The organism is Microbacterium pullorum (assembly GCF_014836535.1).
In the GTDB taxonomy this organism is placed as follows: Bacteria; Actinomycetota; Actinomycetes; order Actinomycetales; family Microbacteriaceae; genus Microbacterium; species Microbacterium pullorum.
In genome coordinates this window covers 392,930-450,600 of sequence record NZ_JACSQP010000002.1, presented here as the reverse complement: position 1 = coordinate 450,600, position 57,671 = coordinate 392,930, and the positions used below count along the sequence as shown (strand labels likewise).

Annotated in this window: 45 protein-coding genes and 1 tRNA gene (2 of these 46 running past the window's edge); 26 read left to right on the top strand and 20 right to left on the bottom strand. The window is 71.3% G+C overall.

Annotation, left to right across the window (positions count from 1 at the left end; all coding sequences use genetic code 11):
- The 4 genes from H9651_RS04770 to H9651_RS04755 all read right to left on the bottom strand — a co-directional run.
- A protein-coding gene (locus H9651_RS04770) for an Ig-like domain-containing protein (RefSeq protein WP_191717935.1) crosses the window boundary here: on the bottom strand, positions 1–5,398 show its 5' portion. 554 nt of this gene lie to the left of the window's left edge; 5,398 of the gene's 5,952 nt are visible here — the first part of the coding sequence; the start codon lies at positions 5,396–5,398; its stop codon lies beyond the left edge, outside the window.
- A gap of 1 nt (position 5,399) precedes the next feature.
- Positions 5,400–6,539, bottom strand: coding sequence for a serine/threonine-protein kinase (locus tag H9651_RS04765; RefSeq protein WP_191717934.1), 1,140 nt, complete (start codon positions 6,537–6,539; stop codon positions 5,400–5,402).
- Positions 6,540–6,658: 119 nt separating this feature from the next.
- On the bottom strand, positions 6,659–7,633 hold the full coding sequence (locus tag H9651_RS14985) for an FHA domain-containing protein (RefSeq protein WP_191717933.1): 975 nt from the start codon (positions 7,631–7,633) through the stop codon (positions 6,659–6,661).
- 33 nt (positions 7,634–7,666) lie between these two features.
- Entirely contained in the window at positions 7,667–9,244 is a 1,578-nt protein-coding gene (locus tag H9651_RS04755; RefSeq protein ID WP_318244759.1) for a dolichyl-phosphate-mannose--protein mannosyltransferase, read from the bottom strand.
- Positions 9,245–9,267: 23 nt separating this feature from the next.
- Between H9651_RS04755 and rsmI the strand changes: the two genes are divergently transcribed.
- Complete coding sequence (gene rsmI / locus H9651_RS04750; protein ID WP_191717931.1) at positions 9,268–10,104, top strand: 16S rRNA (cytidine(1402)-2'-O)-methyltransferase; 837 nt, start codon at positions 9,268–9,270, stop codon at positions 10,102–10,104.
- On the opposite strand, the gene H9651_RS04745 is transcribed toward rsmI, so the two are convergent.
- From H9651_RS04745 to H9651_RS04730, 4 genes are all read right to left on the bottom strand, one after another.
- The gene (locus H9651_RS04745; protein ID WP_191717930.1) at positions 10,094–11,008 is read right to left on the bottom strand and encodes a sugar ABC transporter permease; all 915 of its coding nucleotides are present in this window, start codon (positions 11,006–11,008) and stop codon (positions 10,094–10,096) included. The genes rsmI and H9651_RS04745 overlap by 11 nt on opposite strands.
- On the bottom strand, positions 11,008–12,630 hold the full coding sequence (locus H9651_RS04740) for an ABC transporter permease subunit (protein ID WP_191717929.1): 1,623 nt from the start codon (positions 12,628–12,630) through the stop codon (positions 11,008–11,010). The genes H9651_RS04745 and H9651_RS04740 overlap by 1 nt, the downstream gene beginning before the upstream one ends.
- An 80-nt stretch (positions 12,631–12,710) precedes the next feature.
- Positions 12,711–13,937, bottom strand: a complete 1,227-nt coding sequence (locus H9651_RS04735) for a sugar ABC transporter substrate-binding protein (protein WP_191717928.1) — start codon at positions 13,935–13,937, stop codon at positions 12,711–12,713.
- A gap of 105 nt (positions 13,938–14,042) precedes the next feature.
- Complete coding sequence (locus H9651_RS04730; RefSeq protein WP_191717927.1) at positions 14,043–16,070, bottom strand: beta-galactosidase; 2,028 nt, start codon at positions 16,068–16,070, stop codon at positions 14,043–14,045.
- A gap of 154 nt (positions 16,071–16,224) precedes the next feature.
- Here H9651_RS04730 and H9651_RS04725 point away from each other — a divergent pair, with 154 nt between their 5' ends.
- The 4 genes from H9651_RS04725 to H9651_RS04710 all read left to right on the top strand — a co-directional run bounded on the left by H9651_RS04725 (position 16,225) and on the right by H9651_RS04710 (position 20,599).
- Positions 16,225–17,241 carry a LacI family DNA-binding transcriptional regulator gene (locus H9651_RS04725; RefSeq protein ID WP_191717926.1) on the top strand — a complete coding sequence of 339 codons (1,017 nt, stop codon included), beginning with the start codon at positions 16,225–16,227 and terminating at the stop codon, positions 17,239–17,241.
- Positions 17,242–17,601: 360 nt separating this feature from the next.
- Positions 17,602–18,102 (top strand): ArsR/SmtB family transcription factor, encoded by a 501-nt coding sequence (locus tag H9651_RS04720; RefSeq protein ID WP_191717925.1) that lies wholly within the window; start codon positions 17,602–17,604, stop codon positions 18,100–18,102.
- Positions 18,103–18,143: 41 nt separating this feature from the next.
- Positions 18,144–19,721 (top strand): methionine--tRNA ligase, encoded by a 1,578-nt coding sequence (gene metG / locus H9651_RS04715; protein ID WP_191717924.1) that lies wholly within the window; start codon positions 18,144–18,146, stop codon positions 19,719–19,721.
- Positions 19,718–20,599 carry a TatD family hydrolase gene (locus tag H9651_RS04710; protein WP_191717923.1) on the top strand — a complete coding sequence of 294 codons (882 nt, stop codon included), beginning with the start codon at positions 19,718–19,720 and terminating at the stop codon, positions 20,597–20,599. Before metG ends, H9651_RS04710 begins: the two co-directional genes overlap by 4 nt.
- Here the strand turns inward: H9651_RS04710 and H9651_RS04705 are convergent.
- From H9651_RS04705 to H9651_RS04695, 3 genes are read right to left on the bottom strand one after another with little or no spacing between them, the layout of a single operon-like run.
- The gene (locus H9651_RS04705; RefSeq protein WP_191717922.1) at positions 20,578–22,581 is read right to left on the bottom strand and encodes a glycosyl hydrolase; all 2,004 of its coding nucleotides are present in this window, start codon (positions 22,579–22,581) and stop codon (positions 20,578–20,580) included. The genes H9651_RS04710 and H9651_RS04705 overlap by 22 nt on opposite strands.
- Positions 22,578–23,309 (bottom strand): HlyD family efflux transporter periplasmic adaptor subunit, encoded by a 732-nt coding sequence (locus H9651_RS04700; RefSeq protein ID WP_191717921.1) that lies wholly within the window; start codon positions 23,307–23,309, stop codon positions 22,578–22,580. Before H9651_RS04700 ends, H9651_RS04705 begins: the two co-directional genes overlap by 4 nt.
- Complete coding sequence (locus H9651_RS04695; protein WP_191717920.1) at positions 23,306–25,036, bottom strand: glycosyltransferase family 2 protein; 1,731 nt, start codon at positions 25,034–25,036, stop codon at positions 23,306–23,308. Before H9651_RS04695 ends, H9651_RS04700 begins: the two co-directional genes overlap by 4 nt.
- Before the next feature lie 196 nt (positions 25,037–25,232).
- Between H9651_RS04695 and rsmA the strand changes: the two genes are divergently transcribed.
- The 9 genes from rsmA (at position 25,233) to H9651_RS04650 (ending at position 32,929) form a co-directional block, all read left to right on the top strand.
- Positions 25,233–26,087 carry a 16S rRNA (adenine(1518)-N(6)/adenine(1519)-N(6))-dimethyltransferase RsmA gene (gene rsmA, locus H9651_RS04690; RefSeq protein WP_191717919.1) on the top strand — a complete coding sequence of 285 codons (855 nt, stop codon included), beginning with the start codon at positions 25,233–25,235 and terminating at the stop codon, positions 26,085–26,087.
- Between the two features lie 9 nt (positions 26,088–26,096).
- On the top strand, positions 26,097–27,161 hold the full coding sequence (locus tag H9651_RS04685; protein WP_191717918.1) for an aldo/keto reductase: 1,065 nt from the start codon (positions 26,097–26,099) through the stop codon (positions 27,159–27,161).
- A complete protein-coding gene (locus tag H9651_RS04680) occupies positions 27,158–28,090 on the top strand; it encodes a 4-(cytidine 5'-diphospho)-2-C-methyl-D-erythritol kinase (protein ID WP_191717917.1) in 933 nt (310 codons plus the stop codon). Before H9651_RS04685 ends, H9651_RS04680 begins: the two co-directional genes overlap by 4 nt.
- Before the next feature lie 15 nt (positions 28,091–28,105).
- On the top strand, positions 28,106–29,434 hold the full coding sequence (locus H9651_RS04675; RefSeq protein ID WP_191717916.1) for a GNAT family N-acetyltransferase: 1,329 nt from the start codon (positions 28,106–28,108) through the stop codon (positions 29,432–29,434).
- Positions 29,435–29,527: 93 nt separating this feature from the next.
- Positions 29,528–29,818 (top strand): DUF427 domain-containing protein, encoded by a 291-nt coding sequence (locus tag H9651_RS04670; protein WP_191717915.1) that lies wholly within the window; start codon positions 29,528–29,530, stop codon positions 29,816–29,818.
- 2 nt (positions 29,819–29,820) lie between these two features.
- Entirely contained in the window at positions 29,821–30,558 is a 738-nt protein-coding gene (locus H9651_RS04665; protein ID WP_191717914.1) for an ABC transporter ATP-binding protein, read from the top strand.
- Positions 30,555–31,244, top strand: a complete 690-nt coding sequence (locus H9651_RS04660) for an ABC transporter permease (RefSeq protein ID WP_191717913.1) — start codon at positions 30,555–30,557, stop codon at positions 31,242–31,244. The genes H9651_RS04665 and H9651_RS04660 overlap by 4 nt, the downstream gene beginning before the upstream one ends.
- Positions 31,241–31,990: an ABC transporter permease gene (locus H9651_RS04655; RefSeq protein WP_191717912.1), complete on the top strand. Its 750-nt coding sequence runs from the start codon at positions 31,241–31,243 to the stop codon at positions 31,988–31,990. Before H9651_RS04660 ends, H9651_RS04655 begins: the two co-directional genes overlap by 4 nt.
- A 21-nt stretch (positions 31,991–32,011) precedes the next feature.
- Complete coding sequence (locus H9651_RS04650; RefSeq protein WP_191717911.1) at positions 32,012–32,929, top strand: ABC transporter substrate-binding protein; 918 nt, start codon at positions 32,012–32,014, stop codon at positions 32,927–32,929.
- Between the two features lie 80 nt (positions 32,930–33,009).
- On the opposite strand, the gene H9651_RS04645 is transcribed toward H9651_RS04650, so the two are convergent.
- The 3 genes from H9651_RS04645 to H9651_RS04635 all read right to left on the bottom strand — a co-directional run bounded on the left by H9651_RS04645 (position 33,010) and on the right by H9651_RS04635 (position 36,532).
- A complete protein-coding gene (locus tag H9651_RS04645; RefSeq protein WP_191717910.1) occupies positions 33,010–34,830 on the bottom strand; it encodes an ABC-F family ATP-binding cassette domain-containing protein in 1,821 nt (606 codons plus the stop codon).
- Between the two features lie 60 nt (positions 34,831–34,890).
- A complete protein-coding gene (locus H9651_RS04640) occupies positions 34,891–35,841 on the bottom strand; it encodes a pseudouridine synthase (RefSeq protein WP_191717909.1) in 951 nt (316 codons plus the stop codon).
- A gap of 193 nt (positions 35,842–36,034) precedes the next feature.
- Positions 36,035–36,532 (bottom strand): MarR family winged helix-turn-helix transcriptional regulator, encoded by a 498-nt coding sequence (locus tag H9651_RS04635; protein WP_191717908.1) that lies wholly within the window; start codon positions 36,530–36,532, stop codon positions 36,035–36,037.
- Positions 36,533–36,663: 131 nt separating this feature from the next.
- Between H9651_RS04635 and H9651_RS14980 the strand changes: the two genes are divergently transcribed.
- From H9651_RS14980 to H9651_RS04595, 8 genes are all read left to right on the top strand, one after another.
- Positions 36,664–40,263: a glycosyl hydrolase 53 family protein gene (locus tag H9651_RS14980; protein WP_318244758.1), complete on the top strand. Its 3,600-nt coding sequence runs from the start codon at positions 36,664–36,666 to the stop codon at positions 40,261–40,263.
- 48 nt (positions 40,264–40,311) lie between these two features.
- Positions 40,312–40,383: transfer RNA gene (locus H9651_RS04625), tRNA-Gln, on the top strand.
- Position 40,384: 1 nt separating this feature from the next.
- Positions 40,385–41,830 (top strand): bifunctional UDP-N-acetylglucosamine diphosphorylase/glucosamine-1-phosphate N-acetyltransferase GlmU, encoded by a 1,446-nt coding sequence (glmU, locus tag H9651_RS04620; protein WP_191717907.1) that lies wholly within the window; start codon positions 40,385–40,387, stop codon positions 41,828–41,830.
- Positions 41,820–42,854, top strand: coding sequence for a ribose-phosphate diphosphokinase (locus H9651_RS04615; RefSeq protein ID WP_191717906.1), 1,035 nt, complete (start codon positions 41,820–41,822; stop codon positions 42,852–42,854). Before glmU ends, H9651_RS04615 begins: the two co-directional genes overlap by 11 nt.
- A gap of 7 nt (positions 42,855–42,861) precedes the next feature.
- A complete protein-coding gene (locus tag H9651_RS04610) occupies positions 42,862–45,600 on the top strand; it encodes an HAD-IC family P-type ATPase (protein ID WP_191717905.1) in 2,739 nt (912 codons plus the stop codon).
- A 71-nt stretch (positions 45,601–45,671) separates the two neighbouring features.
- The gene (locus H9651_RS04605; RefSeq protein WP_191717904.1) at positions 45,672–46,124 is read left to right on the top strand and encodes an FMN-binding protein; all 453 of its coding nucleotides are present in this window, start codon (positions 45,672–45,674) and stop codon (positions 46,122–46,124) included.
- The gene (locus H9651_RS04600; protein WP_191717903.1) at positions 46,121–46,999 is read left to right on the top strand and encodes an FAD:protein FMN transferase; all 879 of its coding nucleotides are present in this window, start codon (positions 46,121–46,123) and stop codon (positions 46,997–46,999) included. The genes H9651_RS04605 and H9651_RS04600 overlap by 4 nt, the downstream gene beginning before the upstream one ends.
- 93 nt (positions 47,000–47,092) lie before the next feature.
- Complete coding sequence (locus H9651_RS04595; protein WP_191717902.1) at positions 47,093–48,634, top strand: FAD-dependent oxidoreductase; 1,542 nt, start codon at positions 47,093–47,095, stop codon at positions 48,632–48,634.
- A 10-nt stretch (positions 48,635–48,644) separates the two neighbouring features.
- Here H9651_RS04595 and H9651_RS04590 read toward each other — a convergent pair whose 3' ends face one another.
- The 4 genes from H9651_RS04590 to gndA all read right to left on the bottom strand — a co-directional run bounded on the left by H9651_RS04590 (position 48,645) and on the right by gndA (position 52,896).
- The gene (locus H9651_RS04590) at positions 48,645–50,090 is read right to left on the bottom strand and encodes a sensor histidine kinase (RefSeq protein ID WP_191717993.1); all 1,446 of its coding nucleotides are present in this window, start codon (positions 50,088–50,090) and stop codon (positions 48,645–48,647) included.
- A gap of 83 nt (positions 50,091–50,173) precedes the next feature.
- Positions 50,174–50,908, bottom strand: a complete 735-nt coding sequence (locus H9651_RS04585; RefSeq protein ID WP_225216328.1) for a response regulator transcription factor — start codon at positions 50,906–50,908, stop codon at positions 50,174–50,176.
- Positions 50,909–50,953: 45 nt separating this feature from the next.
- Complete coding sequence (locus tag H9651_RS04580) at positions 50,954–51,337, bottom strand: VanZ family protein (protein ID WP_191717900.1); 384 nt, start codon at positions 51,335–51,337, stop codon at positions 50,954–50,956.
- A 71-nt stretch (positions 51,338–51,408) separates the two neighbouring features.
- Positions 51,409–52,896: an NADP-dependent phosphogluconate dehydrogenase gene (gene gndA / locus H9651_RS04575; RefSeq protein ID WP_404802992.1), complete on the bottom strand. Its 1,488-nt coding sequence runs from the start codon at positions 52,894–52,896 to the stop codon at positions 51,409–51,411.
- Between the two features lie 327 nt (positions 52,897–53,223).
- Here gndA and H9651_RS04570 point away from each other — a divergent pair, with 327 nt between their 5' ends.
- The gene (locus H9651_RS04570; protein ID WP_191717898.1) at positions 53,224–53,733 is read left to right on the top strand and encodes a gluconokinase; all 510 of its coding nucleotides are present in this window, start codon (positions 53,224–53,226) and stop codon (positions 53,731–53,733) included.
- On the opposite strand, the gene H9651_RS14885 is transcribed toward H9651_RS04570, so the two are convergent.
- Positions 53,718–53,840, bottom strand: coding sequence for a hypothetical protein (locus H9651_RS14885; RefSeq protein WP_263598634.1), 123 nt, complete (start codon positions 53,838–53,840; stop codon positions 53,718–53,720). The two genes, H9651_RS04570 and H9651_RS14885, sit on opposite strands and share 16 nt — an antisense overlap.
- Before the next feature lie 213 nt (positions 53,841–54,053).
- Between H9651_RS14885 and H9651_RS04565 the strand changes: the two genes are divergently transcribed.
- Entirely contained in the window at positions 54,054–54,677 is a 624-nt protein-coding gene (locus H9651_RS04565) for a 50S ribosomal protein L25/general stress protein Ctc (RefSeq protein WP_191717897.1), read from the top strand.
- 78 nt (positions 54,678–54,755) lie between these two features.
- Positions 54,756–55,340: an aminoacyl-tRNA hydrolase gene (pth, locus tag H9651_RS04560; protein WP_191717896.1), complete on the top strand. Its 585-nt coding sequence runs from the start codon at positions 54,756–54,758 to the stop codon at positions 55,338–55,340.
- Between the two features lie 52 nt (positions 55,341–55,392).
- Here the strand turns inward: pth and H9651_RS04555 are convergent, their stop codons facing one another.
- The gene (locus H9651_RS04555; RefSeq protein ID WP_191717895.1) at positions 55,393–55,914 is read right to left on the bottom strand and encodes a hypothetical protein; all 522 of its coding nucleotides are present in this window, start codon (positions 55,912–55,914) and stop codon (positions 55,393–55,395) included.
- Positions 55,915–55,964: 50 nt separating this feature from the next.
- Here H9651_RS04555 and mfd point away from each other — a divergent pair, with 50 nt between their 5' ends.
- Positions 55,965–57,671 carry the start of a transcription-repair coupling factor gene (mfd, locus tag H9651_RS04550; protein WP_191717894.1) on the top strand. 1,908 nt of this gene lie beyond the right edge of the window, so 1,707 of the gene's 3,615 nt are visible here — the first part of the coding sequence; its start codon is at positions 55,965–55,967; its stop codon lies beyond the right edge, outside the window.

Here is a 57,671-nt window from a genome sequence, read left to right as displayed (position 1 = left end):
CGTCGATGCCGGAGGTCGGCGTGGCGGTGCCGGTCGCCTCGGTGAAACCGAACCGCACCCCGTCGCGCACGGTGACGGCGCACGCGGTGACGGTGACCTCCCGCCACAGGTCCTGCCGTTCGAACACCTGGGTGGCCGTGCCGCCGCCGGCACCCACCCCTTGCGTCGGGGTGCAGCGACCGCCCGTGGTGAACCCCACGAGGATGTCGCTGCCGACACCGTTGGCTGTGAGCCGCGCGGTGGCGGTGACGGTGCGCTCGCCACCGGTGGAGGGGGTGACCGTCAAGTCCATCCCCGGTGCGCCGATGCCGTACGCCTGGAACGAGTAGGAGCCGCCCGTCTGCGACCCCCCGGGGATCGGGGGCAGCTCGAACCGCGTGAGCGGTGTCGCAGTGAGGGTTTTGGGCTCGTTGGAGCCGATGACGTAATCGCGGAAGATCGCCGTGTCGCCGCGCACCGGAGCGGTGACTTCGCCCCCCGTGCCGCCGGTGAGGCGGACGGAGCCCGCGGAGGTGTCGATGCCGGTCACCGTGATCGTGGCGATGCCGCCGTCGTTGCCGTTGGGGGTGGGGGTGAACGTGGCGCCTGTCGGGGCGGCGGGAGAGCGGTACGCCCAGGCCGTGGTGCCCACCGCGCCGCGGGATTCGCCGACCGCGTTGAACGCCCGCGCCTCGTAGGCGATCTGCTCACCGGTGGGCGCCTCGATCGCGGGGCACTCGCCCGATGCCGAGCACGTCGCGACCACGCGGCCGCCGGTCGTGATGCGGTAGCCCTCGACGGCGGGGTAGGACGCGGCATCCGAGACCACGCGCAGGGTCACGCCGGTGGCGGTGAAGCCGGTCCAGTTCAGGCGCGAGGGGGTGGCCGGCAGGCCCTGCAGGTCGAGGATCACCTGACCGTTGCGGTCGCCGGCGGACTGACGCCCCTGTGCGTCCTGCACGACGAACGAGCCGGTGCAGTCGGCCGCGCCCGCGGCATCCGCCGCCCACGAGGCGCGCACGGCGGTGTCACCGGCGCGGGTGAAGCTCACCCCCGCACAGTTGCCGGGGCCGGTCGCCGAGACGAGCGTCAGCGGCGTCCGCGGCAGCGGGTTGACCTCACCCGCCGCCCCGATGACGGTGATCGTGCACGAGGTGGCGCCCCCGGTCTGCGAGCAGCGTTGCACGGCGCTGCCGCCCTTGGGCAGCGTGGAGGGTGCCGGTCCGACGGTGAGGATGAGGCTGGCCGCGGGCGTGTCGCGGTGGCTCGGCAGGGTCACCGCGACCGATTCCTCACGGCCGGGGCGCGCGGTGTCGTTCGCGGCGACCGTGACGCGCGAGCCGTTCTGGGTCACGACGAACTGATCGCCCCGGTAGGCGGCGGCGTACTGCACGGCATCCCAGTCCTCCTTGCCCGTCCAGCCGACCATGTCGCGCAGGTCGTACTCGACGGTGGTGCCCGGGCTCACCCCGATCGAGGCGCTGCGCAGCACCGGCTGAGGAATCTCCGCCTCCACATCGATGCGCACCGTGAGGAAGGTGTACTCGTCCTGGATCTCGAGTTTCACCGGCACGATGCAGGTGTCGGTCCAGGGTGCGCCGGTGCCGGCCGAGTAGCGCACGGTGGTGCCGGAGGTGAGTGTGCAGGATGCCTCGGCGCGGGCACCCCCGGCGCGCACGCCGCTGCCGACCACGAGCTGCTGACCTGCGGGCACGGCGACGGCCTGGGCGAGGTCGAGGTCGACATGCTCCTTCTCGCGCACGTCCAGCGACGACATCGAACTGCGCAGGCTCAGCTGCACGTCGCGGTCGCCGGGCACGCGCAGGAAGCCGTAGGAGCTCACCTCGGTGCCGTCGAACGCGGTGCCGGACACCTCGAACGGGATGAGCAGCGTCTCTTCGGGGACCGCTCCGGAAATCCGCCATCCGTCGACCTCGATGCCGGGGTGCGAGCCCCACAGCGACAGCGTCAGATCCGAGACATCCCCGGCGTTCCACGAGACCTTGCCGCTGAGCACATCGACCCCGCGCGGGAACGCCTCCCGCGACTCGATCGTGAGGGACGTGTCGCGCACGATCGGGAAGTCGGGGACGGGAGCGCGCACCACCTTCACCACGATGAGGCCCATCGCGGTGTCGCCGGCGTCGTTGCGCACCGTGTACGAGTAGGAGAACGTGCCCAGTTCGTTGCCGGCACGCAGCGTCACCTGGCCGTCGTCGATCGGCCCGAGCCGGGACTGCAGCGCGGTGAACTCGTCGGAGTCGCGCGGTGCGTTGGGCTCCACCGCCATCAGTTCCAGCTCGCCCCCGCCGGGGTCCACGTCGTTGTCGCCGGGCCGCACCACAGCCGCCGCGGTCTCACCCGCCTGGATCTGGATGTAGTCGCTGTAGGTGACCGGGCTCGGATCGGATTGCGTGTCGAGCACGCCGACGCGCACTTCGGCGGCACCGGTGGCGCCCTGCGCATCGCGCACCTGATAGCCGAAGCGCACCTGCCCGCTGAAGGCCTCGGGGCTGGTGTAGACGATCGCATCGCCCTCGGCGGCGATCGTCGCCGAGCCCTGCTCGGGTTGGGTGGTGATGCGGTCGAGCGTCACGGCGTCGCCGTCGGGATCGACCTCGAACGAGCTGAACGGGATGCGCACGGTCGCACCGCTCAGCACCCGACCCTCGAGGGTGCGCGGGACCGGCGCCTGGTTGGTGTCGTCGCCGATCACCGTGACCACGACCCGGGCGGAGTCGACGACGTCGGGGAAGCCGAGCCGGAAGACGGTGTAGCCGAGGCTGTAGACACCCGGCTCGCGGGGCGCGAGGTAGCGCAGCACCCGGCTCGAGGCGAACGCGAGCCCGGCATCGCTCTCGTTGACGACGCGGGAGGGGTCCACCGCGATGAGGGCGCCCGCGGGGGCGCTGTCGTTGGCGAGCACCGGGATGTCGATCTGCGCACCGGCACGCACCGTGACGGCGTCGTCGACGGCGATCGGCGGATCGGCGCTGGGGGAGGGGAGCAGGATGACGGTCAGCTCACCCTGGGCGGTGGTGCGGGCGGAGCCGGTGCCGTCGGAGACGGTGTAGCGCACCACCCCGAGCCGGCCCGGCTGCCCGTCGTCGGTCGTCCCGCTCACCCGCAGCATGCTCTGACCCACGAGATCGACGCTCAACGACGAGAGTGCGTCGCTCTGCGGGCGGATGTCGCTGACCAGCAGCACGAGACCTGCCGGGTTGGCGACGGCGGGGAACACATCGACGGTGGCATCTTCGTTGGGCCGCACGAACGCCGTCAGCGGCGGTGTCGAGATGGTTGCGGCGTCGGGGCCGGTCATCGTCACCCGTACGACGCCGCTCACTTCCCCGCGGTCGTCGCGCACGGTGTATTGCACGAGGTAGGACCCGGGTTCGGTCGCGCCGAACACCATGTTCAGCCCGGTCGCGTTGGCGGTCACGGTGGAGCGGGCGTCGTCGAGGGCGACGGCCTTGGTGAGGGTGAGGGTACCCGTCGATCCGCTGACGTACGGCGCGATGTCGACGGCGACCGGTTCCCCGACCACGCCGACGACGGCGAAGGACTCCGCCACGAGCTCGGGGGTGGGGGTCACCCCGATGCTCAGCGGGCGCTCGGCCGTGGCGCCTCGGGCATCGGAGACGGTGACCCCGAGCGTCACGGTGACGGCCTCGGCGGCGTTCGGATCGGGATGCTGGTAGGTCACGGTGCCGTTCGGCGCGGCCGTGACGGCGCCTCCGGTCGCCGGGTCGTTCACCGCGCCGGCGAGGTAGATCGGGTCGCCCTCCGGGTCCACCCAGCCGTCGAGCACGTCGACGCTCACGGTGCCGCCGGGCGCGACGGTGGGAGACGGCCAGGTGGCCAGGCACCCGTCGACTCCGCACCACACCGGCGCGCTGTTCTGCGTGTCGGGGACGGCGGTGACCGTGACCGTCGCGGCATCCGAGAGCAGCCCGCCCGTCGTGGTGCCGTCGGTCGCGCGGTAACGCAACGTCGCCGAACCGCTCGCGTCGTCGGCCACCTGCAGCACCAGCTGCTGCTGCGCACCCGCGAGCGACACCGTGCCGAAGGCGGGGTCGAGCCCTTCCACCGAGGCCGGGTCGATGCTCAGGACGTCTTCGTTGGGATCGTGGTCGTTCAGCAGCACGGGCAGCACCGCCACGGAGCCTGCCCTCACGCCGAACGCATCGTCGACGGCGACGGGCGGCTTCGGATCGAGCACCCGCTCGGCCTCCACGTCGTTCTGCTGCTCGACCTCGGTCGGTTCTTCGAGGTCCCACGCCTGCGACGAGGGGACGAGCTGCCCGTCGGGCACCGTCCACACCCACCCCGAGCGGCGTTCGTTGAGCGCGAGGCGCGACCCGTTTCCCACGAAGACCGGGTCGAGACCCTCGCCGATGTCGGTGCCGGCGTAGTCCAGGTCGACGGCTTCACCGGAGTCGCTGGACCACAGCGTGCCGCCCGCGTCGCCCTCGGGCAGCCAGGCGGCGAACACGGTGCCGTCGAGTGTCGCGGGTGCGACGGCGGTGCCCAGAGCGGTGTCGCTGTGCACGCGCGCGGCGGTCAGCGAGTCCAGTGACACCTGCACGAGGCCCTGCGCGTCGGCGACGTATACGCCCGTGCCGTCGGTCGAGGCTTGCTGCAGCACGGCGCCGGCGCCGGCGCCGGTGGCCACTTCCTCCGCGCGATCGCGCACCTGCAGGTCGCCGGTGGACTCGTCGAGCAGCGCCCATGCGCCGCCGACGGCGGTGAGCTGGGCGTCGGCGGGCGAGCGTGCCGTCGTATCGTCGCCGAGGATGCGTCCCGTCGCGGCGTCGGCGCGCAGCACCCGCCCTTCTTCGGCGGAGTACGCGTACAAGATGCCGTCGGCGTCGACCGCGACGGCCGTCGCGACGAAGCGGGGGCGTTCCTGCCCCTCTTCGACGCTGACCTCGGCGTACGGGTCGATGCTCGTGGTGCGGCCCGCGCTGGACAGGGTCGCGCCGTACACGGCGCCGGCTTCGGTGCGGTAGGCGAGGAAGTCGCCGGCCGCGGCCACCTCGGCGGTGCCGGGAGGGGTCGCGGCGAACGCGTCATCGTCGTCGGTGGTGAGGTCGGGCGGGGTGGCCATGTCGACGTCGGCGAACTGCGTGCCGCCGTCGCTGAAGACGAACAGCCGCCTGTCGGTCTGGGCGAGGGCGCTGCCGTTCTCGACCTGTTTGACGGTGTCCAGTTCCCCGAGTTCGAGGTTCACCCGTGCGTAGCCGTTGCCCGCGCCGTTCTGCATCGCCCACACCGTGGCATCGTCCAGCGGTGTCTGCTGGGCGTCGTATCCGGGCCACACCACGGCGAGGGTCGCCACGACAGCGACCACGGCGCTGACGGCCGCGGCGCCGATCCAGTTGCCGCGACGCGCGCGACCAGCAGCGGGGGTGGACATCTCAGCCCCCGCCGGTCAGCAGCAGGATGCCGGTCACCGCGGCTCCGGCGACGAGCACGGCGGCGGAGGCGAGCAGCACGACGCGCGCGGAGACACCGGCGCGACGTCGCGGCTGGGCGCCGGCGAGCACCGTGCCCTCGGTGCGGCTGCGGCGCTGGGGAGTGACCCGGGGTGGCCGGCGCGACACGCGCTCGACGCTCGGACGCACCGGTCCGCGGGCGAGGTCGTCCTGGAAGTCGATCGCGGTGCCCGCCATCGCCCACTCGTCCACCGCGACATCCAGCGCCGTGTGGGGCAGGCCCAGATCGTGCTGCACGAGCTGCAGCTCGTGGGCGAACTCGGCGGCCGTGACGTGCCGAGCGGCGGGGTCCTTGCTCATCGACCGGGCGAGGACCGCCTCGAGCCGGGCGGGCACGTCCGGACGGCCGATCGGGGTGTACGCGGCCTTGCGGATGCGGGCCTTCAGCTGATCCCGCGAATTCTGGCCGCTGCCGGCCCGTTCGAAGGGGCTGCGTCCCGCCAGCAGGGAGTACACCGTCGCTCCCAGCCCCCAGATCTCCGCGGGGATCGAGCCTGAGACCCGCTCGTCGACGATCTCGGGCGCGCTCCAGGGCACGCTCATCGCGAAGACCTCGTCGGCGCCGGCGCGACCGTTCACGGCTGCGGCGATGCCGAAGTCACTGAGCACGGGGGAGCCGAACGCGGTGACGAGGATGTTCGACGGCTTGATGTCGCGGTGCAGCAGGCCCGAGCGGTGCGCCGTCTCCAGCGCCGAGGCGATCTTCACCGCCACCTGCAGCACCTCTGCCACCGGCATCACCTCGCGCCGGTAGCGGTTGGTCAGCGACGTCGGGCAGTACTCCATGACGAGGTAGGGCCTACCGTCGGCCGAGATGCTCGCCTCGAAGATGGTGAGGATCGACGGATGCGAACTCAGCCGCGCCATCACGTCGGCTTCGGCGTTGAACATGCGCAGCAGGCCCTCGTCGACGATGTCCTCCAGCAGCACCTTGACCGCGACGGGGCGACGGGGCAGGTTCTGCTCGAACAGGAACACGTCGGCGAAACCGCCGGTACCGAGCGGGCGCACGTAGGTGAAACCGGCGAGCACGGGGGGTGCAGACGGGAGTCTGTTCGCCATCGCTCACCTCACCTACGCGGAAGTCGACGGGGGAGGGTGCGACGGTGCTGGACCCCCCGGAATCCAGCATTCTTAGAAGTTTCTCACACAGCGGCGGCAGCCGAAATCAGGATCCGACCTCACTGCGCCGCATGGAACCGCGCGACATTCCCGTCCCCGATGTCCAGGGTCGCTCCCTCGGTCAGGCGGGCGGTGGCGCCGCCGCGCAGCAGCATCGCCGAGCCGTCGGCGTGTCGCACCACCGTGCCGTTGGTCGAATCGAGGTCGCGCACCAGCAGTTGGTCGCCGTCGAGGCGCAGTTCCAGGTGGGTGCCCGAGACTTCGCGTCGCGGCGACGACAGCGCCGCGAGCCGAGCACCCGGGTGCGCGGCCGGCTGCGGGGCCCGTCCGAGCACGACCGGGAGGTCGAGTTCGAGCACGCGCCCGCCGGCGAGGGTGAGCACGAACCGGCGCGTCGGCTGCTGCGGACCGCGGCGTCGCACGGTGCCGAGCCGCGTGTGGTCATCGGTGATGCCGGCGACCATCTCCGCCAGTGCGTCGCGGTCCATCGCCGTCGTGGTCAGGGGGTCGTCGTCGAGGCCCGCCGCCCATGCGGGCATTTCGGCCGCCGGCGCCGCCGAGGTGCGCGGCGGTGCGGCGGCGACGGGCATGGAGCCCCACTGCAGTCGGTCGGCGCGGACGACGCCGCGGCCGAGCGGCAGCTGCGCACCTGTCGGTCCACCCGCGAGGGTCAGGGTGATGCTCGACACGTGCTGGGCCGCCCCCTCCACCCACGTGCCGACGCCGGGGCCTGCGAGGGTGCTGGTCTCGGGCCCGTGCACCTGGGCCACGGCCGTCCCCCGCACGGCGACGCTCACCGAACTCGTGCGCGCATCGACGAGTTCGACGAGCGCGAAGTCGGGCAGGTGCTCGATGCCGCGGGCGGCCAGCGCCGACAGGACGTCTTCCAGGGCGGCATCGCCCCCGGAGAGGATCTCCCACAGCTCCAGCGCGAACCGGTCACCGACCTCGGCCGCGAGCACGAGCAGAAAGCGGTCGGCGACCATCGCGAAGCCGGCCGCATCCGTCTCGGACGGCACGTTGTAGGTGAACACGGATCCACCCTACGGGGGTGCGGACCCGACCCGTCAGATCCACCCCGGCATCCAGTTGTGCAGGCGCCAGAAGTCGTACGGCACGCTCATCGCCGTGACGAGCGGGTACCAGAACGCCGAGACCAGCACGGCGACGATGAGGAACACCGCCACGACGCGGCGCCCGGCGAGGCGGCGCGTCGGATCGGCCTCCGCCGGATCCGCGAGCGCCTGCAGGGCGAGGACGAGGGCCAGCAGCACGAACGGCAGGATGACGACCGTGTAGAACTGGAAGATCGTGCGCTCGGGGTAGAACAGCCATGGCACATAGGTCGCCGCGATGCCGGTGAGCACGAACGCCGCCTGCCACGACCGGGTCATGATGAAGCGGTAGACGAGGAACAGCACGGCGGCGGTGCCCGCCCACCACACCAGCGGGTTCGGCATGCTGTAGACCACCGCCATGCAGCCGTTCGCCGCGGCGCAGCCCGCCTCGCCGTCGGCGGTGCGTTCGGCGAACATCGACGTCGGCCGCAGCAGCAGCGGCCACTGCCAGGCGGGGCTCGCGTAGCCGTGGGGCGAGGCCATGCCGGCAGCCGAGGCGTACATGCCCTCGTGGTAGTGCCACAGGTTCTGCAGCGGCAGCGGCACCCATGCCCACACGCCGGTCGCCGGCGACGCGTCGACCGTGTGGCGACCGTATCCGCCGTCGGTGACGAGCCAGCCGGTCCACGACGCGAGGTACACCGCCGCCCCGACCGGCACCAGCAGCACGAACGCCGCGGCTCCCTGGCGCACGGCATCCACCGGCCACTGCCACACGCCCAGGCGCCGCCGCGTGAGGGCATCGGTCACGACGGCGTAGATCCCGATCGCGGCGAGCACCCACGCGCCCGACCATTTCACCGCCGCCGCGGCACCGGCGGCGGTACCGGCGGCCACGAGCCACGGCCGGTTCCACAGCACCGGACCCCACGTGAGCGGACCGCCGTCACCGCGGGCGGTGACCACCGCCGCCAGACGGTCCAGGTGCCCCCGGCGGTCCAGCAGCGCGAACCAGAACGCCAGCAGCACGAAGAGCATGAGCGGCGTGTCCAGCAGCGCCACCCGGCTCATCGAGATCGCGAGACCGTCGACGGCCATGAGTCCCGAGGCGACCGCGGCGAACACGAGCGAGTCGGTGAGCGCACGGGCCACGAAGTACAGCACGAGCACGGCGGCGGTGCCCGCCAGCGCCACGCCGATGCGCCAGCCGACCGGCGAGTCAGGACCCAGCAGAGCCATCCCCGCACCGATGATCCACTTGCCCAGCGGCGGGTGGATCACATAGCTGCCCACCGAGGTGAACGTGTCGGTGTCGCCGGCGGCGAAGCCGGTATCGGCATCCTCGGGCCAGGTGGCCGGGTAGCCGAGGTTCCACTGGCTCCAGCCGTCCTTCACGTAGTACGTCTCGTCGAAGACGATCTCGTGGGGGTGGCCGAGGTTCCACAGCCGCAGGATGCCGGCGATGACGGTGATCACCAGCGGCACGATCCAGCCGAGCCGACGCCGCAGCCGGTCGTCGCCGGCGATGCGGGTCGACACCCGGTCGTACCACGTCGGCACCGTGGGAAGCAGTGGCTCGGCGGTCACGCACACCACCTTATGCTGGCTCGATGATCATCCTCGCGGCCACCCCGATCGGCAATCTGGGCGACGCCTCGCGGCGCCTGGTCGAAGCGCTCGAGACGGCGACGGTGATCGCCGCGGAGGACACCCGCACCACGCAGCGCCTGCTCGCCGCGCTCGGCGTCGCCAACCGGCCACGCCTCATCGCGCTGCACGACCACAACGAGAAGGCTCGGGCGGGGGAGCTGGCCGAGCTCGCCCGCGACCAGGACCTGCTGGTGCTCAGCGACGCCGGCATGCCGACCGTCAGCGACCCCGGGTTCGGTCTCGTGTCGGCTGCAGTGGCGCTCGGCGTGACGGTCACCGCGATTCCGGGCCCGAGCGCCGTGCTGACGGCGCTGGCGGTGTCGGGGCTGCCCACCGACCGCTTCACGTTCGAGGGCTTCGCGCCGCGCAAGGCGGGGGAGCGGCGGTCGTTCTTCGGGGCGCTGGCGGCGGAGTCGCGCACGATGGTGTTCTTCGAGGCGCCCTCGCGGCTGGCGACCACGCTCGCCGCGATGGCGGTGGCGTTCGGGTCCGATCGCCCCGCCGCCGTGTGCCGTGAGCTCACGAAACTGCATGAAGAGGTGGTCCGCGACGAGCTCGCCGCCCTCGCCACGTGGGCGGAGGGCGGCGTGCGGGGCGAGATCGTGGTCGTTGTGGGCGGAGCGCCGGCACGGGCCGCCGACCCCGAGGATGCGCTGTCGCGTGTGCTGGAGCTCGTGGCCGACGGGGTGCGGCTGAAGGATGCCGCGGGCCAGGTGGCCGCGGCATCCGGTCTGCCCTCGCGCGACCTCTACGCTGCGGCGCTCCAGGCGCGCCGCAGCGCCGACGTCACCCCTTGACGGCCCCGGCGGTCAGGCCGCCGACGATGAAGCGCTGCAGCGACAGGAACAGCACGAGCACGGGGATCGAGGCGAGCACCGCGCCGGCGGCGAACAGTCCCCAGTTCGACGAGAGCTGGTTCGAGACCCACTGGTACATGCCGACGGCGAGGGTCCACTGATCCTCGGAGACCAGCACGATCTTGGCGATGATGAAGTCCGCGAAGGCCGAGATGAAGGCCAGCAGCGCCACGACCGCGAGGATCGGGGTCACGAGCGGGATGATCAGCCGCCAGAAGATCTGCGCGTGCGTGGCGCCGTCGATCTTCGCCGACTCGTCGATCTCCACCGGGATGGTGTTGAAGAACCCGTACATGAGGAACGTGTTGGTGCCGAGCGCGCCGCCGAGGTAGACGCAGATGAGCGCGATCTTGGAGTTGAGCCCCAGCGCGGGGATGACTTCGCCCAGCGTCAGCAGCATGAGGAAGATCGCGACGAACGCGAGCGCCTGCGGGAACATCTGCACGATGAGGAGCGTCGTGAGTCCCACCCGACGGCCGGAGAAGCGGAAGCGCGAGAACGCGTACGCGGCGGCGGCGCCCATGATCACCGCGCCGACCGAGGAGACGCCCGCGACCAGGAGGGTGTTACCCGCCCAGGACCAGTACTTCGTCTCGGCCAGCGCCGCGTAGTTGGACAGGTCGAACGCGCTGAAGAGGGCATTGGCCGCAGACAGGCTGCCGCGCGGGTTGAACGACGCCGACAGCACGTACACCAGCGGGAAGCACGCGTAGAAGACGATCGCGAGGGCGACGAGGTACTTCCACCCCACCTCGACGAACCAGCGCCGACGGTGGCCGCGGCGACGCTCGTCGGCGACGCGTGTGGCGGTGGTGGGAACAGCCTGCTCGGTCGTGGTGGACATCACTGGTACTCCTCGAGCTTGCGGGTCTGCCGGAAGGCGAGTGCGGAGATCGCGCCGACGATGACGAAGATGATGATCGACAGGGCGCTCGCCAGGCCGTAGTCGGCGGAGCCGCCCGAGATGCCGGCGATGTCGTAGATCGCCGAGATGAGGATGTCGGTGGCGCCGAGCGCGTACGGTGCCCCGGGTATGGCGGGACCACCCTCATTGAACATGTAGATGATCGTGAAGTTGTTGAAGCTGAACGCGAAGGACGAGATCAGCAGCGGCGCGGTCGACACCAGCAGCAGTGGGAGGACGATCGAACGGAACTTGCGGAACCGGCCCGCCCCGTCCAGCGACGCGGCCTCGAGGGTGTCCTCGGGCAGTGCCTGCAGGGCGCCCGTGCACACCAGGAACCAGTACGGGTAGCTGAGCCACAGGTTCACCCAGAGCACCGCCAGTCGCGCGAGCCACGGGTCGCCGAGCCAGTTGATCTCGGCGCCGAAGAAGAACAGGTCGTTGATCACGCCGAACTCGGCGTTGAACATCCCGCGGAACAGCAGCGCCGACATGAAGGCGGGGAAGGCGTACGGGAGGATGAACAGCGTACGCAGCCACTTGCGCGCCCGCACCCGCGGGTCGTTGAAGATGAGGGCGAACAGCAGGCCCACGCCGAAGCTCAGCCCGACCGAGAGGATCGCGAAGGCGAAGGTCCAGCCGGCCACCATGAGCAGGGGCTGCACGAGACGCGGTTCGGTGAACAGGCGCAGGAAGTTGTCGAAGCCGACGTTGACATACCAGCCGGTGGTGAGCGAGCTGCCGTCCTCGGCGACGAAGCTGCCTCGGTCGTTCGCGGTGTACACCGTGCCCGTGGTGGTGTCGGTGATGGTCTCGGCGGTCTCGTCCCACACCAGCGTCGACTCATAGACGGCGCCCGTCGTGCCCTCGCGGGTGCGGATCGAGCCGTCGTTCGGGTCGTCGGAGACGGGCACGCGCAGGCTCTGCACCGTCTGCTGCAGCGTCGAGTCGGTGAGGAGGTCCGCGCGGGGGACGACATTCCAGCCCGGGACCTCGGTGGGCGCTCCCGACTGGCCGATGACGGCGTCGTCGGACTCGGCGAGCGGCTCGTCGGCGTCACCGACGAACACCTCCCCGTCGTCGACGATGGCGAAGCCGTACTCGCCGCCGCGCTCGACGATCGTGAGCGGGTAGGTGTCCGAGCCCTCCACGCGGCGCTCGCCCTGGATCAGGGCGGCATTGACCGCCTGCTCCTGGGTGCCGATGTGACCGCTGCCGTAGTTGGTGAAGGCGATGTAGGCGGTGTAGGCGAAGATGAACACCTGGAACAGCAGCAGGAAGATGAGGCCCGGCAGCAGGTACTTCAGCGGCAGCGCCTTCTTCGTGAAGTACACCACGTTGGCGATCACCAGCAGCAGCACCGACACCGAGAGGATCAGCCACGATTCGGCGCGCACCGCGCTGATGGCCGCCATGATGCCGAAGGCGTTGACGACCGCCATCAGCAGCAGCTTGACGACGAACCCCCAGCCCATGCCGCGCCAGTTGCGGGCGTGTGACTCGGATTTCGGGCTGAGGGTGTGCGGCGCCTCGGTGGCGACGTCTTCCTGCGGGACCGACATGTGCTCCTCCTGCATCGGGGGCTCGCGTGAGCGAGGGGGTGCGGGGCGGGAGGGAAGAACCCTCCCGCCCCGCGGGGGTGTCAGCCGATGGCTGCTTCGACGTCCGTGACCATCTGGTTCCACGTCGACACGGGGTCGGCGCCACCGATGATCTGCACCTGCGCGGCGTTCCACAGGTCCCAGACCGAACCCATCTCGGGGATGGAGGGCATGGGCACACCGTTCTGCGACGATGCCACGAAGCCGCCGATGATCGGGTCGCTGGAGACCTCTGCGGCCAGTTCGCTCCACGCGGGGATGCGCGGGTCAGCCTCGTAGAGGGCCTGCTGCGCGTCGGCGGTGGCGAGGTAGTTCACCAGGAACTCCTGTGCCAGCAGCGCGTTCTCGCTCTGCGAGCTCAGGTAGAAGCCCTGCACGCCCACGAACGGAGCCGCGGTCTCGCCGCCGGCGGACGGGATCGGGTTGACAGCGACGTTGACGCCATCGGCGGTCAGCGCCTCGATCGCCCACGGGCCCTGAACCGTGTACGCGGCCTGGCCGGACGCGAACAGCTCGTTGTTGGTGTCGTAGTCGATCGTCGTCGAGATGTAGCCGGTGCCGTTGGTGCCGTTCGCACCGAGCCAGCTGGCGAACGCCTCGCCGGGCGCGCCGCCCATGCCGACCTCGGTCGTGTACGAGCCGCTGTCGTCCTGCTGGAAGACCGGGGCGCCGAACGACGTCTGGAAGCCGTACATCGTGTACGCGTCACCGGTCTGGCCGGCGGTGTTGATGACGATCGGGCGCTCAGCGCCGGCAGCCTGCGCGGCGGCGACCATGTCGTCCCACGTGGCCGGAGCCTCTTCGCCGACCAGGTCGGTGTTCTGGACGAGTGCGATCGTCTCCAGCGAGTACGGCAGTGCGTAGAGCTGACCGTCGTAGGTCATGGCGTCGATCGCGACCTGCTCGAACGAGTCGGCCTTGTCCGCGAGGTCCACGGTGTCCACCACACCGGCGGCCACGAGGGCACCCAGCCAGTCGTGAGCGCCGATCGTGATGTCGGGGCCCTCACCGGTGGGGACCTGCGCGATGAAGTCGGCGCGGATGTCCTCGAAGTTCTTCTGCACCAGCTCGATCTTCGCGCCGGTCTCCTCCTCGAACGCGGCCGCAGCGGCCTCGATCGCGGGCTCGCGGTTCTCGTCCGTCCAGACGGTCAGGACGGCTCCCGAGCCCTCGCTGGTTTCCGCCTCTTCGGTGCTGCCGCCGGCGCAGCCGGCGAGCAGGACGGCAGTCGACGCGATAGCGACGATGCCGATTCCCATCTTGCGCATGGATTTTCCTTCCGTGGGGTGGTCGATCCTGCGGGCCTCTGATGAGGTCGCGCCCTTACGACCGATGGTGGGTGTTGGGCCGGTCGGCCGCAACGGGTACATCTGTCAGACCTGCTCCTGTGGTGCGGTGCGCCGTGAGCGGATGACGGCGACGTCGCCACCGGCAAGGCTCAGCCTGCCGGTGACCTCCGTCTGCGTCAGCAGGTCGTGCCCCTCGAGGGAGAGTGTCACGGCGTCGGTCGTGTGGTTGATGGCGACGACGAACTCGACGTCGTCGTCGCGGCGGCGGCGGACGATCTCGACGCCGGCGGGCGCCTCGGCGGGGGCGAGCCCCGCGTCGGCGTAGATGTTGGTCATGATCGCGGCCAGTCCCGCGGCATCCGGGCGGGTGCTCACGTACCAGCCTGCGCCCGCGCCGTGCTGATTGCGGGTGACCGCTGCTTCCCCGGCTGCCGGGCCGTCGACGTACGTCGCACGCACCTCGGCCCCGACGAGCACCAGGTCCTCCTGCCACACGTCGGCGCGGAGGGTCTGGCCGTTCCAGGAGATGTCGCCGGTGGTGCCTTCGCGCAGCGGCAGGTGCTCCTCGACGCGCACGCCCAGGGCGGGCTCGAGCGGCGTGCCGAAGCCGCCGGCGTGCACCGCGTCGTGCTCATCGACCACGGCCGAGAAGAACGACACCACGAGGGTGCCGCCGTCGTGGACGTAGCGGTTGAGGTTGTCCGCGTCGGCGAGGCTCAGCATGTACTGCGCGGGGGCGATGACGAGCTTGTAACCGGAGAGGTCCTGGCCGGGCAGGGCGAAGTCGACGGTGATGCCGTCGCGCCACAGCTGCTCGTAGTAGGCGCGGATGCGCTCGTCGTGGCCGACGTCTTCGGACGGGCGCCATTCCAGGTCCTGCGCCCAGAACGACTCGAAGTCCCAGAGGATGGCGACATCGGCGTGCACGCGCGAGCCGCGCACCTCCTCGAGGCGGTCGAGCTTGGCGCCGAGATCGACGACCTCGCGCCAGACGCGGGATTCGGTGCCGGCATGCGGGAGCATCGCGGAGTGGAACTTCTCGGCGCCCGAGCGCGAGGCCCGCCACTGGAAGAAGAGGATGGCGTCGGCGCCGCGGCCGAGGTGCGCCAGCGAGTTGCGGGCCATCTCACCGGGGCGCTTGGCGACGTTGCGCGGCTGCCAGTTCACCGCAGAGGTGGAGTGCTCCATGAGGATCCACGGCTTGCCGCCGCCGACCGAGCGGGTGAGGTCGGCGGCGATGGCCAGGCCGATCTCGCCCTCTTCGTCGGCCGCCCACAGGTAGTGGTCGTCCGAGACGATGTCGACTTCGCGCGCCCAGGCCCACAGGTCGCAGCCGTTGTGCTGGTTGGCCATGAAGTTGGTCGTGATGGGCCGGTCGCTGTGCGCGCGGATCGCGTCGCGCTCGGCGATGAAGCAGGCGCGCAGCTGGTGGTCGGTGAAGCGTGCGTAGTCCAGGCGCTGGGCGGGGTTGACCGTCGAGGGCGCGGCGGCCGGGGCGCCGACGTGTTCCCAGGCGGTGTAGTGCTGACCCCAGAAGGCGGTGCCCCACGCGGCGTTGAGTGCGTCGAGGGAGCCGTACCGCTCCTGCAGCCACAGCCGCCATTCGCGCACGGCGTGGGGCGAGTAGTCCTCGCCGACCGGGACGCCGTACTCGTTGTGCACGTGCCAGAGCACGACGGCGGGGTGGTTGCCGTAGCGCTTGGCCAGCTCGGTGGTGATGCGCACCGCGGCCTCGCGGTAGGCCGGTGCGGAGTGCGACGCCATGCCGCGGGCGCCGAAACCGAGGGTCACGCCGTCGCGGGTGACGACGCGGGCGTCGGGGTGTGCGGCGAAGAACCACGCCGGGGGGGAGGCGGTCGGGGTGCCCATGTCGACCCGGATGCCGTTCTCGTGCAGCAGCTCCACGACCTCGTCCATCCAGGTGAAGTCGAACTCGCCCTCGGCCGTCTCCAGCAGCGCCCACGCGAAGATCCCGATGCTGACGAGGTTCACGCCCGCCTCGCGCATGAGGGTGACGTCTTCACGCCAGGTCTCACGCGACCACTGCTCGGGGGTGTAGTCACCGCCGTAGGCGATGCCGTCGATATCGGGCCAACGGGGGGTCGAGGTCATCGAACTCTTCCTCGGATTCAGGGGACCGTTTCGTCTTCTGTGACCGGTCCCAGGTGGTGATGACAGCCTACGTCCTCGACGTGGGTGGTGCAGGTCGCGTTATCGAACTGTGACCGGTCACGGCGTGCGTCGGGCGGGAGTAAAGTCACTCGATGTGGGGGATCTCAAAGATGGTCGCCGCCGACCGACGATCCGCGACGTCGCGGCGGCCGCAGGCGTGTCGCGGGGCACCGTCTCGCGCGTCATCAACGGTGGGCACTGGGTGTCACCCGACGCGCGCGCAGCGGTGGAGGATGCCATCACCCGCACCGGATACACCGCCAATCATGCCGCCCGGAGCCTCGCCACCGGACGGTCGAGTTCGTTGGCCTTCCTGCTGACGGAGCCCCAGCAGCTGCTGTTCGCCGACCCGACCTTCGCCCTGCTGCTGCGGGGGGCGACCGAGGCGCTCGCGCAGCGATCGATGACTCTCGTGCTGCTCGTGGCCGACACCGCCGCCGAGCGGGCCAACGTCGAGCACTACGTGCGCGCCGGCCACGTCGACGGTGTGCTGCTGATCTCGTCGCATGAATCCGACCCGCTCCTGGCCTCGCTCATCGAGGCGGGCGTACCGACGGTGTGCACCGGTGTGCCGCTGGGGCACCGCATGTACGTGCCGACCGTCTCGGTGGACGAGACGGAGTCCGCCCGCGTCATGACCCGTCATCTCATCGATCGCGGCCACCAGAAGATCGCCGTCATCACCGGCCCCGACGACACCTCGGGGGGCCGCTATCGGCTGGTCGGCTTCCGCGAGGAGATGGGTGACCGGTTCGACCCCGACCTCGTCGAGCAGGATGTCTACTCGAGCGAGGCGGGCGCGGCCGCGATGACCCGGCTGCTGGAGCGCGCGCCCGACATCGACGCCGTGTTCGCGGCATCCGATGTCATGGCCGTCGGGGCGATCGCCGCGGCCCGCCGTGCCGGACGCCGCGTGCCCGAAGATCTCGCCGTCGCCGGCTTCGACGATTCCGGTCTCGCCGAGACACACGACCCGCCGCTGACGACGATGCGCCAGCCCTGGGGCCAGATCAGCAGCGCGATGGTGGAGATACTGATCGACGTGATCAACGGCGTGCCCCGGACGGACCTCGTGCTGCCGACGACCCTCATCGTGCGCGAGAGCGCCTGACCCCGCGCCGCCCGCCCGCCCGCCCGGGTGCTTGCCCGCCCCCGGTCGCCGAGGCGAGGGGGCATCGTTCCTCTCGATTCCGCACGTGAGTTCCCGCTCACACGCACCGCAACGCCGCCGCCGCTCGCATCTTCGGGCGCGATCCCGATCCAGACGGACTCGCGGGTATCGCCCTGTGAGTTCCCGCTCACACAGCTCACGGGCCCGCGGCTCTCGCTGTGTGAGCGGGAAGTCACATGCGCAATCGAGAAAGTGTCTGCGCTCACGACCGAGCGGGCGGCGCCCCGCACACGGCACACGGCACACACCGGGCGGGGTCGCGGTGGCGGCGGTGTCGGACGCGGTGCGTAACGTGCGCCCATGGACCGCTACAAGCGCACGATCGACCCGTTCGAAGCCATGGCCGAGCCGGTGCGGCGGCGGCTCGTCGAGGTGCTGGCCGACGGCGAGCACACCGCCGGTCAGCTCGCCGCGGTCGTCGGTGCGGAATTCCGCATCAGCCGCACCGCGGTCTCCAAACATCTGCGGATGCTGCGCGATGCCGGCTTCGTCGACGTGCGCGGCGACTTCCAATGGCGCTGGTACTACCTGACCCGCGACGGGCTCGGTTCGCTCGAGGCGGCGGTCGAGCGGCTGCGCCAGAAGATGACGGGCGGCATCGGGTGGGACAGCGATCTACGGGCGAAGCGCGACCCGCTCGCCGGGCCCGGCTACGACGGTCGACCGGTGCCACGCAAGGGACCGGGGCGTGCTCCGGCGCGGGGAACACGCGGCCACCAGACCCTCCGGCCGGAGGCGAGCGACCCCGAAGCGGGACTGTATCCGGTGTTCCCGGTGGTCGAAGCGATGCCGCCGCCGTAACGGGCGGCATCCGGCCCGCCGGCCCCGCCTAGAATCGACGGGTGACTTCAGGCCGCTCCTTCTACATCACGACGCCGATCTACTACCCGAGCGACGTGCCCCACATCGGCCACGGCTACACCACCGTGGCGGTGGACACCCTCGCGCGCTGGCACCGCCAGTCGGGCGACGACACCTGGATGCTCACCGGCACCGATGAGCACGGCCAGAAGATGCTGCGTGCCGCCGCCGCCAACGGCGTCACCCCGCAGCAGTGGGTGGACAAGCTCGTCACCGAGTCGTGGTTCCCCCTGCTGGAGACCCTCGACGTCGCCAACGACGACTTCATCCGCACGACCCAGGACCGCCACGAGCGCAACGTCCAGGCGTTCTTCCAGACCCTCTACGACCGCGGCTACATCTACGCCGGCGAGTACGAGGCCCTGTACTGCGTGGGCTGCGAGGAGTTCAAGCCCGAATCCGAGATCGTCGACGGCACCGGCGCCTTCGAAGGCCTCAAGGTCTGCGCCATCCACTCCAAGCCGCTCGAGCTGCTCCAGGAGAAGAACTACTTCTTCAAGCTCAGCGAGTTCCAGGACAAGCTGCTCGCGCTCTACCAGGACGTCCCCGACTTCGTGCGCCCCGACTCGGCCCGCAACGAAGTCATCTCGTTCGTCAAGAACGGACTCAAGGACCTCTCCATCTCGCGGTCGACCTTCGACTGGGGAATCGGCGTCCCGTGGGACGAGTCCCACGTCATCTACGTGTGGGTCGACGCCCTGCTGAACTACGCCACCGCCGTCGGCTACGGCAGCGACCCCGAGCAGTTCGAGCGCCGTTGGCCGGCCTACCACGTCGTGGGCAAGGACATCCTGCGGTTCCACGCCGTCATCTGGCCCGCCATGCTCATGGCCGCCGGCGTCGAGGTGCCGCGCGGCGTCTTCGCGCACGGCTGGCTGCTGGTCGGCGGCGAGAAGATGTCCAAGTCCAAGCTCACCGGCATCGCCCCGTCGGAGATCACCGACGTCTTCGGATCCGACGCATACCGGTTCTACTTCCTCTCTGCCATCGCCTTCGGTCAGGACGGCTCGTTCTCGTGGGAGGACCTCTCCGCCCGCTACCAGGCCGAACTCGCCAACGGCTTCGGCAACCTCGCCTCCCGCACGGTCGCGATGATCGAGCGGTACTTCGAGGGCATCGTCCCGCCCGCCGGCGACGAAACCGAAGCCGAGCACCGCATCCAGCGCACCGTCGCCGACGCGGCAGCGGCCGCGGATGCCGCCATGGAGCGTTTCCGCCCCGACGAGGCCATCGCCGCGATCTGGACGATCGTCGACGCGCTGAACCTCTACATCACCGAGAACGAGCCCTGGGCGCTGGCGAAGGACGACGCCCAGCGCGAGCGCCTGGGCACCGTGCTGTACACCGCAGCCGAAGGGCTGCGCGCCCTCACCGTGCTGCTGTCGCCGGTCATGCCGCATGCCACCGGCATCCTCTGGGACGCCCTCGGCGCCGCGGCCACGCTGGGCGCGCTGCAGGACCAGCCGATCCGTGACGCCGGCGTCTGGGGGCAGCTGCCCGCCGGGGCCTCGGTCAGCGGCCTCGCGCCACTGTTCCCCCGCGTCGAACAGAGCGCATGACCGACCCCAGCCAGTACGTCCGGCAGCGGGAGAAGGGCGCGCGCGACGTCAGTTACCCGCCCGCCCCCGAGCCGCTGGCCGTCGCGGTCTACGACAACCACGCCCACCTCGAGATCGAGGATGGTGAAGTCGGGCTCAGCCTCGACGAGCAGCTGACGCGCGCGGGCGACGTCGGCGTGCTCGGTGTCGTGCAGGCCGGTGGTGACATCGACTCCAGCCGATGGTCGGCGTGGGCCGCCGCGTCGCACCCGCGCGTGCTCGCGGCCGTCGCCATCCACCCCAACGAAGCACCGGCGTATGCCGAACGGGGCATGCTGGCCGAGGCCATCGCCGTGATCGACGAGCTCGCCGCCCAGCCGCGCGTGCGGGCGATCGGCGAGACGGGCCTCGACTTCTTCCGCACGGGGCCCGAGGGGCAACCCGCCCAGTACGAGAGCTTCGAGGCGCACATCGCCCTCGCCAAGCGTCACGGCATCGCCATGCAGATCCACGATCGCGAGGCCCACGACGAGGTGCTGGCGACGCTGCGCCGCGTCGGCGCCCCCGAGCGCACCGTCTTCCACTGCTTCTCGGGCGACGCCGACATGGCGCGCATCGCCGCCGACGCCGGCTACTACCTGTCGTTCGCCGGCAACGTGACGTTCAAGAATGCCCAGAACCTGCGCGACGCGCTCGCGGTGACCCCGCGCGAGCGCATCCTGGTCGAGACCGACGCGCCGTTCCTCACGCCGGTGCCGTACCGGGGGCGTCCCAACGCGCCGTACCTGATCCCTGCGACGGTGCGGTTTCTGGCCGCACAGCTCGAGGTCGACCTCGACGAGCTGTGCGCCCAGCTGGCCGCCAACACCCTCGCCGTCTACGGGTCCTTCGAGGACTGAGCCGCCGCCGCCAGCCACGCGAGCATGACGGACTTCGAGGTGCCGCCGTCGACTTCCGGCAGCGTCGCGAGCGCCGCCGCGGCGGCGGTGCGCTGCGCGTCCCCGGCGAGCGCCGAGTACATCAGCACGTACTCGCCGAGCGGTCCCGTGAGCGCGGTCGGCCCCGCGTCGGCGACATTCGCCGCGACACGCTGCGGATCCGCACCGAGATAGTCCAGCGCGACCGGGGTCAACGGCAGCAGCTGGATGCCGAGGATCGCGCTCGGTTCCGGGGAGAACCACGTCGCGTAGTCGCGCTTGCCACCCCAGGTGAGCGAGACGATCGTGTGCGCGAAGCCGTCGGCGAGGGTCGCGGGGTCGGGCTCGAGCCATCTCGCCCGCGCGGCGGCGACCTCGGCCGACAGCAGCCACGTGGCCGTCGCCTCGACGGCGGCGTCGTCACGCGCGCTCGCCCACTGTGCCAGGCCGTCCCACGCCGCCACCGCCTCGGAGCTGGACTCCTGGTTGTTGCCGTCGGCGAAGGGGGACAGGCCCGACGCCCACGAGTGACCGCGGTACGGGTCGAACACCCGCAGCGGGGGGAGCAGGTCCCCGCCGCTGCCGGCGATGTCGGCGGCCAGGGCATCCATCACGTCCTGCAGCGGTTCGAGCTTGTCCGGCTGCGCGGCCACGAGCGCCGCGGCCGCGCTGAGGTAGTACCCGTAGTGGAAGTGGTGGTCGTTGCCTTCCTCCGCCCCGAATGTGGGCGCCCTTCCGACGACCATGCGCAGCGCATCGTCGTACACGAAGCAGCGGGTGTCGCGTCGCGTGCAGCCGTCGGTCTCGGCCCACGGTGCCAACTCCTGCCACAGGCGGTCGGCGACGCGCGAGACGAGATCTGCGTCGCCCACCTCGCGCGCGAGGGTGAGCAGTGCGCCGAGCCGGGCCAGCGCCTTGCCGCCGTGATAGGTGTCGGCAGGCAGGGCGGGGGTGGCGGCCAGGTCCGCGGCGATCTGGGTGGCGATCGTGCCGAGCGTGGCGTCGTCGGCAGCGCTCAGGTCGAACGATGCGCGCGCGGCCACCGCCGGCACCGACCATTCGAGCTCGGTTCCCGCGCACGCCACCGCGTCGCCGTACGCGGTGCGGAACGTGCCGAGCCCGCACGCCGCGGCATCCGCCTCGTGCCCGGGGAACGGCACGAGCACCGTGCTCTCGGTGCCGGTGTAGGTCAGCCGGGTCGAGGATGTGTCGGTCCCCGTGTCGATCTCGACCGCGACCCCGCTGACGGGGGCGTCGAGGGCGTCCGCCCACTGCGCGAGGTCGGCGCCGTCCGGCAGCGCGAACCACAGCGCGTGCGCGCCGGCAGGAACCGTCAGCGCGCTGCCCGACCAGGTCGCGTCGGGGGAGACGACCCCGAACGTGGTCTCATCGGCGGTCGCCGTCCAGAGGCCGTCTCCGGCGGGTTCCAGTGTGACCGCGGGCGTCAGGTCCGTCGCGCGGGCGGCGGTGAAGCCCACCACGGGGGAGCCCTCCGCGATCGTCACGTCGCCGACCGCGTCGCCGCCGTCCCACCACCGCAGGGTGACCGAGACGGCATCGACACGCACGGCTTCGAACCGATCAGCCGGCATTCCCACCTGCAGCCCACCGGCGAACGACGCCGCGATGGTCTGCGCGGTCGCCGACACCTGCGGCAGGTCCACCGTGAAGCCGGCGTCGGCCGCAGCGAACGCCAGCGGGAAGGGGTACACCGGCTGCGGCGTGGCACCGAAGACCAGCCCGGAGTACCAGCGGTTCGTCGGCGGGACCACGCCGTCCGCGAGCCGCGGCGGCGCGAGGCCCTCTGCGACCCGCTCGACCGGCAGTGCGGATACGGTCGCTGCGGATGCCGCTTCGGGCGCCCACGGCTGCGACACGGGCTGCCCCGGCGGCTCGGCGGTGCACCCCGCGGTCGCGAGCACCGCGGCCGCCAGCAGCACCGTCGCTCCGCGCCGGCGGTTCACAGGCCGACCTTCTGCAGCAGATCACGCAGCGCATCGCCGACGCCGGCGAGCGGGCCGTCGTCGCGCAGCTGCAGGGTGACCTGAACGGGCGTCCCCGCTTGGAAGAGACCCGTCGCCGCCTGGGCCGAGAGCTCGGCGCTGGTGATGCGCAGTGTCGACTTCGCCTGCCCCTGCTCGGTCGCCACCTCGATGCCGGTCACATCCCCACCCAGCACCGACTGGTTGGGCAGCAGCACCTCGACGTCGCTGCCCTGCTCGATGCGCGCGTAGTCGCGCGGTGACAGCAGGAACTCCGCCTCGACGAACAGCGTGGCGTCCTGGTCGACGCTCGCCAGCACGCTGCCGGCCTGCGCGAATCCGCCCTGCGGCACGGTCACGTCCCGCACGGTGCCGTCGACGGTCGCGAGGATCGTGGAGGTCCCGTCCTGGGTGACACTGGCCGCGAGCACCGCGTCGGTCATCTGCCCGGTGGCGATGTCGCGCTGCAGCTGGAGGCTGCGCACATCGAACAGCGGCTGCCCGGCGGCGACCTCGTCGCCCACCTCGACGTACTGCCGGGTGACGATGCCGCCGTAATCGGTCCCCACCGGATAGGTCTGCGCGACGATCGTCGCGCTCGTGGACAGCACGCGATGCTGGCGCTGGTTGAACACGACCGTGCAGGCGGCCACCACGGCCAGGACCAGCAGGATGCCACCGGCGAGCTTCAGCCGGTTCGCCCACGTCATCGGTCGCCCCCGACGGGGAGGAGCTCGGCGTCCGACGCAACCGGCACCGGCTCGGGGATCGCCGCCGCGGGCGGCCGGGCGACGACCGTCAGTGTGGCGGTCGCGGCGGGAGGCGTGACGGCCTCCCCGCGCACCGGCGGGTGCGCCAGCACGTGGGCCTCGCGCAGCGCGGTGACGACGAACGCCCCGAGGATCAGGGTGTTCGTGGCGTTCCAGGCGGTGGCGAGCGTGAACACCCCGTTGTCGACGTCGCGCCAGACCGCCACGACCGTCGTCAGCGCCAGGAACAGGAAGAAGAGCGTCTGCGGAATGATGAAGTTGAACGGCGACCGGCGGGTGGCGGAGCCGGTGACGTGCCAGCCCACATCCCTTCCGACGAGGGCGTTCCACAGGGCCTTGGTGTAGATCGGGAACGACACCGTCGCGAGGGTCAGCGTCTCCCAGCGGAACGAGCCGACGGCGAACCACGCGAGCAGGATCTGCATGACGTAGAAGCCCGCGTAGTACAGCGCCCAGGTGAACACCGTGGTCTCGAGCGTCATCGGGCGCAGGTCGAAGTAGATCTCCAGCGGCGGCACCAGGAGCAGCAGCAGCGGACAGATGCCGGCGAGGTAGAACGTCGCCGTGACGAGGTACTGGATGCGCTGGTCGGTCGTGAGGGTGCGGCGCCTGCTCAGCGGATTGTGGTGCAGCAGGATCTCGAACCCGCCGGTCGCCCAGCGCAGCTGCTGCTTGCTGTACGCCTCGATGGTCTCGGGCGCGTCGCCGACGGCGAGCGCGTCGGGGAGGAACACCGAGCGCCAGCCTCGCTCGTGCAGCAGCAGCGCCGTCCACACGTCCTCCGACTTGGAATCGGTGTGGATGCCGCCGATCTCGTCGACCGCGCGGCGGCGGAACACCACGTTCGTGCCGACGCAGAACGCCGCGTTGAACCGGTTGCGGCCCGGCTGGATGAAGCGGTAGAACACCGTCTGCATGTAGGCCGCGCCTCGGGCGACGACCGTGTCGAGGTTGCCGTAGACCTGCGGCGTCTGGACGAACGCGACGTCGTCGTGGACGAAGATCGGCATGGTCTCGAGCAGGAACCGGGGCGACGGCACGAAGTCGGCGTCGAAGATGGCGAAGAACCCGCCCTTGGCCAGCAGCAGGGCGTGGTTGATGTTGCCGGCTTTCGCGCCGTGGGAGCTCAGCCGGCGCACGTACCGCGCGCCCAGCTCCGCGGCCAGGGCGCGCACGTCGTCGGACTTGCCGTCGTCGAGCACCCAGGTGTGGTGGGCGCCCCGCAGGGCGACCGCCGCGGTGACCGTCCGGCGCACCGTCGCAAGCTCCTCGCCGTAGACCGTGACGAACACGTCGATCTGCACGGGCGCCCCTCGCAGATGCACGGTGTCGTCCCCGCGCGCCAGGCGTGGGAGCAGTCGTGCGGCGGCGGCGTGAACGGCGAAGTCCCGCGGGTCGCGTCCGCTGGAGAGGATGGTCCACATCGACAGCAGCGCGTGCAGCACGAGGACGCACTCGGCCACCAGCACCATGACGTACGGCAGCAGGTCGCCGCGACTGTCCGGTGCCAGCAGGAAGCCGGCGTAGGCCAGCACGCCGAGCGTCGCGATGACCACGAGCAGCATCATCACGGGCGTCGGCTGCCCGCCCGTCCCCGTGGGTTCGCGCTGTGCGGCGCGCCGGCCGTTGCGTGTGGCTGGATTGCGTGTGGCTGGATTGCGTGTCATGGGGTCCCCTCCCGATGCACTGGCGTACTCCACCCGCAGCGCCGTCGGCACGCATGGATTCTTCCCCGGCATTCCGCCATGGCCCCCAGAGCCCGGAATGTGCTGTCCATCCTGCGCCCGTCGCGCGACGGGGGCGTTCCGATGATGTGAACGGTGGATGACGAGTGGCTGGATGCCGACTCGGTACTGTTGATGCATGCCGGTGACCCTCCTCGGCGCGGCAGAGATCCGCGCGCTCGCAGCCGAACTCGACGTCACCCCCACGAAGAAGCTCGGACAGAACTTCGTCGTCGATGCCAACACGGTGCGCAAGATCGTGCAGGTCGCCGGCGTCGCACCCGGCGACACCGTGGTCGAGGTCGGGCCCGGGCTCGGGTCGCTGACCCTCGCGATCCTCGAAGCCGGCGCGAGGGTGACCGCGGTGGAGATCGACCACCGCCTCGCCGCGCGCCTGCCCGCCACCGCCGCCGCCCACGGCGTGCCCGACGGCGCGCTGACCGTGGTCGACGCCGATGCGCTGCGGGTGACCGAGCTCGCCGGCGACCCGCAGGTGCTCGTGGCGAACCTGCCGTACAACGTCAGCGTCCCGGTGCTGCTGCACTTCCTCGAGACGTTCGACCACCTCGACCGGGGCGTGGTGATGGTGCAGGCCGAGGTGGGGGAGCGCCTGGCGGCATCCCCCCGCACGAAGGCGTACGGCGGGCCCAGCGTCAAGGCCGCCTGGTACGGCCCGTGGCGGCTGGCGGGCACCGTGTCGCGCCAGGTCTTCTGGCCGGTGCCCAATGTCGACAGCGTGCTGGTCGGCTTCCGCCGCGACCCCGAGCCCCGCGGCACCGAGGCGGAGCGTCGTCGCACCTTCGAGATCGTGGATGCCGCCTTCGGCCAGCGCCGCAAGATGCTGCGCCAGGCGCTCGCGGGCGTGCTGGGCGGCACGGCCGCCGAGGCATCCGCCGTGCTCGAGGCTGCGGGGGTCGCTCCCACCGCCCGCGGCGAGGAACTACGGGTCGAGGACTTCCTGCGCATCGCACGCGCCGCCCCCCTCTCGCAGTAGCGTGGGTGGGTGACAGATTCCCCTCGAGCCAAACCCACCGTCGCCGACCTGCACCGGCCGTACACGGCCGCCGATGAACGCTACGGGTCGGTCGACTACCGACAGGTGGGCACGTCGGGCCTGCGTCTGCCGCCCATTTCGCTGGGGCTGTGGTGGAACTTCGGTGACAACGTGCCCTTCGATCGGCAGCGCGAGGTGCTGCGCCGCGCGTTCGACATCGGCATCACGCATTTCGACCTCGCGAACAACTACGGCCCGCCGTACGGCGCCGCCGAGACGAACTTCGGCCGCATGATGCGCGAGGACTTCGGTCGCTACCGGGGCGAGCTGATCATCTCGTCCAAGGCCGGTTACGACATGTGGCGCGGCCCCTACGGCGAGGGCGGCTCGCGCAAGTACGTGCTGGCCAGCGCAGACCAGTCGCTGCAGCGCATGAGCGTGGACTACGTCGACATCTTCTACTCCCACCGCGACGACCCGTCGGTGCCGTTGGAGGAGACCATCGGGGCGCTGGACACCCTCGTGCGTCAGGGCAAGGCCCTCTACGTCGGCATCTCCTCGTACAGTGCCGCGCGCACCGTCGAGGCCGTCGCCATCGCCCGCAGCCTCGGCACGCCGCTGGTGATCCACCAGCCCTCGTACTCCATCGTCAACCGCTGGATCGAAGACGGACTCACCGGCGCGCTCGCCCAGGAGGGGCTGGGAGCCATCGCGTTCTCTCCGCTCGGCCAGGGCGTGCTCACCGACAAGTACCTCGGCGACCGCAAGGCCGAGCGTTCCATCGACCGCTGGTCGCTGCCGCGCGACACGGTGTCGGAGAAGGCCCGTGGGCGCCTCCTGGGCCTCGACGCGATCGCGAAGGAACGCGGGCAGACCCTCGCTCAGATGGCGCTGCAGTGGGTGCTGCGCGACGGCGTGGTGGCCTCGGCGCTCATCGGGGCGTCCCGGCCGGAGCAGCTGGATGAGAACCTCGCCGCCGTCGGCGGCCCCGCCTTCGACACCGAGGAGCTGGAGCGCATCGACGCCCTGTCCGACGGCATCGAGGTCGGGCTCTGGGAGTCGACGGCCTCGTGACACTGGCATCCTCGCCCGACCGGGTCCACGTGCGCGCCCCGGGGAAGATCAACGTCTTCTTCGAGGTCGGCGATGTGCAGGACGACGGCTACCACGACGTGGCTTCGGTGTATCAAGCCGTCTCGGCGTACGAAGACGTCTACGCCACCCACGCCGACGGGTTCACGATCTCCGTCGACGGGGTCGTGGACGTCTCGGGCGTGCCGGTCGACGATCGCAACCTCGCCATCCGCGCGGCCCGGCTGCTGGCCCAGGAGATCGGATACCCGGGCGGGGTGCACCTGGAGATCCACAAGGCCGTGCCGGTCGCGGGTGGCATGGGCGGTGGATCGGCGGATGCCGCGGCCGCGCTCGTCGCCTGCGACGCGCTGTGGGACGGCGGGGTGACCCCGGCGCGCATGCAGCAGCTGGCCACGCGCCTCGGGGCGGACGTGCCGTTCGCGCTCATGGGCGGCACCGCCGTCGGCACCGGGCGCGGCGACCAGCTCAGTCCGGCGCTCGCGCGCGGGCGCCTGGACTGGGTGATCGCAACGACCAGGGTGGGGCTGTCGACCCCCGACGTCTACCGCGAACTCGACCGGCTGCGCGAGCGCAGCGCGCCCGACATCGCGCCGCCCCGCGGCGTGCCCGACGTCGACCCGGCCGTGCTGCAGGCCCTCCGCACCGGCGACGCGTCGGCGGTGGCTGCGGCCGTGCGCAACGACCTGCAGGATGCCGCCTTCGCGCTGCGCCCTGAACTGGCGGCGCTGCGCGACCTCGGGTGCGACAACGGCGCGCTCACGGGACTCGTATCGGGCTCAGGGCCCACCGTGGCATTCCTCGCCACCGATGCCACCGCGGCGCTGGATCTGCGGGTGACCCTCGCCGCCGCGGGCTTCGACGCCCTGACGGTGCACGGTCCGGTACCCGGAGCGCGTGTCGTCGGCTGACGGCAGAATGGGTCGATGACCTCTTCCGTGACCAGCCCAGCGTGGCAGACCGCCCCCGTCGACGCCGCATCGCGGCAGGCGCTGACCACGCGGGGGCTGGAGTACCGCACGGTCTCCCACGGCGACCTCGCCGCGTATGCCGGCTGGCTGCAGGCCACCGCACGCGGGTTCCAAGACGGCGAACGCAACGACGACCACATCAGCGTCAACCGTGAACTCACCGCCTACCGCCGGCTGACGGGGGTCTTCGATCCCGCCGCGCCCGTCGCCGACACCCCGGTGGCGACCCTCGCGTCGTGGATCGCCGAAGTCAGCGCGCCGGGTGGCCGCGGCATCCCATCGTGTGCGATCACGTCGGTCACCGTCGCCCCCACACACCGCCGCCGTGGCATCGCCCGTGCCATGCTCGAGGGCGAGCTGCGCGCCGCCTCGGCGGTCGGGCTCCCCATGGCCATGCTCACCGTCAGCGAATCGACGCTGTACGGGCGCTACGGCTTCGCCCCCGCCGCCGCATCGGCCTCGTGGACCATCGAGGCCAAACGGGCGAGCTGGGTCGGACCGCGCCCCGACGGGCGTGTGGACTTCATCCCGCGCGCGCGGCTGCGCGAGCTCGCACCCGCCCTCCACGAACGCACCCGACGGGCGTGGCCCGGCGAGATCGAGGTGCCCGCGGGGCATTGGGACACCATCGCCGGCACGCGCCGCGACGCCAAGGACGCCGACAAGCTCCGCGCCGTGCAGTACACCGACACGCAAGGTGAGGTCGCGGGGCTCGCGGCCTACACCGTCGAGGGCAATGACGACGACTTCACCAAGGCCGCCGTCGCGGTGGTGTACCTGCTCACCGCGACCGACGACGCATACGCGGCGCTGTGGCGGTTTCTGCTCGAACTCGACCTCGTCGCCACCGTGAGGGCCTCCGAGCAGTCGGTCGACGAGCCGCTGCTGTGGATGATCGACGACCAGCGCGCGGCCAAGGTCACCCTCCGCGACCACCAGTACCTGCGCATCCTCGACGTTCCCGCCTCTCTCGAGGCGCGTTCCTACGGCGCTCCCGGACGCTTCGTGCTCGAGGTGACCGACTCGCTCGGCATCGCCGACGGCCGGTTCCTCCTCGATGCGGCGGTCGACGGCACCGCCACGGTGACCCGGGTCGCCGACGACGAGCGGCCGACCGATGCGGTGAAGGTCGCCCTGGACATCCGGGAACTGTCGGCGGCGTACCTCGGGGGCGTCTCGCTCGCGACCCTCGCACGAGCCGGCCGGGTGCAGACGACCGACGCCGACGCCGCGGCGCGCACGTTCGGCTGGCACGTCCCGCCGCGGCTGAGCATCTGGTACTGATCGGCGATAGTGCACCGTGATCACGCGCGCAACACGGTGCACGTGTCCGACGGGACGGTTAGCCTTTATCCCCACGCGACGGAAGGATCCGCGATGAGAGCACGACTGGGTGACACCGTGATCGCCGAGGCCGACGAGGGCGACCTCATCCGCATCGAGGGCAACTGGTATTTCCCGCCCGACAGCGTTGCGTGGCACCTCCTCACCGAGAGCCCGACGCCCTACACCTGCCCCTGGAAGGGGCGGTGCCAGTACTACACGGTCGATGGGCACGCCGACAACGCGTTCGCCTACCCCGACCCCCTGCCCAGCGCGATCGACCGAGTGGGGCGGGACTTCTCCGGCTACGTCGCGTTCTGGCAGGACGTGCAGGTCGGCGACTGACGGTGATCGAATTCCGCGGTGTCTCCAAATCGTTCCCCGACGGCACCCGCGCGGTCGAGGACTTCTCGCTGCAGATCCCGCCGCACGGCACGACCGTGTTCGTCGGCTCCTCGGGCTGCGGCAAGACGACGCTCCTGCGCATGATCAATCGCATGGTCGAGCCCAGTTCCGGCACCATCACGATCGACGGCGACGACATCTCCACGCGTCCCGCCGTGGCGCTGCGGCGCAGCATCGGGTACGTCATGCAGAACTCCGGACTGCTGCCGCACCTGACGGTGGCCGCCAACATCGCCACCGTGCCACGCCTGAACGGCGTCGCCCGGGGCCCCGCCCGCGAACGCGCCCTCGAACTCATGGCGACGGTGGGGTTGGATGCCGCGATGGCCGACCGCTACCCGAGCCAGCTCTCCGGCGGCCAGCAGCAGCGCGTCGGCGTCGCGCGGGCCCTCGCCGCCGACCCGAACATCCTGCTCATGGACGAGCCCTTCGGGGCGGTCGATCCGATCGTGCGCGCCGAACTGCAGGACGAACTCACCCGCCTGCAGCGCGAGATCGGCAAGACCATCGTGTTCGTCACCCACGACATCGACGAGGCGTTCTTCCTCGGCGACCAGGTGATCATCCTGCAGCGCGGCGCCCGCATCGCGCAGCAGGGCACCCCCGCAGAGATCCGCGACGACCCCGCGTCCGATTTCGTCGCGGCGTTCGTCGGCGCACGGGAGAGACGCGCGCCGTGAACTGGATACTGGCGAACATCGGGCTCATCGCCGAACTCTCGCTCGAGCACGTCCGACAGAGCGTCGTCCCGGTGCTGCTGGGGCTCGTGTGCGCGGTGCCGCTCGGGTGGGTCGCCTGGCGGTACCGGCTCGTGCGCGGGCCGCTGCTGACCATCAGCGGGCTGCTGTACACGATCCCCTCACTCGCGTTGCTGGCACTGCTCCCCGGCATCCTCGGGGTCAGCTTCCTCAGCGAGGTCAACCTGCTCGTCGCGCTGACCCTCTATGCCATCGCGCTGCTCACCCGCTCCGTCGCCGACGGGTTCGACGCGGTCGACCCCGATGCGCGGCTCGCGGCGATCGCGATGGGCTACGGTCCGGTGCGCCGGTTCTGGGGCGTCGACCTGCCGCTGGCGGGGCCGGTGATCCTCGCCGGGCTGCGCGTCGCCGCCGTCAGCACGGTGTCCCTCGCCACGGTGGGGGTGCTCATCGGCGTCACCAACCTCGGCTACCTGTTCACCAACGGGCTGCAGCGGCGCATCGTGCCCGAAGTGCTCGCCGGCATCGTCGCCGTCATGCTCATCGCCGTCGCGATGGATCTGCTGCTCGTGCTCGCCGGTCGCCTGCTGCTGCCGTGGAGCCGGGCCAGTGCCCACGGGGCGGAGCGCGTCAGCCGCAGCTCCCGCGGTGAGGAGGTGACGGTGTGAACCTCTTCCTCGAGGCCCTCGCGTGGATCTTCGCCCCCGAGCAGTGGTCGGGCGCGGCATCCATCGGCACCGCCGTGGGGGTGCACCTGGCGTACACCGCCGTCTCGGTCGTCATCGCCGCGCTCATCGCCGTGCCCCTCGGCTGGCTCATCGGCCACACCGGCCGGGGCCGCGAGATCGCGGTGGTCATCTCCGGTGCCGCGCGGGCGGTGCCCTCCTTCGGCCTCCTCATCCTGCTGGTGCTGCTGTTCGGCGTGCTGAACCGCCCCGAAGCCAGTGTCGTGACCTTCGTGCTGCTGGCGATCCCCTCGATCCTCGCCGGTGCCTACGCCGGGGTCGAGGCCGTCGACCGGGCGGTGCGCGACTCCGGCCGTGCCATGGGCATGACCGAATGGCAGGTGCTGTGGCGCATCGAGGTGCCGCTGGGCCTGCCGCTGCTGGTGGCGGGCCTGCGCTCGGCGACCCTGCAGGTCGTGGCGACCGTCACGATCGCGGCATACGTCGCGCTGGGCGGTCTCGGGCAGTACATCATCGCGGGCATTCCCCTCCGCCGCTACGACATGGTGCTCGGCGGCGCCCTGCTGATCATCGCGCTCGCGCTGCTGCTGGATCTGCTGTTCGCCGTGCTGCAGCGCGTCGCCGTCCCGCGGGGCCTGCGCGCGGGGCGCGCCGCCCGCGACACCCGCCGTACGACCTCCGCACCCACCGCACCCCCGACCACCGACCGCACCCCCGTCCCGTCCTGACGCACAGAGGAGACCATCACCATGCCCATCACACGCATCCCGCGCCGCCTTCTCGGCGGCGCCGCAGCCCTCGCCCTCGCGAGCGCCGTGCTCGCCGGCTGCGCCTCGTCCGATCCGCTGGCCACCGACACCGGCGATGCCGGCGCGGACACCGAGACGATCGTCATCGGTTCGCAGGCGTACTACTCGAACGAGATCATCGCCGAGATCTACGCGCAGGCGCTGGAGAACGCCGGCTACACAGTGGAGCGCTCGTTCAACATCGGCCAGCGCGACGCCTACATGCCCGAGATCGAGAGCGGCGCGATCACGGTGTTCCCGGAATACACCGGCAACCTGCTGCAGTATTTCGAGCCCGACACCCAGGCGCGCACCGCCGACGACGTGTATGCGGCGCTCGTCGAGGCGCTGCCGGAGGGCATCACGGTGCTGGAGCAGTCCACCGCCACCGACCAGGACTCCTACACCGTCACGGCGGCGTTCGCCGAGGAGAACGGCGTGACCACCATCGCCGACCTCGCGGGCCTCAGCGTGCCGCTCACCCTGGGCGGCCCGCCCGAACTCGCCGAGCGCCCCTACGGCCCCACCGGGCTCGCCGACGTGTACGGCGTCGACGTGGCCTTCGAGGCCACCGGTGACACGACCGTCGAGTCCCTCGTCGCCGGCGAGGTGAACATCGCGAACGTGTTCACCGCCGATCCGCGCATCCAGACCGAGGACCTCGTCGTGCTCGACGACCCGGAAGGACTGTTCCTGGCATCCAACGTCGTGCCGGTCGTGGGCGCCGACCTCGCCGACGAGCTCGCCGAGGTGCTCGACCCGATCAGCGCCGCACTGACACCGGAGGGCCTGGTCGCGCTGAACGTGCAGAGCACCGAAGACCAGATGTCCCCGGCGGACATCGCGTCGGCCTGGCTCGAGGAGAACGGCCTGCTCTGATCCGCTGATGCGCAGGACGATGCCGCCGGGGGAGTCGACCCGGCGACATCGTCATCGCCGGAGTGCGGCCGCGGGGCGGGTCAACCCAGCTCTTCGCCGAGCTCCAGCCAGCGCTCCTCAAGCGACGCGATCTCGGCGGCCTGCGCGTCGCGCCGACGGTACAGCTCGGCGACGTCGTCGTAGGCGGTGGACCCGGCGGAGTCGGCGATCTTCACGTCGATCTCGTCGAGAGCCTTCTGCAGTTTCTCGATCTTGCGATCCAGCGCCGACAGCTCCTTCTCGGCGACGCGGCGCTCGGCCCCGGAGAGGGTCGAGGTCGGTGCGGGAGTCGCGGAAGCAGGCGTGGCGGGACCGGCCGCGGCGGCGCGCTGCTGCGCGTGGCGCAGACGCAGGTACTCGTCGATGCCGCCGGGCAGGTGCCGCAGATGTCCGTCGAGGATGGCGTACTGCTGATCGGTGACCCGCTCGAGGAAGTAGCGGTCGTGCGAGACGACCAGCAGGGTGCCGGCCCACGAGTCCAGCAGATCCTCGATCGCCGCGAGCATGTCGGTGTCGAGGTCGTTGGTCGGCTCATCCAGGATCAGCACGTTCGGCTGTTCCAGCAGGATCAGCAGCAGCTGCAGTCGCCGCTTCTGCCCGCCCGAGAGGTCCTTCACGGGGGTCGACAGCTGCTCGCTCGAGAAGCCCATGCGTTCCAGCAGCTGTCCCGGCGTCAGATCCTGCGCCTTGGAGCCGGTGCCCAGGGTGTAGCTGGTGCGCAGGCCCGAGATGACCACGCGCACCGGGTCGTTCATGTGCGGGTCCAGCTCGTCCATCCGCTGGGTGAGGGTGGCGACCTTCACGGTCTTGCCGCGCTTCACGCGCCCCGCCGTGGGCTCGACGGTGTCGGCGATGAGCCCGAGCAGCGTGGACTTGCCGGCGCCGTTCACGCCCAGGATGCCGGTGCGCTCGCCGGGAGCGATGCGCCATTCGACGGTGCGCAGCACGTCGCGCGTGCCTCCGCCCGGGGCGGGGTAGGACACCGACACGTCGAGCAGGTCGACGACATCCTTGCCGAGGCGGGAGACCGCGAGCGACTGCAGCGTGACGGGGTCGCGGATCTCGGGCACGTCCGCGATGAGCTCGTTGGCGGCATCGATGCGGAACTTCGGCTTCGAGGTGCGGGCGGGGGCGCCGCGGCGCAGCCAGGCGAGCTCCTTGCGAGCGAGGTTCTGCCGTCGGGCTTCGATGACCGCCGACTGCCGGTCGCGCTCGACACGCTGCAGCACGTAGGCGGCGTACCCGCCCTCGAACGGCTCGACGAGGCGGTCGTGCACCTCCCACGTGCGGGTGCACACCTCATCGAGGAACCACCGGTCGTGGGTGACCACCAGCAGCGCGCCGGACGACGCCGACCAGCGGCGCTTCAGGTGCTCCGCCAGCCACGCGATGCCCTCGACGTCGAGGTGGTTGGTCGGCTCGTCGAGCATGAGCACGTCCCAGTCGCCGGTGAGCAGCCGCGCGATGGCGACCCGTCGGCGCTGGCCGCCGGAGAGGGTGCCGAGCGCGGCATCCCACGGCAGGTCTGCGGCGAGCCCCGCCACGACATCGCGTGTGCGGGCATCACGCGCCCACTCGTGCTCCGCCTGATCGCCGACGATCGCCTCGGCGACCGTGATGTCATCGGGGAGGGTGTCGGCCTGGTCGAGTACACCCACGGTGACACCGCCACGCACCGTCACGCGGCCGGAGTCGGGCGTGACGCGTCCGGCGAGCATCGCCATGAGGCTGGACTTGCCGTCGCCGTTGCGACCGACGATGCCGATGCGGTCCCCCTCGTCGACGCCGATCGAGACGCCGTCGAAGACGACACGGGTGGGGTATTCGAGATGCAGGGCCTCGGCCCCGAGAAGATGCGCCATATTCCCTCCAGCGTAGGTGGCGCGGCTGGGACCGTGCTCCGCTCGCCGGCCGCAGCCGGTTCAGCCGCGCGGCGGCGCGTCGGCGAGGCGGCGCCGGCTGGTGAACAGGCGCGGCCGTCCCGACAGTGGGTCGGTGAAGCGCAGGGCCTTCGCCAGCAGCTGCAGCGGGCGCTCGGGATCGTCCTCGGGGGTCTCCGGGAGCAGTTCGGGGTAGTACCGGTCACCGAGGATGCCGAGCCCCAGCTGCGCCAGGTGGACGCGCAGCTGGTGCATGCGGCCGGTGTGGGGTCGCAGGCGTGTGTGCACGACCTCGAGCCCGGCGTGGCCGCCGACGCTCGTGCCGGTGCTGATCAGCTCGATCAGCGTCTCGGCGTTCGGGGGGAGATCCGGCCGCGTCTGCACGCACAGGTTGTCGCGGAATCTCTGGATGTGACTGCGGTGGACCAGCGGAAACGTCGGCAGGCCGTCGGGGGGAGCGGCGGAGACGGCCTCGTACAACTTCTGCACTTCGCGCCGCTCGAACATCGACTGGTAGGCGCCGCGGGTGGCGGGCCGTGCGGAGAACATCAGCACGCCGGCGGTGGCACGGTCCAGGCGATGGATGGGCACCAGGTCGGGGTTGTCGAGTCGGCGGCGCAGACGCACCAGCGCGGTGTGGTTCAGGAACCGGCCGCCGGGCGTCGTCGGCAGGAAGTGGGGCTTGTCGATGACGACGAGGTCGTCGTCGAGATGCAGGATCTCCTCATCGAAGGGCACGGTGCGCTCGACGGCGGGCGGTTCCCGGTGGTACCAGATGAACTCGGTCGCCCCCAGCGGAGTGTTGCGCTGCACGGCGGCTCCACTCGCGTCGACGATGTCGCCGCGGTCGATGCGGTCATGCAGCACCTGCCGGTCGACGTGACCGAAGCGCTCGAGCACGTAGTCGGCGATGGTCTCCCACGGGCCGGTGAGGGGCACCCGCAGGCGGGTCGCGCCGACGCCGTCGCGGACGGGACGGGGGGAGACGGGCATGATCCCATCGTCCCAGAGGCTCGGGCGGCGGCCAGCCCGACGCCGAGCCCTGGAGGCTCAGCAGGCCCACACCCACTGACCGCGCCGACGGCGTCAGCGTCGGGCGGCGCGTCGGAATTCAGGCTGTGCGCGCCGGAACCGGTCGGCACGAGGTGCTCACGGTCGCTGAGCAGGAATTCCGACGGCGTGGGCGTCAGGTGTCGAAGCCGAGGCTGAGTTTGCGCAGCAGCGCGGCCAGGCGGTCGCGGTCCGATCGCGACAGCCCCGCCAGCAGGGTCGCCTCGGCATCCACCAGGCGCGTGATGGCCGCGTCCACGCGGATGCGGCCGTCGTCGGCGAGCGTGACGAGTACGCTGCGGCCGTCGGCGGGGTCGGCCTCGCGGTGCACGAGCCGGCGTGCCACGAGGCGGTCGATGCGGTTGGTCATCGTGCCGCTGGAGACGAGCGTCTGCTGCAGCAGATGCTTGGGGCTCAGCTGGAACGGTTCGCCGGCGCGGCGCAGCGCCGACAGCACGTCCCACTCCCAGGGCTCGAGGTCGCTGCGGCGGAAGGCGTCGCGGCGCGCGCGGTCGAGGTGGCGGGAGAGGCGATCGACGCGGGAGAGCACCTCCAGCGGGGAGAAGTCCAGATCCGGTCGCTGGGTCTTCCACGCGCCGACGATGCGGTCGACCTCGTCCGTCTGCTGAACCATCCGCCCATTATCCGCCCTCGCTGTCGATCACGGTTCGGTAACGACGCCGAGCGGACCCTTCCCGGCTTCGCGTGGAGCGCGCAAGACTGTGACCGGTCACAGAACACCCCTCAACGGAGATCGGAGCAGCCGTGCGCGCACGCCGGACCAACAGATGGATGCGGGGTGCGGCCACCGTCGCCGCGCTGGCGCTGGTGGCATCGGGTGCGACGCTGCCCGCCGCCGCCGACGACGGGCCGGTCGAGGCCGGGATCGTCGTGGCGAAGGTCGAGGGGATGCCCGCGGATTTCATCGCCGGCGCCGACGTGTCGTCGGCCATCGCGCTGGAGCAGTCCGGCGTGGTCTTCCGCGACGCGTCGGGTGCGCCGGCTGATCTGTTCACCGTGCTCGCCGACGCCGGCATCACCGACGTGCGGGTGCGCGTGTGGAACGATCCGTTCGACGCGGCCGGCAACGGGTACGGCGGCGGCAACACCGATGTCGCCCGTGCCGTGGAGATCGGGCAGCGTGCCACCGCGGCGGGCATGGGAGTGCTGGTCGATTTCCATTACTCCGACTTCTGGGCCGACCCGGCCAAGCAGCACGCCCCGAAGGCGTGGACCGGCTACACCGCCGAGCAGACCGCGGCAGCGGTGGAGGAGTTCACCGCGGCCGCCCTGGCGGACTTCACCGCCGCAGGGGTGGATGTGCAGATGGTGCAGATCGGCAACGAGACCAACGGCGCCGTGGCGGGGGTGACCGGCTGGGCCGGCATGGCGCAGGTCTTCTCCGCCGGTTCCGCAGCGGTGCGCGCGGCCGTCCCCGACGCGAAGGTGGTCGTGCACTTCACCAATCCCGAGACCGCGGGCCGGTACGCCGGCTACGCGCGGGAGCTGGCCGACCGCGGTGTCGACTACGACGTGTTCGCCTCGTCGTATTACCCGTTCTGGCACGGCTCGCCCGAGAACCTCACCGCCGTGCTGCGCGGCGTCGCCGAGACCCGGGGCAAGCAGGTCATGGTCGCCGAGACCTCGTGGGCACACACCCTCGACGACGCCGACGGCCACGGCAACGTCATCGACCTGCCGGCGGAGGCGACCGCCTACCCGGTGAGCGTGCAGGGGCAGGCTACGGCGCTGCGCGACGTCATCCAGGCCGTCGTCGACGTGGGCGAGGCCGGACTCGGCGTCTTCTACTGGGAGCCGGCTTGGCTGCCGGTGGGGCCGCCCGAGCAGCTCGATGCCAACCGGCAGCTGTGGGAGACCTTCGGCTCCGGGTGGGCCACCAGCGCGTCGGGAGAGTACGACCCCGACGATGCCGGCCAGTGGTACGGCGGCTCGGCGTGGGACAACCAGGCACTGTTCGCCGCTGACGGCACGCCGCTGGAGTCGCTGCAGACCTTCCGCTACGCCCGCACGGGTGCCGCCGCTCCGCGCGCGGTGACCGCGGTGGAGCAGCCCACCCTCACCCTCGCCGCCGGCCGTCCGGTCGTGCTCCCGCAGACCGTCGCGATCACCTACAACGACGGCTCCGTCGAGCAGGAGACGGTGACCTGGTCGGATGCCGCGGACTGGATCGCCGGCCCCGGTGTCTATCGCGTGAGCGGGGTCACCGCCTCGGGCCACGACACCGTCGCGAGCGTCACCGTGCAGGCGGTCAACCACCTGGTCAACCCGGGCTTCGAGGCCGCCGACGTGTCGATGTGGCAGACCACCGGCGCGCTGGCCCTGCGCAGCACCGACGATCCGCGCAGCGGGTCGCGCTCCGCCCACTTCTACGCCGCCGGTGCGTTCGGCTTCACGCTGTCGCAGACCGTCAGCGGGCTGCCGGCGGGCGAGTACACCGCCTCCGCAGCGCTGCAGGGCGACGGCGAGGGGGACGGCGGAGTCACACTGACCCTGTCGTCGTCGGCCGGCGCCGCCGCCGAGGCACCGTTCGCGCTCACCGGGTGGCGCGCGTGGTCGCAGCCGCGCACCGACGCCGTGTCGATCAGCGCGGGGGACACCCTCACGCTCACCGTGACCGCCGATCTTCCGGGCGGGGCGTGGGGCACGCTCGACGACCTCGACATCGTCTCGGCCGGTGCGGAGGGCGCCGACACGGCGGCCCTCGACGACATCGTCGCCCGCGCCGCCGCCGTCGACCGCGCCGCGGCCACCCCGGAGTCGCTCGTGGCGTTGGACGCCGCGCTCGAGATCGCGCAGGTGGTGCAGGCCGCCGCCGCCCCGACCGCCGCCCACGTCGCCGATGCCGTCGCCCTCGTCGAGCAGGCGCTCGCCGGCCTCGTGCTCGTCGGTGAAGAACCGGCGGCGTCGTTCGCCCCGGTGGAGATCACCGTGGTCGACGGCGACGACATCGCGCTGCCGGCCACGGTGCGCCGTACCGCCTGGAACGGCGTGGTCGACGACGTGCCGGTGACCTGGTCCACCGCGCTCGAGTGGATCTCCGGTCCGGGCGTCTACACCGTGCCCGGCACCACTGCCGCCGGCATCGTGTCCGCGCGCATCACCGTCACCGAGCGGGACTGGATCGTCGACGGTGGTTTCGAGGGCGATGGGTCGGCGTGGGCGCTGGATGGCTCGGGTGCCGCGGTCGCCGAGACGCCCGATGCCGCGAACGGTGCGCGAGCGGTGACCTTCTGGAACGACGCCGCCTACCGGTTCGCCCTCACCCAGCAGGTCGAGGGTCTCCCCGCCGGCACGTACGCGCTCTCGGCGACGGCGCAGGGTGACGGCGAGGCCGCCGGTGACACGCTCGACGTCACCGCGGCCACCGCCGCGACGACCCTCACCGCACCGCTCGCGCTCGACGGCTGGCAGGCGTTCGCCACCGGCACCACCGCACCGATCACCGTCGCCGAGGGCGACACCCTCACCGTCGGCGTCCGCGCCGCCCTGAGCGGTGGGGCGTGGGGAACCGTGGACGACCTGCGCCTGGTGCGCGCGGGGGAGCGTGCCGACACCTCGGCGCTGACGGCCGACCGCGACGCTGCCCGTGCGCTGGACGCCGCGACCTACACGACGGCGTCCTGGGATGCCGTGGGTGCGGCCCTGGCCGTCACCGATATCGTGCTGGCCGCCGAGTGGCCCACCGTCGCGGCCGTCGACGCGGCGCGCGCGCAGCTGGCCGAGGCGGTGTCGCTGCTGGTGCGCCGGGACGCCGATCCGTCGACGACCGCACCCGCGGTGGGCGTGCTGTCGCACGACAACGGCTGGAACACCGGTCTGCGCGACGGTGACTACACCGTGCGCATGAACCTGTGGTGGGGCGAGAACGGCTCCTCGTTCCGGCTGTATGAGGACGGCGTGCTCGTCGCCGTGCAACCCCTCAGCTACCGCGGCGTCGCCGCGCAGACCGCCGCGGTGCCCATCACCGGGCGGCGCGACGGCACGTACGTCTACACCGGCGAGATCGTCAACGCCTCGGGGGTCACGGCCACGCGCACGGTGACCGTCGAGGTCACCGATGCCGCCCCGGGCGTTCCCACCCTCCGCTCCGACAACCACGATCGCGACGGCCGGTTCACGGTCACCGCCGATCTCTGGTGGGGCACCAATGCGACCGCCTACCGGTTCTTCGCCGACGGGGCGCTCGTCGCGGAGGGAAGCCTCGACGCACGCACGCCGCAGGCGCAGCATGCCCGGCTGGAGGTGACCGGTGCGCCGCGGGGGACGCACCTGTACCGGGTGGAGTTCTCCAACGCCGCGGGCACGACATCGAGCAGCACGCTCGCGGTCGCGGTCACCCGCTGACCTCCCCTCTGGCAGACTTGAACCGGCTGCCCGTGCGCGGGCAGCCGGTCCGCCGTGGTGTAACGGCAGCACGACAGCCTTTGGAGCTGTTAGGCCCAGGTTCGAATCCTGGCGGCGGAGCATGACAGACAACGCGCTCGCCGTCATCGTGCTCGCCGCCGGCCAGGGCACCCGCATGAAGTCGAAGCTGCCGAAGGTGCTGCACCGCATCGGGGGGCGCCCGCTGATCGGGCACGTCCTCGACAGCGCCCGCGACCTCGGACCCGCCCAGGTGCTGGTCGTCGTGCGGCACGAGCGCGACCTCGTCGCCGACGCGGTCGCCGGCATCGGTCCCGACGTGCACATCGTCGACCAGGACGAGGTGCCCGGCACGGGGCGCGCCGTGCAGGTCGCGCTCGAGAGGCTCGACGGGTTCACCGGCGATGTGCTGGTGCTCTCGGCCGACGTGCCGCTGCTGGAGGCCGAGACGATGGCGCGTCTGGTGGAGCTGCACCGCACCGCCCACGCGGCCGCGACGCTGCTGACCGCCGTGCTCGACGACGCGACCGGCTACGGCCGGGTCATCCGCGACTCCACGGGTGCGGTCGCACGCATCGTCGAGCAGAAGGATGCCACGGCCCCCGAGGTCGAGGTCACCGAGATCAACGCCGGGGTGTACGTCTTCCGCGCCGACGCACTGCGCACCCAGCTGGCGCGGGTGGGCACCGACAACGCCCAGGGCGAGATGTACCTCACCGACGTCGTCGGCCTGCTGCGCGCCGACGGCGCACCGGTCGCCGCCCTCACCGCGCCCGACGCGGCGACGGCGCTCGGGGTCAACGACCGCGTGCAGCTGTCGGAGGCGGCGCGCCTGCTCAACGCCCGCGTCGTGCGCCGCTGGCAGCTCGAGGGCGCGACCATCCTCGACCCCGCCACCACCTGGATCGACGTGACCGCGTCGCTGGCGCCCGATGTCACCGTGCTCCCGGGCTCCCACATCCTGCGCACCACCACTGTGGCATCCGGCGCCGTCATCGGTCCCGACACGAGCCTGGTGGACTGCGAGGTGGGGGAGGATGCCACCGTCACCCGCTCCGACGCGACTCTCGCCGTCATCGGGGCGAAGGCGACGGTGGGCCCGTTCGCGTACCTGCGCCCCGGCACCTACCTCGGCGACGCCGGCAAGATCGGCACGTTCGTCGAGACGAAGAACTCCACCATCGGCGCCGGCAGCAAGGTGCCGCACCTGTCGTACATCGGCGACACCACGATCGGCACCGGAGTGAACCTCGGAGCGGGCGCGATCACCGCGAATTATGACGACATCGCCAAACATCGCACCGAGATCGGTGATGAAGTGCACACCGGGTCGCACAACGTCTTCGTCGCGCCGGTTAGGATTGGAAACGGCGCGAAAACAGGTGCAGGCGCCGTCATCCGCAAGGATGTCCCCGCCGGCGCACTGGCTTTGAGCGTCGCCCCCCAGCGCAACGTCGAGGGGTGGGTCGAGACGAACCGACCGGGAACCAAGGCAGCGGATCTCGCGGCCCGGGCTCGGTCCGCACAGGAAGCGGACGATGGCGCGTAAGAACAAGACGGTAGACCTCGACAGGAGCCGGGACATCGCCCCCGGCGTCGTCGCCAAGACGAAGAAGCGGCTCGTCGTCGCCTCCGGTCGGTCACACCTCGCTCTCGCACGAGAGGTCGTCGAGCACATCGGCACCGAACTCGTGCCGACCGAGTACCGCACGTTCGCATCGGGGGAGATCCTCACCCGGTTCGAGGTCTCCATCCGCGGCTGCGACGTCTTCCTCATCCAGTCGTTCGGCCCGCCGGTGAACGAGTGGCTCATGGAGCTGCTCATCATGCTGGATGCCGCCAAGCGTGCGTCCGCCAAGCGCATCACCGTGGTGGCGCCGTACTTCCCGTACTCACGCCAGGACAAGAAGGGCCGCGGCCGCGAGCCCATCTCGGCCCGCCTCGTCGCCGACCTGCTGAAGACCGCGGGCGCCGACCGCGTCATGAGCGTGGACCTCCACGCCGCGCAGATCCAGGGTTTCTTCGACGGACCTGTGGACCACCTCTTCGCCAAGCCGGTGCTGCTGGAGTACTTCCGCAACACGCTGTCGGAGGCCGATCGCGCCGCCCTCACCGTCGTCTCGCCCGACACCGGCCGCGTGCGCGTGGCCGACACCTGGTCGGACAGCCTGGGTGCACCGCTGGCGATCATCCACAAGCGCCGCGACCCGAACGTGGCCAACCAGGTCACCGTCAACGAGATCGTCGGTGACGTCTCGGGCCGGGTGTGCCTGCTCGTGGACGACATGATCGACACCGGCGGCACGATCGTGAAGGCCGCCGAGGCGCTGAAGAAGAACGGTGCGCAGCGCGTGATCGTCGCCGCCACCCACGCGATCTTCAGCGACCCGGCCAGCGAGCGCCTGCAGAGCGAGGCGATCGACGAGGTCGTGGTCACCGACACCGTCCCGGTTCCCGAGCACAAGAGGTTCCCGAGCCTCACGGTCCTCCCCATCGCGCCGCTGCTCGCACGCGGCATCCAGGAGGTCTTCGAAGACGGGTCGGTCACGAGCATGTTCGACGGCGCCGCATAGGAGCATCATGACCCCGCGCGACACGCAGGTCCCCGTCACGGTCACCCGGCCGTTCGCCCTGGATGTCGCGGAGGTCGAGCGTGAGCTGGGCTCGCAGCGCGGCGGGCTCAGTTCCGCCGAGGCGGCCGAGCGGCTCGCGGTCGTGGGGCGCAACGAACTGCCGGAGCCGCCGCGTCAGCCGGCGATCCTGCGGTTCCTCGCGCACTTCAACGACACGCTCATCTACATCCTGCTGGGCGCCGCGGTCATCAAGGCGATCATGGCCGACTGGCTGGATTTCTGGGTGATCATGGCGGTCGCGATCATCAACGCGGTGATCGGGTTCGTGCAGGAAGGCCGCGCCGAGAAGGCGCTGGCCGGCATCCGCAGCATGCTCTCCAGCGACGCCGGCGTGCGCCGCGACGGGGCGTGGGCCACGGTCCCGGCCGCCGAGCTCGTCCCCGGCGACGTCGTGCGGCTCATGCCCGGCGACAAGGTGCCCGCCGACCTGCGGCTGTTCCAGTCGATCCAGTTGCGCATCGACGAGGCGGCGCTCACCGGCGAATCGGTGCCGTCGTCGAAGGACGTCGAACCGGTACCGGCGGATGCCGGTGTCGGTGACCGCAGCTCGATGGCGTTCTCCGGCACGATCGTCGCAGCCGGTCAGGGCCGGGGCATCGTCACCGCCACCGGCGGGCGGACCGAGATCGGCACGATCCAGGCGCTGGTGGGCGAGGCGGGGTCGATCACGACGCCACTGACCAAGCAGCTCGACTCGTTCGGACGTGTGCTGACGATCGTGATCCTCGGCATGGCCGCGGTCATGCTGCTCATCGGTCGGTTCCTGCACGACATGCCCTTCGGTGACCTCATCTCGGCGACGATCGGCTTCGCCGTCGCCGCGATCCCCGAGGGTCTGCCGGCCCTCGTGACGATCACACTCGCCATCGGCGTGCAGCAGATGGCACGGCGCAACGCCATCACCCGCAAGCTCGCGTCGGTCGAGACCCTGGGGGCGGTCACCACCGTCTGCAGCGACAAGACGGGCACCCTCACCAAGAACGAGATGACGGTGCGCCGACTGGTCACCGCCCGCGGCTCCTACGTCACCACGGGCCTCGGCTACGACCCGGCGGGCCGCATCAGCCCGGCGATGCATCCCGATGCCGCCGCAACGGCCGAGCAGCGCCGCGACCTCGCACCGCTCCTGGCGGTCGCGACCCTCTGCAACGACGCGCACATCGTGCCGGATCCGTCCGTGGGGGAGGGCGACGGACCCGGCAGATGGACGCTCGTCGGCGAACCCACCGAGGGGGCTTTGAAGGTCATCGCGATGAAGGGCGGCGTCTCGTCCGAGGGTGCGCGCCGCGTGGGCGTCGTGCCGTTCGACTCGGCGAACAAGTTCATGGCCACCCTCAACGAGGCCCCCGACGGCTCCCGGGCCATCCTCGTCAAGGGCGCACCCGACCGTCTGCTGGAGCGCTCGCGCACGCAGCGCGGCGACGCGGGGCCGGTGGCCCTCGACATCCCGTTCTGGGAAGGCGCCATCGACGACCTCAGCGCGCAGGGTCTGCGCGTGCTCGCCGCCGCCCGCAAGCCCGCTCCCGCAGGCGCTGAGCTGCAGATCGACGACCTCAGCGACCTCGAGTTCCTGGGCCTGTGGGGCATCCTCGACCCGCCGCGCCCCGAGGCGATCGAAGCCATCGCCGACTGCCACACCGCCGGCATCCGCGTGAAGATGATCACCGGTGACCACGCCGGCACCGCCGTCGCGATCAGCCGCGAGATGGGCCTCGCCTCCGGCGACGACGTGCGGGTGCTCACCGGCACCGAGCTGGAGGCGATGAGCCAAGACCAGCTGTCGCGCGTCGTGCAGGACGTCGACGTGTATGCGCGCACCAGCCCCGAGCACAAGATCCGCATCGTGCGGGCGCTGCAGTCCCACGGCGAGGTGGTCGCGATGACCGGAGACGGCGTCAACGACGCACCGGCCCTCACCCGCGCCGACGTCGGTATCGCGATGGGCATCAAGGGCACCGAGGCCACGAAGGAGGCGGCGGAGATCGTGCTGGCGGACGACAACTTCGCCACCATCCGCGGCGCCATCCGCGAAGGCCGGCGCATCTACGACAATCTGCGCAAATCGGTCGTGTTCCTCCTCCCCACCAACGGCGCGCAGTCGCTCGTGATCCTGGTGGCGATCGTGTTCGGGCTGGCGCTGCCGCTGACGCCCGTGCAGGTGCTGTGGATCAACATGGTCACCGCCATCACGCTGTCTCTCGCGCTGGCCTACGAGCCCGCCGAGCGCGGCATCATGACCCGGCCGCCACGCAAACCCGGGGGGTCGCTCGTGAGCGCCGGCGAACTCGGGTTCGTCGCGGTGGTGTCGCTGCTCATCGGCGGTGCTGCGATCGGCCTCTTCTACAGCGTGGCCGCCACCGGCGTCGACATCGACTATGCGCGCACCGAAGCCGTCGCCATGCTCGCCCTCGGGCAGCTGGCGTACCTGTTCAACTGTCGATTCATGACGCGCTCGAGCCTCACGTTCGACGTCTTCCGCGGCAACCGCATCATCTGGTGGTCGGCGGCTGCCCTCATCGCGCTGCAGCTGGTGTACACGTACGTGCCGTTCATGAACGATCTGTTCGGTTCCCGTCCGCTCCAGCCGGGATCGTGGGTGCTCCCGCTGATCCTGTCGATCGGGATCTTCCTCGCCGTCGAGGCGCTCAAGGCCCTGCGCCGGCGCCCCGTGCATGCGGATGCATAGGGATTTCGGAGGGTTCTGCGTGCGTGGCTGACTAGCGTGAGAAGTCCACGCCGGTCACGAGGAGGACCCCCATGACACGCATCACCGACGCTCCCCGCTCCGTCCGCCGCACCGCCGCCCTCGCCGGCGTCGCCGGCATCGTGCTCCTCACCGGATGCGCGGCGGGGGAGACCGCCACGGCCGGATCCGCCACCGACGACGGCAGCGGATCCGCCGGTGGCGAGGCCACCTACGCCGACGGCACATACGAGGCGACCGGCTCGTACTCGACGCCGGAATCCGTCGAGCAGATCCAGGTGACCGTCGACCTCGCCGACGACGTCATCACCGCCGTGGAGGTCGTGGGCGACCCGACCCGTCCGGAGTCGGAGCGCTACCAAGGGCAGTTCATCGGCGGCATCTCGGATGTCGTCGTCGGCAAGGACATCGACGAGATCTCGGTGAGCCGTGTCGCGGGGTCGTCGCTCACCAGCGGCGGCTTCAACCAGGCGATCGAGCAGATCAAGGCCGACGCGGCGCAGTGACCGACCCGGCGCGCGCGGTCTGGCGGTTCGAGGCGATCGGCACCCGCTGGGAGATCGAGACGGCGGCACCTCTCGAGCCGGCCGCGCGCGCCGCGGCATCCGCCGTGATCGACCGTTTCGATCAGGAGTGGTCCCGCTTCCGCGACGACTCGGTCGTCGCCCGCCTGGCCCGTGACGGCGGCACCGTGCCCGCCCCGCCCGACGCTGCCGACATGCTGGCTGCGTATGCGGCGCTCACCGACGCCACCGGCGGTGCGGTGGACCCGCTCGTCGGCGACGCCCTCGCGCATCGCGGCTATGACGCGGCATACAGCCTCGTCGACCGCGGCGCCCTGCCCGCCGCCGGTGACTGGCGCTCCCGGCTCTCGTGGGATGAGGAGGCGCTGCGCCTGGCGGCGCCCGCGACCATCGACGTCGGCGCGCTCGGCAAAGGTCGCCTCGTCGACCTCGTGTGCGCGGCGCTCGAACCCTGGACGGGTGGCGACCTCATCGTCGATGCCGGCGGCGACATCGCCGTGCGGGGGCCGGTGCAGCGCATCGGTCTGGAGCATCCCTACGACCCGTCCCGCGCCATCGGGGTGTGGGAGGTGACCGACGCCGCCCTGTGCGCCTCGGCGGTCAACCACCGCGCCTGGGGCGAGGGCCTGCATCACGTGCTCGACGCCCGCACCGGCGAACCGGTGCGCACGATCGCGGCCACCTGGGCGGTGGCCCACACGGCGATGACGGCCGACGCGATCGCGACGGCGCTGTTCTTCGCCGGCGGCGAGCAGCTCGCGGCGCGGTGGCGGGTGGCGTGGGTGCGCATGAGCACCGACGGTACGGTCGACTGGTCACCGGGCTGCCCGGCGGACGTCTTCACCGGGTCGCGCTAGCGTGGATGCCATGACTGACCTGCCCGCCCACGTCGTCGCCGTCGCACGGGACGGCATGCGGCGCATCGCTGCCGAGCCCCTGCAGGCCGTCTGATGGGGTCGTTGACCTCCGTGTGGAGTCGCGTGTTCGCCGTGCTCGGGCGCGTGTCGATGTACCGCCTGGTGCTGTCCGCCCTCGGCGTGCTCGCCGTGCTCGCGATCGTGCTGTCGCTGTTCGGGCTGGTGGGTCCCACGCCGCTGGAACTGGTGGCGACGCTGGTCGTGCTGGCCGTGGCGTGCAGCGTGGTGGATGCCGCGGCGCAGCGACTGCTGAAGCTGCCGTGGCGCGTGGAGTCGTCGCTCATCACCGCGCACATTCTGCTGTTCGTGCTGGCCCCCTCGATCGAGCCGCTGCCGCTGCTGGGCATCGCGGTCGGCGGCGCGGTGGCGTCGCTGTCGAAGTACCTGCTGGCCTGGCGGGGCCGGCACATCTTCAACCCGGCCGCGGTCGGGGCGACGGTGGTCACGCTCGCCGGCATCGGCACGTCGGCCTGGTGGGTGGGCACCCCCGCGCTCGCGCTGCCGGTGCTGCTGCTGGGCGGGGTCGTGCTGATGCGCACCGAGAAGGTGCGCATCATCGCAGTGTTCCTCGTCATCGCCGTCGCCGTGGCGTTCGTGCGCACGTCGGCGCAGTACCAGCAGGCAGGGCTGCCGATCGTGGGCGGCGAGATGCTCTGGCAGATCGTCACGCAGTCGCCGTTCCTCTTCCTCGGCGCGTTCATGCTGTCCGAGCCCCTCACGCTGCCGCCGCGCCGCTGGCAGCAGCTCACCGTCGCAGCGGTGGTCGGTGTGCTGGCCGGCTGGCCCATCGACATCGGCGTCATGACCCTCGGCCAGGAGCGAGCCCTGCTGGTCGGCAACCTCGTGGCGTTCTTCTTCGCCTGGCGCGCCTCGGTGAGCCTGACGCTCACCGACCGCGCCGAGCTCACCCCCACGGTGCGGCAGCTGAGCTTCCGCACCAAGCGGCGGCTGTCGTTCGTGCCGGGACAGTTCCTCGAACTCGAGGTGCCGCACCACCACCCCGACGCCCGCGGCACGCGGCGCGAGTTCAGCATCGTGTCGGCTCCGGCCGAGCTGCCGCAGCTGCGCATCGCGTTCCGTGAGGGCACCGGGTCGCAGTCGAGCTACAAGAAGGCCCTCGCCGCGGTGCAGCCGGGCGACCCGCTCGCCGTCACCGGCGTCTGGGGTGACTTCGTCCTGCCCCGCCGGGAGACGAGCCCCGTACTGATGGTCGCCGCCGGCATCGGTGTGACGCCGTTCGTGTCGCAGCTCACACAGCTGCGGCTGACCGATCAGCACCGCGACATCGTGCTCGTCTACGTCGCCTCCGACGCTTCGGAGCTCGCGTTCCGCGACGAGCTCACCGCCGCAGGGGTGCCGGTCATCGTCTTCACGCGCGACCGGCCCGCCGACCTGCCGGCTCACTGGACGTGGGCGCGCGGGGTGCGTCTCGACGCCGACGGGCTGCTGCGGGTCATCCCCGACATCGCGGCACGCCACGCCTACATCTCGGGGCCGCCGCGGCTGATCGCCGAGCTGGCGCCTGCGCTGGAGAAGGCCCGCTCGATCACGACGGACGCGTTCTCGGGGTACTGAGCGCCGGGCCTCAGCTCGCAGCTGTCGCGGCCTGCGCGGTCCCGTCATCGGTGTCGACGTCCTGTTCGTCGGCGTCGACCGCGACGAACGGCAGGCGCACCTCGAACGTCGTGTCCCCGGGGCGGCTGTCGACGGTCAGTTCGCCGTGGTGCGCCTTGACGATGGCATCCGCGATCGACAGACCCAGCCCCGTGCCGCCGGTCTGGCGGGTGCGGGAGCGGTCGGCCCGGGCGAACCGCTCGAACAGCTCGTCGACGATGCCGGGGTCGACCCCCGGGCCGTCGTCATGCACGCGCAGCACCGCGGCGCCGTCCTCGCGCGTGACCGTGGTGGTCACGGTGGTGCCGGTGGGGGTGTGGATGCGGGCGTTGGCCAGCAGGTTCGCCGCCACCTGATGCAGGCGCGCGCCGTCCCCGGCGATCACCACGGGGTCTTCGCCCACGTCCAGCCGCCACACGTGATCCTCGCCCGCCACGCGGGCATCGCCGACGGCCTCGATCGCCAGCTGCGACAGATCGACCGAACCGTAGACGAGCTCCTGCCCCTCGTCGAGGCGGGCCAGGAGAAGCAGATCCTCCACGAGGGAGGTCATCCGGAGTGACTGCGCCTGGATGCGCTCCAGCGACTGCTGGGTCTGGTCCGCCGTCTCGGGCGCCGTCGGCGCCACCCGCAGCGCCCGCAGCGACAGCTCGGAGTAGCCGCGGATGGATGCCAGGGGCGTGCGCAGCTCGTGACTGGCGTCGGCCACGAACGCCCGCATGCGCTCTTCGTTGCGCTGCCGGGCGGTGAGCGACTCGCCGACGTGGTCCAGCAGGGTGTTCAGGGCCGCGCCCACGCGGCCGATCTCGGTGTCGGGGTCGGCTTCGGACTCCGGCACGCGCTCGGCGATCGACACGTCGCCGTGGGACATGGGCAGGGCGGCCACACGGGTGGCGGTGTCGGCGACGGCGCGCAGCGGCCGCAGCGACGATCGGATGATCAGCGCGGTCGCAGCCGCCAGCAGCAGCAGGCCACCCGCGGTGACGAGCGTCACGGTCGTGAGGATGCGCGCGATCGTGGCGGACACCTCGGTGGTCGGCAGCCCCAGCACGGCGAACAGGCCCGATGGTTCGGCGCGCACGAAGACGCGGTACTCGCCCATCCCGGGCACGGTGATGGTGCTGAACCCCGGGTAGTCGATCGCGTCGACGACCCTGCGCAGCTCCTCGGCGGCGAGTGGGACGACGTCCTGGTCGTCGTCGATGTAGGCGCCGGTCGTCTCGTCGACCGTGCGCATGATCAGCAGCGTCCCCGCGCCCTCGCGGCTGGCCTGCAGCACATCGGCCGCGGTCTGATCGGGGGTCGCGCGGATCTCGGCGGTCGCCGACTGCACCTGAGCGTCGAGGTTCTCTCGCAGGATCGTGCCGAGGATGGTCCCCGTCGCCAATCCGACCGCGATCAGGATGAGCGACACCATCGAGACGACCGCGACGATCAGCCGGGTCTGCAGACTCCAGCGCCGGTGTCTCGGGGCGGGTTCCACCGAGTCGTCGACGGTGCTCACTGGGGGGCTTTGATCATGTAGCCGACGCCGCGGACGGTGTGGATGAGGGGCTCGCGACCCTGGTCGATCTTCTTGCGCAAGTACGAGATGTACAGCTCGACCACGCTCGACCGGCCGCCGAAATCGTAGTTCCAGACCCGGTCGAGGATCTGTGCCTTCGACACCACCCGACGCTGGTTGCGCATGAGGTAACGCAGCAGCTCGAACTCCGTCGCCGTCAACTCGATCTGCTGGCCGCCGCGCTCCACCTCGTGCGAGTCTTCGTTGAGGGTGAGATCTCCCACGCGCAGGATGGGCTCGGCGCCGGCGACGGCGGCCGTGCCGGCGCGGCGCATGAGGCCGCGCAGTCGCGCGACGACCTCTTCCAGACTGAACGGCTTGGTCACGTAGTCGTCACCGCCCGCCGTGAGCCCGGCGACGCGGTCACCGACGGCATCCTTGGCGGTCAGGAACAGCACGGGCACGTCGTTGCCGGCGTGACGCAGGCGCTGCAGCACGGCCATGCCGTCGAGGTCGGGCATCATGATGTCCAGCACCATCGCGTCGGGTTCGAACTCTCGTGCCACCTGCAGGGCGTCGAATCCGGATGCCGCGGTGCGCACCTCCCAGCCTTCCATGCGCAGGGCCATCGACAGCAGGTCGGTGAGCATCTGCTCGTCGTCGACGACCAGCACCCGCACGGCCGAGCCGTCGGGGCGGCGGAGTGCGGGGTGGGTCGTGCTCTCGGTCATGACCCCCATTGTGACGCGCGGGGTCGGAGATTCCTATGGAGGGATCTATGTGCCGGCTGTGAGCCGCCGACGGCGGGTGGCCACCGCGACCGCGGCGACGGCCACCGCACCGAGCGCGCTGCCGAGGGTGTTGGCGATCAGATCGCGCACGTCGGGGTAGCGGTCGGGCAGCGCGAGCGCCTGCGTGAGCTCGATCGCGACGCTGAGGATCAGCCCGGCAGCTGCGGCGAACCACCACCGACGGGTGCCCGCCCACAGCACCCACAGCACCCCGAGCGGCACGAACAGCGCGACGTTGGCGGCGAACTCCAGCACGGGGTAGGTCAGCCAGGCCGTCGCCGCCCACCCGTCGAACCACGACGCGAGGTCGCGCAGCGCCCCGCCGGCGCCCTCGGGCGGCGGCCCGATCGTCAGCGACGCCAGCCACACCAGGTAGACGACCGAGGCCGCCGCGAGCGCCCAGCGCCCGGGGCGGCCTCGGATCGGCAGCCTCGCGTGCGTCAGTGGGTGTCCTCGGCCTCGATCTCGGTGCGGTCGCCCGACCACAGCGTGTGGAAGGTGCCCGGCTTGTCGACGCGCTTGTAGGTGTGGGCGCCGAAGAAGTCGCGCTGTCCCTGGATGAGGGCGGCGGGCAGACGCTCGGCGCGCAGGCCGTCGTAGTACGCCAGCGACGACGAGAAGGCGGGGGCGGGGATGCCGGCCGTCGCGGCGGCCGCGACGATGCTGCGCCAGGCGCCCTGGGCGCGGCCGAGCGCGTCGACGAAGTACGGCGCCGTCAGCAGCACAGGCAGATCCGGAGTCGCGACGTACGCGTCGGAGATGCGGTTGAGGAACTGTGCGCGGATGATGCAGCCGCCGCGCCAGATCTTCGCGATCGCACCGAGGTCGATCGCCCAGTCGTACTCGGCGGCGCCGGCGCGGATCTCGTCGAAGCCCTGGCTGTAGGCGACGATCTTCGAGGCGTACAGGGCCAACCGCACGTCCTCGATGAACGCGTCGGCTTCCTCGACGCTCAGCTCCTCGGTGGCGCCCGGCAGGTCGTGCGACACGGCACGCTGCTCGGGGTGGCTCGACAGGGACCGCGCGAACACGGCCTCGGCGATGCCCGACACCGGGGTGCCGAGGTTCAGCGCCGTCTGCACCGTCCACGCTCCCGTGCCCTTGGCACCGGCCTGGTCGAGGATGACGTCCACGAGCGGCCGGTCGGTGGCGGCATCCACCTGACGCAGCACCTCGGCGGTGATCTCGATCAGGTACGACTCCAGCTCGCCGCGGTTCCACTCGGCGAAGACGTCGGCGATCTCGGCGGGGCTCTTCCCGGTGCCGCGGCGGATGAGGTCGTAGGCCTCGGCGATGAGCTGCATGTCGGCGTACTCGATGCCGTTGTGCACCATCTTCACGAAGTGGCCGGCGCCGTCGTGGCCGACGTGGGTCACGCACGGCTCGCCCTCGGCGACCGCGGCGATGGAGCGCAGGATCGGGCCGAGGGTCACCCACGACTCATCGGATCCGCCGGGCATGATCGAGGGGCCCGTGAGGGCGCCCTCCTCGCCGCCGGAGATGCCGGCGCCGACGAAGTTGACGCCGGTCTCGCGCACCGCCTTCTCGCGACGGATGGTGTCGGTGAACAGCGCGTTGCCGCCGTCGACGATGATGTCGCCCGGCTCGAACACCGCGGTGAGGGCGTCGATGACGGCGTCGGTGGGGCCACCGGCCTTGACCATGATGATGGCGGTCCGCGGGCGCTGCAGCGACGCGGCGAACTCGTCGTACGAGAACGCGGGCACGAATCCGGCCTCGGGGTGCGCGGCGATGAGCTCGTCGGTCTTGGACCGCGACCGGTTGTAGACCGCGACGGTGTTGCCCTCGCGCGAGGCGAGGTTGCGGGCGAGGTTCGAGCCCATCACGGCGAGGCCGACGACGCCGATGTTGGCGATCGGTTCGCGGGCGGCATCGGGGCCGGTCGGCGTGGCCGACGGGCGGGCCACATCCTCGGCGCCGGGCGCGCCTTCGTGTACGTCGGCCGAGGCCGGACCCTGTTCCTGGTCGGTCGAGATGTCGTTCGCCGAACCGGCGGGGGCGTTCGAAGACACGCCTTCTCCTTGCTACGAGGTGGATGACTGCGCTGACCGGACCGACCGCGACCACTGCCGGAGCGCGAGTGCGCCGATCACCGCATCACTCCCAGAGTAGTGGGACGGCGCGGCGGGTGGATTTGGGAGTTGCGCGGGATGTCGGCGAGGCTGGCATCCACCTGTGCGGCACAGCCGTGCGCCGCGCGTCCGATTCAACGAGGGAACGGCCCCCCAATGGTCATGACAAGAGCGACCCTGGTCTGTGTGATGGGGGTGTCGGCCGTGGGCAAGACCACCGTGGGCACGGCGCTCGCGAGCGCCCTCGCCGTCCCGTTCGTCGACGCCGACGACCTGCATCCGGCCGCCAATCGCGCGAAGATGACCGCCGGCATCCCGCTCGATGACGCCGATCGTCGGCCGTGGCTCGACACCGTGGGGGCGCGGCTGCGCGCCGCAGAGCGCACCGGTCTCGTGATCGCGTGCAGCGCGCTGCGCCGCGTCTACCGCGACCGCATCCGCGCAGTCGAGCCCGGAGTGCGGTTCGTGCACCTGAGCGGATCGCCGGTGCTGCTGGCCGAGCGCGCGCGAGAGCGCACGGGGCATTTCATGCCACCGGCGCTGCTGCAGTCGCAGCTGGCCACCCTCGAGCCGCTCGGCGACGACGAGGTGGGTGTGGTCGTTGACGTCGCGATGCCGGTCGAGGAGCTCGTGGCCCAGGTGGCGGAGCGTCTGGGTCAGCCCTTGCGGTAGGCCTGGCGCCCCATCGCGAAGAGCGCGCCCACGGCGGCGAGGGTCGTGCCGACCGTCATCAGCCCGACGAGCCACAGCAGTGCGTGCGAGATGAAGCCGTATTCCATGTGGTCCTCCGTCGGGCGTGGGGGTGAGTGATCATCGTACCGGCGCCGCTGGTAGACTCATCACCGAACTTCGGCGAGGGATGCCGCGCAGTGCGCGCGAGCCTCCGTGATCGACGCGGTGAAGCAGGCCTTGCGGCTTTCCTCACGCGCATGCGTTCGAGTCGAACCACAGACCCAGATCTGGGCTGAAACAGCCCGCAAGGAGAAATCACCATGTCGACTGAGACCGACACCAAGGTCGTTGCCACCAAGCGCGAGAACTTCGGCAAGGGCTTCGCCCGTCGCCTGCGCGCATCCGGCCAGATCCCCGCCGTGATCTACGGCCACGGCACCGAGCCCATGCACGTCGCACTGCCCGGGCACCAGATGTCGCTGCTCATCCGTCGCGCCAACGCAGTGCTCAAGCTCGACGTCGAGGGCACGCACCAGCTGACCCTGGTCAAGGACGTCCAGCGCGACCCGGTGACCCAGATCATCGAGCACATCGACCTGCTCGTGGTGAAGAAGGGCGAGAAGATCGAGGTCGACGTGCCGATCACGGTCGTCGGCGAGCCCTTCCCCGGCACCATCGCGAACCTTGACGCCGTCAGCATCCTGCTGCAGGTCGAAGCGACCCACATCCCGCAGGGCATCGAGGTCGACGTCGAGGGCCTCGAGGAAGGCGCGCACATCACCGCCGCCGACCTGAAGCTCCCGAAGGGCTCCGTGCTCGTCGCCGCCCCCGAGACGCTGATCGTCGCCGTCTCGGTGCCGGCCTCCACCCTCGCCGCCAGCGAGGAGATCGAGGCGGCCGACGAGGCCGTCGCCGAGGAGCAGGCCGAGGCACAGGCCGAGTAAGACTCTCTGCACGACGAGGGGGCGCGGAATCCGCGCCCCCTCGTCGTCTGTCCGCAGCGCTCAGGCAGGATGGAAGACATGGCACAGAGCTGGTTGGTGGTCGGGCTCGGCAATCCGGGTCCGCGCTACGAGATGACCCGCCACAACATCGGCCAGCTGGTCGTGGACGAACTGGCATCCCGCCGCTCAGAGACGTTCCGCTCGCACAAAGCCAACGCCCGCGCGGCCGAGACATGGCTGCGCCCAGGAACGGACAAGCTCATCCTCGCCAAGCCCAACAGCTTCATGAACGTCTCGGGCGGGCCGGTCGCCGCGCTCGCGTCGTTCTACGGTGTACCGGCCGATCGGGTCATCGTCGTGCACGATGAGCTGGACATCCCGTTCGACACCATCAAGCTGAAGGTCGGTGGCGGTCACGGCGGGCACAACGGCGTCCGCGACGTCGCCAAGGCCCTCGGCACGCCGGACTTCCCGCGCGTGCGGGTCGGCATCGGCCGGCCGCCCGGGCGTCAGGATGCCGCCGACTGGGTGCTCGACCCCTTCGGGCCCACCGAACGAAAGACCCTGCCGATCCTGGTGGCCGACGCCGCCGACGCCGTCGAGCAGCTCATCGACGAGGGTCTCCTCGCGGCGCAGCAGCGCCACCACGCCCCCCGCTCCTGACCCCACCCGCGAGTGCTCACTCGGCGCCGCGGGTGCCCGCCGGCGTTCGGGATCAGGCGGCGCCTGCGATGAGGGACGTCAGTACGGTGACGATGAAGACGGCGGGACCGAGCGCGGCGATGATGACGGCCGCGATGGCGGCGCCGCGACCCCGGCCCTGCACGATGGCGACGATCGCCTGTGCCAGCGCCCAGACGCCCAGTACGGTCGCCAGCCAGAAGGTGACCTCGCCCACCAGCACCGCGCCGCGCACCGGAGCCAGGCTCGCCCACGGGATGCCACCCGCCGACGTGCCGGCAGTGACCGCTGCTCCCGACACCTCGCCGATCTCCACGGCGGCGATCGCCGCGACGAACGAGCCGACCACGGTGGCCGCCAGCGCCAGTACGAGCGCGACGATGCCGAGCGCGGCCGAGCGCACCGGCGGGGGACCGGTCGGCACCGGCGCCGGGACGGGGCCGCGGTACGGGGCCGCGAACATCGCGCCGTGCGGAGCGTACGGCGGGGGTGCGGCGTGCGGTGTCTGCGGGGAGGTGGGGAACGGCGCGGGTGCGGGGGGCTGCTGGTCGCTCACCGCACCATCCTAGGGAGCCTCGTGTCGGTGCCCGCACGTAGACTCGTAGCGTGACAGTTCCCGGGATCGTGCGCGCCCTGATGCAGGCAGACTCCTTCCGGGAGGCGGTGGAATCGGCATCGGTCGACACCGACTTCTCGATCGTGGAAGGACTCGGCGCCCCCCTTCTCGCGGCGCTGGTGGAGCGTCGCCGCGAGGCGGGCAAACCGCCTGCGCTGCTCGCGATCGCCCCGACCGGGCGCCGCGCCGAGTCGCTCGGCACCGCGCTGGGCGAGTTGCTGCCCGGTGCGCTCGTGCACCACTTCCCGGCGTGGGAGACCCTGCCCCACGAGCGCCTCAGCCCCAGCACCGAGACCGTCGGCCAGCGCCTCGCCGTGCTGCGCGCCGTCGCCGCGTGGGACGGCACCGTTCCCCTCATCGTCACCGCCTCGGTGCGCAGCGCCGTGCAGCCCATCGCGGGCGGCCTCGCCGAGGTCGAGCCGGTGCACCTGGCCAAGGGCGCCCGCGGCCACGACCTCGACGCCGTCTTGCGGCGCCTGGTGGAGCTCGCCTACCACCGCGTCGACATGGTCTCCCGTCGCGGCGAGTTCGCGGTGCGCGGCGGCATCCTCGACGTCTTCCCTCCGGTGGCCGATCACCCCTACCGCGTGGAGTTCTTCGGCGACGAAGTCGATGAGATCCGCGCGTTCTCCGTCGCCGACCAGCGTTCGCTCCCCGGCGAGGTGCGGGAGGTCACCCTCATCCCCGGCCGCGAACTGCTGCTGACCGACGCCGTGCGCGAGCGTGCCCGTGGCCTCACCAGTCAGTTCCCGGGACTGGCCGGCATGCTCGAGAAGATGGCCGAGGGCATTCCCGCCGAAGGCATGGAGTCGCTCCTGCCCGCCCTCGTCGACGAGATCGTCACCCTCGTGGACTACCTGCCCGAGGGCACCGCCGCCGCCCTCGTGGACCCGGAGCGCGCCGTCACCCGCGCCATGACCCTGGGCGACACCAACCGCGAGTTCCTCGAGGCCGCCTGGAGCGCTGCGACCGCCGGCGCCGACAGCCCCGTCGACCTGGGCGCCGGGGATTTCCTCACCCTCCGTCAGCTGCAGGACGTCACCCGTGACCGCGGGGGCGTGTGGTGGGAGCTCAGCGCCTTCGATTCGGGGGCAGCGGATGCCGCGGCGGAGGGCCTCGTCGACATCGACGTGGCGCTGCAAGAGGCGACGGTGGTGCGCGTCGCCGCCCGTTCGGTGCCCGCGTTCCAGGGCAACGTCGACGGTGCGACGGCCCACATCGGCGAGCTCCTCGCCGACGGCTGGAGCGTCGTGGTCGCCGCGTCCGGCGTCGGGCTCGTCGAGCGCGCCCGCGACGTGCTCGCCGAACGGGGCCTCGCCGCCCGCGAAGTGGCCGACGTGCACGCGATCCCCGAGCCCGCTCTGGCGCTCACGGTGGTGTCGCGGCTCGAGCGCGGGTTCGAGATGCCCGACGCGAAGCTCGCGGTGCTCACCGAGTCGGAGTTCTACGGCCGCACGATCGGCAGCGACGGCCGGGTCGTGAAGAAGCTCGCCTCGCGGCGGCGCAACGTCGTGGACCCGCTGCAGCTGAAGGCCGGCGACTACGTCGTGCACGCCACGCACGGCATCGGCCGCTTCGTGGAGCTGATGCAGCGCGAAGTCTCCAGCGGGGGCCGCAACGCCGTGAAGACGCAGCGCGAGTACCTCGTGCTGGAGTACGCGCCCTCCAAGCGCGGCTATCCCGGCGACAAGCTGTAC

Coding starts and splice junctions, on each gene's coding strand:
- H9651_RS04745 (WP_191717930.1), bottom strand. CDS start 11,008: ATGTCCACCACGACCGAGCAGGCTGTTCCCACCACCGCCACACGCGTC.
- H9651_RS04675 (WP_191717916.1), top strand. CDS start 28,106: ATGACCTCTTCCGTGACCAGCCCAGCGTGGCAGACCGCCCCCGTCGAC.
- H9651_RS04590 (WP_191717993.1), bottom strand. CDS start 50,090: ATGGTGTCGCTCATCCTGATCGCGGTCGGATTGGCGACGGGGACCATC.
- H9651_RS04730 (WP_191717927.1), bottom strand. CDS start 16,070: ATGACCTCGACCCCCCGTTGGCCCGATATCGACGGCATCGCCTACGGC.
- H9651_RS04610 (WP_191717905.1), top strand. CDS start 42,862: ATGACCCCGCGCGACACGCAGGTCCCCGTCACGGTCACCCGGCCGTTC.
- H9651_RS04595 (WP_191717902.1), top strand. CDS start 47,093: ATGGGGTCGTTGACCTCCGTGTGGAGTCGCGTGTTCGCCGTGCTCGGG.
- H9651_RS04570 (WP_191717898.1), top strand. CDS start 53,224: ATGACAAGAGCGACCCTGGTCTGTGTGATGGGGGTGTCGGCCGTGGGC.
- H9651_RS04695 (WP_191717920.1), bottom strand. CDS start 25,036: ATGACACGCAATCCAGCCACACGCAATCCAGCCACACGCAACGGCCGG.
- H9651_RS04615 (WP_191717906.1), top strand. CDS start 41,820: ATGGCGCGTAAGAACAAGACGGTAGACCTCGACAGGAGCCGGGACATC.
- H9651_RS04700 (WP_191717921.1), bottom strand. CDS start 23,309: ATGACGTGGGCGAACCGGCTGAAGCTCGCCGGTGGCATCCTGCTGGTC.
- glmU (WP_191717907.1), top strand. CDS start 40,385: ATGACAGACAACGCGCTCGCCGTCATCGTGCTCGCCGCCGGCCAGGGC.
- rsmI (WP_191717931.1), top strand. CDS start 9,268: ATGATCATCCTCGCGGCCACCCCGATCGGCAATCTGGGCGACGCCTCG.
- H9651_RS04605 (WP_191717904.1), top strand. CDS start 45,672: ATGACACGCATCACCGACGCTCCCCGCTCCGTCCGCCGCACCGCCGCC.
- H9651_RS04635 (WP_191717908.1), bottom strand. CDS start 36,532: ATGGTTCAGCAGACGGACGAGGTCGACCGCATCGTCGGCGCGTGGAAG.
- H9651_RS04720 (WP_191717925.1), top strand. CDS start 17,602: ATGGACCGCTACAAGCGCACGATCGACCCGTTCGAAGCCATGGCCGAG.
- H9651_RS04735 (WP_191717928.1), bottom strand. CDS start 13,937: ATGCGCAAGATGGGAATCGGCATCGTCGCTATCGCGTCGACTGCCGTC.
- H9651_RS04650 (WP_191717911.1), top strand. CDS start 32,012: ATGCCCATCACACGCATCCCGCGCCGCCTTCTCGGCGGCGCCGCAGCC.
- H9651_RS04765 (WP_191717934.1), bottom strand. CDS start 6,539: ATGGCGAACAGACTCCCGTCTGCACCCCCCGTGCTCGCCGGTTTCACC.
- pth (WP_191717896.1), top strand. CDS start 54,756: ATGGCACAGAGCTGGTTGGTGGTCGGGCTCGGCAATCCGGGTCCGCGC.
- H9651_RS04585 (WP_225216328.1), bottom strand. CDS start 50,908: ATGACCGAGAGCACGACCCACCCCGCACTCCGCCGCCCCGACGGCTCG.
- H9651_RS04565 (WP_191717897.1), top strand. CDS start 54,054: ATGTCGACTGAGACCGACACCAAGGTCGTTGCCACCAAGCGCGAGAAC.
- rsmA (WP_191717919.1), top strand. CDS start 25,233: ATGCCGGTGACCCTCCTCGGCGCGGCAGAGATCCGCGCGCTCGCAGCC.
- H9651_RS04640 (WP_191717909.1), bottom strand. CDS start 35,841: ATGCCCGTCTCCCCCCGTCCCGTCCGCGACGGCGTCGGCGCGACCCGC.
- H9651_RS14885 (WP_263598634.1), bottom strand. CDS start 53,840: ATGGAATACGGCTTCATCTCGCACGCACTGCTGTGGCTCGTCGGGCTG.
- H9651_RS04740 (WP_191717929.1), bottom strand. CDS start 12,630: ATGTCGGTCCCGCAGGAAGACGTCGCCACCGAGGCGCCGCACACCCTC.
- H9651_RS04670 (WP_191717915.1), top strand. CDS start 29,528: ATGAGAGCACGACTGGGTGACACCGTGATCGCCGAGGCCGACGAGGGC.
- H9651_RS04645 (WP_191717910.1), bottom strand. CDS start 34,830: ATGGCGCATCTTCTCGGGGCCGAGGCCCTGCATCTCGAATACCCCACC.
- H9651_RS04710 (WP_191717923.1), top strand. CDS start 19,718: ATGACCGACCCCAGCCAGTACGTCCGGCAGCGGGAGAAGGGCGCGCGC.